60 protein-coding genes and 1 riboswitch (1 of these 61 running past the window's edge) are annotated in these 55,436 nt (G+C 68.0%); of the genes, 34 read left to right on the top strand and 26 right to left on the bottom strand.

The features are described from left to right. A protein-coding gene (locus tag E0L93_RS01315; protein ID WP_132687444.1) for an efflux RND transporter permease subunit crosses the window boundary here: on the top strand, positions 1-1,847 show its 3' portion. The gene continues 1,441 nt to the left of window position 1, outside the view; the window shows 1,847 of its 3,288 coding nt (coding positions 1,442-3,288); the start codon falls outside the window, past its left edge; it ends in the stop codon at positions 1,845-1,847. Position 1,848: 1 nt separating this feature from the next. Here the strand turns inward: E0L93_RS01315 and E0L93_RS01310 are convergent, their stop codons facing one another. Beyond that, positions 1,849-3,522: a M14 family metallopeptidase gene (locus tag E0L93_RS01310; RefSeq protein WP_165874087.1), complete on the bottom strand. Its 1,674-nt coding sequence runs from the start codon at positions 3,520-3,522 to the stop codon at positions 1,849-1,851. Between the two features lie 57 nt (positions 3,523-3,579). Next, positions 3,580-3,672: riboswitch (TPP riboswitch) on the top strand. Positions 3,673-3,757: 85 nt separating this feature from the next. Here E0L93_RS01310 and thiE point away from each other — a divergent pair. The 4 genes from thiE to E0L93_RS01290 are packed head-to-tail and all read left to right on the top strand — an operon-like array spanning position 3,758 to position 6,928. Then, positions 3,758-4,435, top strand: coding sequence for a thiamine phosphate synthase (gene thiE, locus E0L93_RS01305; RefSeq protein WP_132687440.1), 678 nt, complete (start codon positions 3,758-3,760; stop codon positions 4,433-4,435). Continuing rightward, complete coding sequence (gene thiS / locus E0L93_RS01300) at positions 4,425-5,402, top strand: sulfur carrier protein ThiS (protein WP_132687438.1); 978 nt, start codon at positions 4,425-4,427, stop codon at positions 5,400-5,402. Before thiE ends, thiS begins: the two co-directional genes overlap by 11 nt. A gap of 3 nt (positions 5,403-5,405) precedes the next feature. Then, entirely contained in the window at positions 5,406-6,533 is a 1,128-nt protein-coding gene (gene thiO, locus E0L93_RS01295; protein ID WP_132687437.1) for a glycine oxidase ThiO, read from the top strand. After that, positions 6,530-6,928: a M67 family metallopeptidase gene (locus E0L93_RS01290; protein ID WP_165874086.1), complete on the top strand. Its 399-nt coding sequence runs from the start codon at positions 6,530-6,532 to the stop codon at positions 6,926-6,928. The genes thiO and E0L93_RS01290 overlap by 4 nt, the downstream gene beginning before the upstream one ends. Positions 6,929-6,988: 60 nt before the next feature. Here the strand turns inward: E0L93_RS01290 and E0L93_RS01285 are convergent, their stop codons facing one another. Genes E0L93_RS01285 through E0L93_RS01260 form a run of 6 tightly spaced genes read right to left on the bottom strand, consistent with a single transcriptional unit; the run spans position 6,989 to position 9,448 of the window. Further along, positions 6,989-7,189 carry a DUF2273 domain-containing protein gene (locus E0L93_RS01285; protein WP_132687434.1) on the bottom strand — a complete coding sequence of 67 codons (201 nt, stop codon included), beginning with the start codon at positions 7,187-7,189 and terminating at the stop codon, positions 6,989-6,991. Then, the gene (locus E0L93_RS01280) at positions 7,186-7,764 is read right to left on the bottom strand and encodes a hypothetical protein (RefSeq protein WP_132687432.1); all 579 of its coding nucleotides are present in this window, start codon (positions 7,762-7,764) and stop codon (positions 7,186-7,188) included. The genes E0L93_RS01285 and E0L93_RS01280 overlap by 4 nt, the downstream gene beginning before the upstream one ends. After that, positions 7,761-8,342, bottom strand: a complete 582-nt coding sequence (locus E0L93_RS01275) for an Asp23/Gls24 family envelope stress response protein (protein ID WP_132687430.1) — start codon at positions 8,340-8,342, stop codon at positions 7,761-7,763. Before E0L93_RS01275 ends, E0L93_RS01280 begins: the two co-directional genes overlap by 4 nt. Then, positions 8,329-8,634: a hypothetical protein gene (locus tag E0L93_RS01270; RefSeq protein WP_132687429.1), complete on the bottom strand. Its 306-nt coding sequence runs from the start codon at positions 8,632-8,634 to the stop codon at positions 8,329-8,331. The genes E0L93_RS01275 and E0L93_RS01270 overlap by 14 nt, the downstream gene beginning before the upstream one ends. An 18-nt stretch (positions 8,635-8,652) precedes the next feature. Next, positions 8,653-9,135: an Asp23/Gls24 family envelope stress response protein gene (locus E0L93_RS01265; RefSeq protein ID WP_132687427.1), complete on the bottom strand. Its 483-nt coding sequence runs from the start codon at positions 9,133-9,135 to the stop codon at positions 8,653-8,655. A 55-nt stretch (positions 9,136-9,190) separates the two neighbouring features. Then, complete coding sequence (locus tag E0L93_RS01260; protein WP_132687425.1) at positions 9,191-9,448, bottom strand: GlsB/YeaQ/YmgE family stress response membrane protein; 258 nt, start codon at positions 9,446-9,448, stop codon at positions 9,191-9,193. A 142-nt stretch (positions 9,449-9,590) separates the two neighbouring features. Between E0L93_RS01260 and E0L93_RS01255 the strand changes: the two genes are divergently transcribed. From E0L93_RS01255 to E0L93_RS01245, 3 genes are read left to right on the top strand one after another with little or no spacing between them, the layout of a single operon-like run. Beyond that, on the top strand, positions 9,591-10,169 hold the full coding sequence (locus E0L93_RS01255; RefSeq protein WP_132687423.1) for an RNA polymerase sigma factor: 579 nt from the start codon (positions 9,591-9,593) through the stop codon (positions 10,167-10,169). Positions 10,170-10,174: 5 nt separating this feature from the next. After that, a complete protein-coding gene (locus E0L93_RS01250; protein ID WP_243638064.1) occupies positions 10,175-10,480 on the top strand; it encodes an anti-sigma factor family protein in 306 nt (101 codons plus the stop codon). Positions 10,481-10,493: 13 nt separating this feature from the next. Continuing rightward, positions 10,494-11,309, top strand: a complete 816-nt coding sequence (locus E0L93_RS01245) for a mechanosensitive ion channel family protein (protein WP_132687420.1) — start codon at positions 10,494-10,496, stop codon at positions 11,307-11,309. A 36-nt stretch (positions 11,310-11,345) separates the two neighbouring features. Here the strand turns inward: E0L93_RS01245 and folP are convergent, their stop codons facing one another. From folP to E0L93_RS01230, 3 genes are all read right to left on the bottom strand, one after another. Beyond that, positions 11,346-12,272 (bottom strand): dihydropteroate synthase, encoded by a 927-nt coding sequence (gene folP / locus E0L93_RS01240; protein WP_132687418.1) that lies wholly within the window; start codon positions 12,270-12,272, stop codon positions 11,346-11,348. A gap of 2 nt (positions 12,273-12,274) precedes the next feature. Then, a complete protein-coding gene (locus E0L93_RS01235) occupies positions 12,275-13,639 on the bottom strand; it encodes an NCS2 family permease (protein ID WP_207890258.1) in 1,365 nt (454 codons plus the stop codon). A gap of 69 nt (positions 13,640-13,708) precedes the next feature. After that, entirely contained in the window at positions 13,709-14,398 is a 690-nt protein-coding gene (locus E0L93_RS01230; protein ID WP_165874083.1) for a hypothetical protein, read from the bottom strand. 234 nt (positions 14,399-14,632) lie between these two features. Between E0L93_RS01230 and E0L93_RS01225 the strand changes: the two genes are divergently transcribed. From E0L93_RS01225 to E0L93_RS15630, 7 genes are all read left to right on the top strand, one after another. Next, positions 14,633-15,274, top strand: a complete 642-nt coding sequence (locus tag E0L93_RS01225) for a hypothetical protein (protein ID WP_132687413.1) — start codon at positions 14,633-14,635, stop codon at positions 15,272-15,274. A gap of 12 nt (positions 15,275-15,286) precedes the next feature. After that, positions 15,287-16,600: a cytochrome ubiquinol oxidase subunit I gene (locus E0L93_RS01220; RefSeq protein WP_243638056.1), complete on the top strand. Its 1,314-nt coding sequence runs from the start codon at positions 15,287-15,289 to the stop codon at positions 16,598-16,600. 11 nt (positions 16,601-16,611) lie between these two features. Next, the gene (locus tag E0L93_RS01215) at positions 16,612-17,247 is read left to right on the top strand and encodes a Rieske (2Fe-2S) protein (RefSeq protein ID WP_207890257.1); all 636 of its coding nucleotides are present in this window, start codon (positions 16,612-16,614) and stop codon (positions 17,245-17,247) included. Positions 17,248-17,260: 13 nt separating this feature from the next. After that, a complete protein-coding gene (locus E0L93_RS01210) occupies positions 17,261-18,046 on the top strand; it encodes a cytochrome b (protein WP_132687411.1) in 786 nt (261 codons plus the stop codon). 75 nt (positions 18,047-18,121) lie between these two features. Next, positions 18,122-18,625, top strand: coding sequence for a cytochrome b family protein (locus tag E0L93_RS01205; RefSeq protein WP_132687409.1), 504 nt, complete (start codon positions 18,122-18,124; stop codon positions 18,623-18,625). Positions 18,626-18,652: 27 nt separating this feature from the next. Continuing rightward, positions 18,653-19,984: a cytochrome ubiquinol oxidase subunit I gene (locus tag E0L93_RS01200; protein WP_243638055.1), complete on the top strand. Its 1,332-nt coding sequence runs from the start codon at positions 18,653-18,655 to the stop codon at positions 19,982-19,984. 3 nt (positions 19,985-19,987) lie between these two features. Continuing rightward, on the top strand, positions 19,988-20,131 hold the full coding sequence (locus E0L93_RS15630; protein ID WP_165874082.1) for a hypothetical protein: 144 nt from the start codon (positions 19,988-19,990) through the stop codon (positions 20,129-20,131). Between the two features lie 54 nt (positions 20,132-20,185). Here E0L93_RS15630 and E0L93_RS01195 read toward each other — a convergent pair whose 3' ends face one another. Together E0L93_RS01195 and E0L93_RS01190 are read right to left on the bottom strand one after the other, a co-directional pair. Then, entirely contained in the window at positions 20,186-20,950 is a 765-nt protein-coding gene (locus tag E0L93_RS01195) for a sensor histidine kinase (RefSeq protein WP_132687405.1), read from the bottom strand. Positions 20,951-20,957: 7 nt separating this feature from the next. Further along, positions 20,958-21,668 carry a response regulator transcription factor gene (locus tag E0L93_RS01190; RefSeq protein ID WP_132687404.1) on the bottom strand — a complete coding sequence of 237 codons (711 nt, stop codon included), beginning with the start codon at positions 21,666-21,668 and terminating at the stop codon, positions 20,958-20,960. A 126-nt stretch (positions 21,669-21,794) separates the two neighbouring features. Between E0L93_RS01190 and E0L93_RS01185 the strand changes: the two genes are divergently transcribed. The 4 genes from E0L93_RS01185 to E0L93_RS01170 all read left to right on the top strand — a co-directional run bounded on the left by E0L93_RS01185 (position 21,795) and on the right by E0L93_RS01170 (position 24,974). Continuing rightward, positions 21,795-22,790: a dipeptide epimerase gene (locus E0L93_RS01185; protein ID WP_279387433.1), complete on the top strand. Its 996-nt coding sequence runs from the start codon at positions 21,795-21,797 to the stop codon at positions 22,788-22,790. Further along, entirely contained in the window at positions 22,787-23,830 is a 1,044-nt protein-coding gene (locus E0L93_RS01180; protein WP_132687400.1) for an N-acetyltransferase DgcN family protein, read from the top strand. Before E0L93_RS01185 ends, E0L93_RS01180 begins: the two co-directional genes overlap by 4 nt. A 94-nt stretch (positions 23,831-23,924) precedes the next feature. Continuing rightward, the gene (locus tag E0L93_RS01175; RefSeq protein WP_132687398.1) at positions 23,925-24,437 is read left to right on the top strand and encodes a ferritin; all 513 of its coding nucleotides are present in this window, start codon (positions 23,925-23,927) and stop codon (positions 24,435-24,437) included. 135 nt (positions 24,438-24,572) lie between these two features. Further along, positions 24,573-24,974 (top strand): hypothetical protein, encoded by a 402-nt coding sequence (locus E0L93_RS01170; protein WP_132687397.1) that lies wholly within the window; start codon positions 24,573-24,575, stop codon positions 24,972-24,974. A gap of 6 nt (positions 24,975-24,980) precedes the next feature. Here the strand turns inward: E0L93_RS01170 and E0L93_RS01165 are convergent, their stop codons facing one another. The 3 genes from E0L93_RS01165 to E0L93_RS01155 are packed head-to-tail and all read right to left on the bottom strand — an operon-like array spanning position 24,981 to position 28,670. Then, on the bottom strand, positions 24,981-26,000 hold the full coding sequence (locus E0L93_RS01165; protein WP_132687395.1) for an ABC transporter ATP-binding protein: 1,020 nt from the start codon (positions 25,998-26,000) through the stop codon (positions 24,981-24,983). Continuing rightward, positions 26,000-27,601 (bottom strand): ABC transporter permease, encoded by a 1,602-nt coding sequence (locus E0L93_RS01160; protein ID WP_243638054.1) that lies wholly within the window; start codon positions 27,599-27,601, stop codon positions 26,000-26,002. Before E0L93_RS01160 ends, E0L93_RS01165 begins: the two co-directional genes overlap by 1 nt. A gap of 13 nt (positions 27,602-27,614) precedes the next feature. Beyond that, positions 27,615-28,670 (bottom strand): iron ABC transporter substrate-binding protein, encoded by a 1,056-nt coding sequence (locus E0L93_RS01155; protein ID WP_132687393.1) that lies wholly within the window; start codon positions 28,668-28,670, stop codon positions 27,615-27,617. 219 nt (positions 28,671-28,889) lie between these two features. On the opposite strand from E0L93_RS01155, the gene E0L93_RS01150 reads away from it, so the two are divergent. The 3 genes from E0L93_RS01150 to E0L93_RS01140 all read left to right on the top strand — a co-directional run bounded on the left by E0L93_RS01150 (position 28,890) and on the right by E0L93_RS01140 (position 31,800). Next, positions 28,890-29,411 (top strand): HNH endonuclease, encoded by a 522-nt coding sequence (locus E0L93_RS01150; RefSeq protein ID WP_207890256.1) that lies wholly within the window; start codon positions 28,890-28,892, stop codon positions 29,409-29,411. 68 nt (positions 29,412-29,479) lie between these two features. Next, positions 29,480-31,384: an LTA synthase family protein gene (locus E0L93_RS01145; protein WP_243638062.1), complete on the top strand. Its 1,905-nt coding sequence runs from the start codon at positions 29,480-29,482 to the stop codon at positions 31,382-31,384. Then, positions 31,381-31,800, top strand: coding sequence for a small multi-drug export protein (locus tag E0L93_RS01140; RefSeq protein ID WP_165874081.1), 420 nt, complete (start codon positions 31,381-31,383; stop codon positions 31,798-31,800). The genes E0L93_RS01145 and E0L93_RS01140 overlap by 4 nt, the downstream gene beginning before the upstream one ends. On the opposite strand, the gene E0L93_RS01135 is transcribed toward E0L93_RS01140, so the two are convergent. From E0L93_RS01135 to E0L93_RS01125, 3 genes are read right to left on the bottom strand one after another with little or no spacing between them, the layout of a single operon-like run. Continuing rightward, a complete protein-coding gene (locus E0L93_RS01135; RefSeq protein ID WP_132687388.1) occupies positions 31,797-32,738 on the bottom strand; it encodes an NAD-dependent epimerase/dehydratase family protein in 942 nt (313 codons plus the stop codon). The genes E0L93_RS01140 and E0L93_RS01135 overlap by 4 nt on opposite strands. A gap of 1 nt (position 32,739) precedes the next feature. Further along, positions 32,740-33,849 carry a hypothetical protein gene (locus tag E0L93_RS01130; RefSeq protein WP_132687386.1) on the bottom strand — a complete coding sequence of 370 codons (1,110 nt, stop codon included), beginning with the start codon at positions 33,847-33,849 and terminating at the stop codon, positions 32,740-32,742. Positions 33,850-33,865: 16 nt separating this feature from the next. Next, the gene (locus tag E0L93_RS01125; protein WP_207890255.1) at positions 33,866-35,128 is read right to left on the bottom strand and encodes an aminotransferase class I/II-fold pyridoxal phosphate-dependent enzyme; all 1,263 of its coding nucleotides are present in this window, start codon (positions 35,126-35,128) and stop codon (positions 33,866-33,868) included. Between the two features lie 197 nt (positions 35,129-35,325). Between E0L93_RS01125 and E0L93_RS01120 the strand changes: the two genes are divergently transcribed. The 6 genes from E0L93_RS01120 (at position 35,326) to E0L93_RS01095 (ending at position 41,782) form a co-directional block, all read left to right on the top strand. Further along, positions 35,326-36,225 (top strand): AAA family ATPase, encoded by a 900-nt coding sequence (locus E0L93_RS01120; protein WP_243638053.1) that lies wholly within the window; start codon positions 35,326-35,328, stop codon positions 36,223-36,225. 4 nt (positions 36,226-36,229) lie between these two features. Further along, positions 36,230-37,450: a DUF58 domain-containing protein gene (locus E0L93_RS01115; protein WP_132687381.1), complete on the top strand. Its 1,221-nt coding sequence runs from the start codon at positions 36,230-36,232 to the stop codon at positions 37,448-37,450. Further along, entirely contained in the window at positions 37,447-39,624 is a 2,178-nt protein-coding gene (locus tag E0L93_RS01110) for a transglutaminase TgpA family protein (RefSeq protein ID WP_132687379.1), read from the top strand. The genes E0L93_RS01115 and E0L93_RS01110 overlap by 4 nt, the downstream gene beginning before the upstream one ends. 73 nt (positions 39,625-39,697) lie before the next feature. Further along, positions 39,698-40,042 (top strand): iron-sulfur cluster insertion protein ErpA, encoded by a 345-nt coding sequence (erpA, locus tag E0L93_RS01105; protein WP_132687377.1) that lies wholly within the window; start codon positions 39,698-39,700, stop codon positions 40,040-40,042. A gap of 82 nt (positions 40,043-40,124) precedes the next feature. Further along, positions 40,125-41,237 (top strand): VLRF1 family aeRF1-type release factor, encoded by a 1,113-nt coding sequence (locus E0L93_RS01100; RefSeq protein WP_132687376.1) that lies wholly within the window; start codon positions 40,125-40,127, stop codon positions 41,235-41,237. An 80-nt stretch (positions 41,238-41,317) separates the two neighbouring features. Beyond that, on the top strand, positions 41,318-41,782 hold the full coding sequence (locus tag E0L93_RS01095; RefSeq protein WP_132687374.1) for an Hsp20/alpha crystallin family protein: 465 nt from the start codon (positions 41,318-41,320) through the stop codon (positions 41,780-41,782). A 29-nt stretch (positions 41,783-41,811) separates the two neighbouring features. Here the strand turns inward: E0L93_RS01095 and E0L93_RS01090 are convergent, their stop codons facing one another. The 3 genes from E0L93_RS01090 to E0L93_RS01080 are packed head-to-tail and all read right to left on the bottom strand — an operon-like array spanning position 41,812 to position 43,146. Beyond that, entirely contained in the window at positions 41,812-42,252 is a 441-nt protein-coding gene (locus tag E0L93_RS01090) for a GNAT family N-acetyltransferase (protein WP_165874080.1), read from the bottom strand. After that, entirely contained in the window at positions 42,249-42,794 is a 546-nt protein-coding gene (locus E0L93_RS01085; protein ID WP_165874079.1) for an NUDIX hydrolase, read from the bottom strand. Before E0L93_RS01085 ends, E0L93_RS01090 begins: the two co-directional genes overlap by 4 nt. Further along, on the bottom strand, positions 42,784-43,146 hold the full coding sequence (locus E0L93_RS01080) for a PleD family two-component system response regulator (RefSeq protein WP_132687368.1): 363 nt from the start codon (positions 43,144-43,146) through the stop codon (positions 42,784-42,786). Before E0L93_RS01080 ends, E0L93_RS01085 begins: the two co-directional genes overlap by 11 nt. A gap of 66 nt (positions 43,147-43,212) precedes the next feature. Here E0L93_RS01080 and E0L93_RS01075 point away from each other — a divergent pair, with 66 nt between their 5' ends. Next, a complete protein-coding gene (locus tag E0L93_RS01075) occupies positions 43,213-45,015 on the top strand; it encodes an ABC transporter ATP-binding protein (RefSeq protein ID WP_132687367.1) in 1,803 nt (600 codons plus the stop codon). Positions 45,016-45,023: 8 nt separating this feature from the next. On the opposite strand, the gene E0L93_RS01070 is transcribed toward E0L93_RS01075, so the two are convergent. After that, positions 45,024-46,379, bottom strand: coding sequence for a hemolysin family protein (locus E0L93_RS01070; RefSeq protein ID WP_132687365.1), 1,356 nt, complete (start codon positions 46,377-46,379; stop codon positions 45,024-45,026). 150 nt (positions 46,380-46,529) lie between these two features. Next, the gene (locus tag E0L93_RS01065; protein WP_132687363.1) at positions 46,530-47,561 is read right to left on the bottom strand and encodes a D-2-hydroxyacid dehydrogenase; all 1,032 of its coding nucleotides are present in this window, start codon (positions 47,559-47,561) and stop codon (positions 46,530-46,532) included. A 54-nt stretch (positions 47,562-47,615) separates the two neighbouring features. On the opposite strand from E0L93_RS01065, the gene E0L93_RS01060 reads away from it, so the two are divergent. Continuing rightward, positions 47,616-48,230, top strand: a complete 615-nt coding sequence (locus E0L93_RS01060) for an NUDIX hydrolase (protein WP_132687362.1) — start codon at positions 47,616-47,618, stop codon at positions 48,228-48,230. On the opposite strand, the gene E0L93_RS01055 is transcribed toward E0L93_RS01060, so the two are convergent. Both E0L93_RS01055 and E0L93_RS01050 read right to left on the bottom strand, forming a co-directional pair. Continuing rightward, positions 48,210-48,653: a hypothetical protein gene (locus E0L93_RS01055; protein ID WP_132687360.1), complete on the bottom strand. Its 444-nt coding sequence runs from the start codon at positions 48,651-48,653 to the stop codon at positions 48,210-48,212. The genes E0L93_RS01060 and E0L93_RS01055 overlap by 21 nt on opposite strands. Before the next feature lie 12 nt (positions 48,654-48,665). Further along, positions 48,666-49,385, bottom strand: coding sequence for a sigma-70 family RNA polymerase sigma factor (locus E0L93_RS01050; protein WP_132687358.1), 720 nt, complete (start codon positions 49,383-49,385; stop codon positions 48,666-48,668). Between the two features lie 164 nt (positions 49,386-49,549). Here E0L93_RS01050 and E0L93_RS01045 point away from each other — a divergent pair, with 164 nt between their 5' ends. Then, complete coding sequence (locus E0L93_RS01045) at positions 49,550-51,271, top strand: NAD+ synthase (RefSeq protein WP_207890254.1); 1,722 nt, start codon at positions 49,550-49,552, stop codon at positions 51,269-51,271. On the opposite strand, the gene E0L93_RS01040 is transcribed toward E0L93_RS01045, so the two are convergent. Continuing rightward, a complete protein-coding gene (locus E0L93_RS01040; RefSeq protein WP_132687354.1) occupies positions 51,268-51,486 on the bottom strand; it encodes a hypothetical protein in 219 nt (72 codons plus the stop codon). The two genes, E0L93_RS01045 and E0L93_RS01040, sit on opposite strands and share 4 nt — an antisense overlap. A 240-nt stretch (positions 51,487-51,726) precedes the next feature. On the opposite strand from E0L93_RS01040, the gene E0L93_RS01035 reads away from it, so the two are divergent. The 3 genes from E0L93_RS01035 (at position 51,727) to E0L93_RS01025 (ending at position 55,189) form a co-directional block, all read left to right on the top strand. After that, complete coding sequence (locus tag E0L93_RS01035) at positions 51,727-52,632, top strand: ABC transporter ATP-binding protein (protein WP_132687353.1); 906 nt, start codon at positions 51,727-51,729, stop codon at positions 52,630-52,632. Next, the gene (locus E0L93_RS01030) at positions 52,632-53,468 is read left to right on the top strand and encodes an ABC transporter permease subunit (RefSeq protein WP_132687351.1); all 837 of its coding nucleotides are present in this window, start codon (positions 52,632-52,634) and stop codon (positions 53,466-53,468) included. The genes E0L93_RS01035 and E0L93_RS01030 overlap by 1 nt, the downstream gene beginning before the upstream one ends. A 452-nt stretch (positions 53,469-53,920) precedes the next feature. After that, positions 53,921-55,189: a 3-deoxy-7-phosphoheptulonate synthase gene (locus E0L93_RS01025; protein WP_207890253.1), complete on the top strand. Its 1,269-nt coding sequence runs from the start codon at positions 53,921-53,923 to the stop codon at positions 55,187-55,189. Positions 55,190-55,436: the final 247 nt, after the last annotated feature.

Here is a 55,436-nt window from a genome sequence, read left to right as displayed (position 1 = left end):
TGCCGCTCTCCATAACGGTGGCTCTGGCGCTCGTGGCCTCGCTGGTGGTAGCGGTAACCCTCATCCCCGTGCTGGTGAGCGCCTTCATCCGGCGGCGGGACGTGCGGGAGGCGCCGCTAGCCGTGCGGGCGTATGCGGGATTCGCCCGCAGCCGGGGCTACAAGGTGGCCGCCGCGCTGACGGTCACTCTGCTCGCCGCCGGCGCCTACCTGCTGGCGGACACCTTCGGGCTCTTCGGCGTCCCCCCGGTCGCGGCCGCCGCGGGTGCGGTGGCCGCGGCGGCGATCTTCTTCGCCGTCGGCGGGCTGAGCCGGAGCGGGGAGGAGGGGCGGCTCGTGCGGCTCTACACGCCGGCACTGCGCTGGAGCCTGCGGTACCGGGCGGCGGTGCTGACGCTGGCGGCGGCTGCCTTCGCCGGCGGGCTCTTCGTGATCCCGCTGCTCCCGGTCAACTTCCTGCCCCCGAGCACCGAGCGCATCCTGGTCGCGGACATAGAGCTGGAGCCGGGGACGAGTCTGGAGCGCTCCGGCGGGGAGGTGCGGCCGTTCGAGGCGGTGATGATGGACGACCCCGGGGTCGAGAGCTACCAGATCTCGGTCGGCGGCGAGGACACCTTCACGCCTGACGCGCCGCTGCGCGGCGACGACGAGGCCCGGGCCTTCGTTATCGTTGGCGAGGAGGCCGGGGTGGAGGAGACCCGGCGGCGCCTGGAGCGGGAGGGGGAGGAGATCTTCGGGGAGGAGAACTTCCGGATCGCCGCCATAGAGCAGGGCCCGCCAGCCGGGGATCTGGAGGTGACCGTAACCGGCGACTCGCAGGAGGATCTGGAGGAGGCCGCGCAGCTGGTCGTGGACGAGCTGCGCGAGAACGAGGATGTCGCCAACGTGCGGACTACCGCCGGGGATGTCGCTCCGGAGGTGAACGTTGTGGTGGACAACCGGCGCGCCGCCGGGGCCGGGCTCTCGCCGGAGGCGGTCTCCGGCGTGCTCGCCGCCCTGTTCGGCAGCGATTTCGAGCTGGAGTTCGGGGGCGTGCCGGTCTCGCTCGGAGCTCCGGAGGAGTCGCTGAACTCGCTGGAGAAGATCCGGGGGCTCCCCCTCGCTCCCGGTGTGCGGGTGGGGGACGTGGCCGAGGTAGAGGAGGCCGAAGCTCCGGCGGCCATCACGCGCATCGACGGCGAACGGGCGGTCTCGGTGACCGGCCGCATCACCGTTCAGGATACCGACACCGTCTCGCGCGAGGTGGGCGAGGCCGTCTCTGAGCTCGACCTTCCGGTCGGGACCACGGCCAGCATCGGCGGCGTCTCCGAGGATATCGCCGAGAGCTTCCGCAACCTCGGGATCTCCATCGCGGTGGCCATCGCGCTGGTGTACCTGATCCTGGTCGTCTTCTTCAGCTCGCTGCTCTACCCGCTGGTGATCATGCTCGCCGTGCCGCTCACCACCGTCGGAGCGTTCGGCGCGCTGCTGATCACGAACACGGCGCTGAGCGTCCCGGCGCTGCTCGGGTTCCTGCTGCTCATCGGGATCGTGGTCTCCAACTCCATCTTGCTCATAGACTTCGCCACCCGGGCCCGGGAGCGACACGAGGACGCGGACGAGGCCGTCGTAGAGGCCGGCCGGGCCCGGCTGCGCCCGATCCTGATGACGGCGCTGGCGACCATCTTCGCCCTGCTCCCGCTGGGGCTGGGGCTGGCCGAAGGCGGCAGCCTGCTCATCTCCACCAGCCTCGCGCTCACGGTCATCGGGGGGCTCGCGACCTCCACGCTGCTGACGCTCTTCGTGGTCCCCGTGGGCTACTCGGTGCTGGAGAGCGCCCGGAGACGGTTGCGGGGCAAGAAGGCGTAGGCTACTCTGCTTCCAGCCGCAGGGTTCCGGCGCGTTCGCTCCGGACCTCTGCCCCTATCTTTCCCGGACCGCGCACGACCCATACCGCGCGGCGCCTGTAGTCCGAGGGGCGCCCGGCGAAGAACCCCGGCGATCTCCACGCGCCGCCGTCCAGCGCCGAACGCCCGGCGAGGTGCCCGAGCTTCGTGACCGGCTCGCCGGACTCCAGGCCCGCGCCGGCAGGCAGCGTGATTTCGGCCTCTAGCTCGCGTACCAGATTCCTCTCCAGCGCGAGCTGCGTGACGTTGGTGGGCAGGTATCCTGCGTTCTCGACCCGCAGCTCCACGCGCCGCAGCCCCGCGCCCAGCTCCCGGACATGCAGCTCCGCCTCCAGGTGCGGTCCGGCCGCGGCGTGGGAGACGGAGAAGAGGGCGACCTTGCGGCACTCCTCCTCCAGCAGGTGCGGGGGCGGGTTCTGGAAGGTGTACTTCGGACGCCAGCCCCCGATCTCCACCCTGCCGAGCTGCGGGTGCTCGAACTCCCGCCAGCGCACGAACCCCTTCCCGCCGAGCTCCGCGTCGTTCCAGCGCAGCAGCCTGAGCCCGTCCTCTTCCTTCGGGTTGCGGAAGAACTCTATGTAGTCCCGGATCTCCACCCCAGCCCTCTCCGCCATGGACCACAGCTCTATGGTCCAGGCGAGAACGCCGTAGCCCTCGTAGGCCCAGTCGTCGAACGTGCCGGTGATGGCGCGGTCGCGGCTGTAGCGGAAGTCGTGGTAGACGGAGAGGGGCGGGTAGCCTGTGATCTCGCGCCCCCGCTCCCCTATCGCCCGGTACGCGCCCAGGTCTTGCTCGGGCATCTTCTCGTCCGGCTTGTCCGAGTGAGGCCGCAGCAGCACGCCGGAGAAGGTGTGGTAGGTGTGCACCCCGAAGACGTTCTTGCGCTTCAGGATGAACTCCACCTGCGCCCGCGCCTCGGGTTCGGAGAGCGGGTACGGACCCGCACCCTCCTGACGCTCCTCGCCCTCCCAGGCGTAGGGATACTGGCGGTTCATGTCCAGCCCGTGGAGGGGGCGAGCGATCTTGATCTCGAACCCGTCATAGTCCCTGAGGTACCCTTCGCGGTAGAGGCGGTAATAAGTCCCGCCGAACTCGTCCGGCCCGCGCGGGATCATCAGGCGGTCATCGTGCTCCGAGACCTTCCACTCCCCGTTTTCGTCCTCCACCCGCATCTGCAGGATCTCGCCGTCCCCGTCTACGTCGTCCGCGTGCAACCCCGGCTCTTCTTCCTCGTAGGGCCAGGGCCGCACGGTGGCGCGCAGGGTGTGGGGCGTGGTCAGATACCGCTCCGCACCGTCGGGCGAGAGCCGCGGCAGGACGTAGAATGCCTTCTGATCCAGAAGACGCGTTACGCGCTCCTCCTCGCCGTAGCCGGAGAGCAGGTAGTCTACCAGGTAGAGCGCGGCCATCGAGCCGGTCACCTCCCCGGCGTGCGTGTTGCCGTCCACCCAGAACGCCGGCTTCTCCTCCGCCGGGCCGGTCGCGGAATTCGTGACCTCCGCGAGCCAGAGCTCCCGCCCCTCGTAGCTCTTCCCGATCGAGTAGACGCGGCATAGCTCGGGGTACTCCCTCGCCAGCCCGTGCAGCGCCGCACCCAGCTCCTCGTATCTCAGATACCGGTCGTAGCTCAGCCTCAAATTACCTCCTTCGCTCTTTCTTGCGGGCGCAAGATACCAGTATGCTATACTGAATTCCGAACACGCTAGGGGTGCCTCACCGAGGCTGAGAGCATACCCTCGGAACCTGAACCGGGTAGTACCGGCGGAGGGAAGCGTGGATACGGGCAGCGAGACTGGCGTTGCCGCCGCGCCTCCTGAGAGTGGCGTGGCGGCCTCATTCTTTGCGGGGCCGCCCGGAAGAGGAGGGCTCCGGATGGCGCACCGCTTTCACATACACCTCATAACCGACCGCCGGCAGGTCCGGGGGGATCTCTCGGACGCGGTCGCCGCCGCCGTGCGCGGCGGCGTGGACTGGGTACAGGTGCGGGAGAAGGGTAGTCCGGCGCTGGAGCTCTACGCGGCGGTGCGCCGCATCCTGCCGGTAGCCCGGGCGGCCGGGGCGGGGGTTCTCGTCAACGACCGGGTGGACGTCGCGCTCGCCACCGGGGCCGACGGGGTTCACCTGGCGGCGAAGAGCCTGCCGCCCGGCGTGACGCGGAGACTCGTCGGGGAGATGCTGCTGGGGGTTTCGGTGCACGGTCTGGCGGCGGCGCGCGAAGCGGTCGGGGCGGGAGCGGACTACGTGACCTTCGGGCACGTCTACCCGACCGCCTCCAAGCCGGGATTGCCGCCGCGGGGCGTGCGCGAGCTGGCGCGGATCGTGGAGGGTGTGGACGTTCCGGTGCTGGCCGTCGGCGGGATAGACGCGTCCAACGTCGGGGAGGTGCTTGCGGCCGGGGCGAGCGGGGTGGCCGTGATCTCTTCGATCCTGGCCGCGCCGGACCCGGAGGCCGCGGCGCGCGAGCTGCGGGCGGCGGTGGACGGCTCCCGGCACCGGCCGGGGCACCCCTTTCCGGAACCGGGCGGACGAAAGGAGCGCTATGCAGGTTAAGATAAACCGCGAGCCCGTGGAGCTCGGGGAGGAGGGTATCACGGTAAGAGAGCTGCTGGCCGAGCGGGGGCTGCCCCATGAGTCGGTGGCCGTGGCGATAGGCGGAGAGGTCGTCCGGCGGGAGGAGTGGGACTCGCGCCGGATCCGGGAGGGGGACGAGGTGGAGATCGTGCACGCCGTGGCCGGAGGTGGCGGGGAGGACGAGCTGGAGATAGGGGGCGAGCGGTTCTCCTCCCGGCTCTTTCTCGGCACGGGCAAGTACGACAGCCCGGAGACGATGGTCGCCGCGCTGGAGCGCTCCGGAACGGAGATGGTCACTGTGGCGATCCGGCACATGGACCTCTCCGGAGACCGCTCCATCCTGGAGCAGCTCGACCTCTCGCGCTACCGGCTGCTCCCGAACACCGCCGGGGCGAAGACCGTAGAGGACGCGGTCAGGATGGCGCATCTTGCGCGGGAGGCCACCGGCACGGAGTGGATCAAGCTGGAGGTCATCGGAGATCAGGAAACCCTCTGGCCCGATACCGCGGCGACGGTCGAGGCGACCAGGATCCTGGTCGAGGACGGATTCGTGGTGCTGCCGTACACCAGCCCGGACCTGGTGGCCGCCATCCGGCTGGAAGAGGCCGGGGCCGCGACCGTCATGCCGCTGGCCTCCCCGATCGGCTCCGGGCAGGGGATGCCGGACTGGGCGAGCATACACCGCATAGCGCGGCGCATCTCCGTGCCCGTGGTCGTGGACGCCGGGATCGGGGTCCCCTCCGACGCGGCGCTGGCGATGGAGCTCGGCTGTGACGCGGTGCTCGTCAACACCGCGGTAGCCCGCGCCGGAAATCCGGTGAGAATGGCGGAGGCTATGAGGCTGGCGGTGGAGGCCGGGCGGCTCGCTTACCTGGCGGGCCGGATGCCCGTGAGCGCCGCCGCCGTGCCTTCCAGCCCGGTGCGGGGTGTGCCGGTCGGAGGGTGAGAGATGCGCCCGGTAGACCTGGCGGTGGTGGGCGGGGGGGTGATCGGGTGCTCGGCCGCCTACCACGCCGCCCGGCGCGGCGCGCGGGTGGTGCTTCTGGAGGCGGAGCGGCTCGGAGCCGGAGCCTCTGGAGCCGCTGCCGGGATGCTCAACGCCCAGGCCGAGGCTCGTGGCGAGGACGCCTTCCTGCGTCTGCTGCTGAAGGGGCGGGAGCGGCACCGCTCGTTCGCGGAGGAACTCCGGGACGCCGGGGGGCCGGACCCGGAGTACGTCTGGGAAGGCACGCTGCGCGTCGCTACGGAGGAGCGCTTCGCCGCCGAGCTGCGCCGGACATATTCCTGGCAGCGGGAGGCCGGGCTCCCGGCCCGGTGGCTGAGCGGGGAGGAGGCCCGCGAGCTGGAGCCGAACCTCTCCCGCGGGGCGCTCGCCGCCCTGTATCTGCCCGAAGACGGTCAGGTCAACTCGCCCCGGCTCGTGCACGCGCTGGCGCAGGCCGGGGCCCGTCTGGGCGTCCGGTTCCTGGAGGCGGCCCGCGTTACCGGCTTCGCGGTTGCGGGGGAGCGGGTGACCGGCGTGCGCACCGCGCGGGGGGAGGAAGTGGCCGCCGGATGCGTGGTGCTCGCGGGCGGGGCGGCGAGCGCCCTGCTCGCGGGCGAGCTCGGTCTGCGCCTGCCGGTCTCTCCGGTGAAGGGCGAGATCATCTCCGTCGCCGCGCTCCCCGCTCCCGTAACCGCCAACGTCTGGGACGACCGCTGTTATCTGGTCCCCAAGCGGGACGGCCGGGTGGTGATCGGCGCGACACAGGAGCCGGGCGTCTACGACCGGCGGCCCACTCTGGGCGGGGTGGCCACGCTCTCCGGCGCGGCGGTCGGGCTCGTCCCCGCCCTCTCCGGGGCTACGTTTCTGAACGCCTGGGGCGGGCTCAGGCCCGGCACGCCCGACGGCCGCCCCGTGCTCGGCCCGGCCGGAGGATGGGAGGGGCTTCTTATCGCTACGGGTCACCACCGCAACGGGGTGCTGCTGGCCCCGATCACGGGCGAGATCGTGGCCTCACTGGCTCTGGGAGATCGGCCGCCGGTGGATGTTGCTCCCTTCTCTTACGAGCGGGCTCTGCAGACCGCCGCCCGATGATAGAGCTCCCCGAACGGCTGCTGGAGGAGATGGTCACACACGCCCGGCGAGAGGCCCCGAGGGAGGTGTGCGGATGGCTCGCCGGCGCGGAGGGGCGGGTGCGGGAGATACACCCCGTCCCCAATGTGGCGGACGCTCCCGAGCTGCGCTTCCTGATGGAGCCCGGGGCGCAGCTGGCCGCCATGCGCGAGATAGAACGGAGGGGGCTGGAGATCGTGGGCACCTACCACTCCCACCCGCGTACCCCGGCAGACCCTTCGGCGCGGGACCGGAGCCTGGCGCTCTACCCGGATCTCGCCCACCTCATCCTCTCGCTCGCCGGGGAGGAGCCGGAGCTGCGGGCCCACCGCATCTCCGATGGCCGGCTGAAACCGCTGGGGCTCAAGGTCCAGTAAGAAACGGGGCCTACTCTTTAGGCCCCGTTTCTTACTAGAAGCAGTCTTCGGCCGCGCTTCTCAGTACTCCCGGCGGCGGGAGCCCCGGGCACGGTCCTGAAGGTCGGAGAGATCCAGCTCCCCGTCCAGAAACCTCCCGATGAAGTACCCGATGATGGCTCCGGCCACCACGAGCACCGCGCTTGCGAAGCCCAGCCAGACGATCAGGAAGACTATGATCCCTCCGATCAGGGCTCCGTAATTCTTCATGGTCCAGTTCATGGTAAAGCTCCTTCCTGTCGCTCGGTGCCGCGCACGGTGACCTCCACGTCTCCGAAGGGCACCTGCTGGTCCTCGAGAACCTTCCGGATGTTCTCCCGCGTCCGGGCGGCCGTCTCGCTCAGGTCTCCGGTCCGCGGCGCGGTGATCTCGCAGGCGACGTCATACCCCCCGTTGCGGGAGGTGAGGATGGCCCTGGGAGAGAGGGCTCCGGCCTCCAGCGCTGCGCCCTCGGCGAGGTGCCGAACGGCGCGGGCGCTCACCGCCGTCTCCCGGCCCGGAACGTCCTCAAGGACCGCCCGCCGGGCCACGCGCCGGCCGAAGGTCAGCTCGCGCAGCAGGAGCAGCAGCGCGAAGAATGCCACCAGGCCGCTCGCGATCCCGGCGATCACGCGCGTGCGGGTGTCGAAGGCGTCCACCGAGAGACCTCCCAGAGAGTCCAGGGCCGCCCGGTAACCGGTGTAGGCGTTGACCTGCTCGGGGGAGACGACACCGAAGGCTATCAGGAGCAGCCCTACCGGGACCGCGATCAGAAGCAGGGAGAAGATGATGAGTATGAGGCGGTTGAAGACGTTCATTTCACCCTCACCTTCGCATCGCGGGGGTCCGTCTCGATCAGCCGGATCTTGAGTCGCCGGAGCCGGATGCCGGCGCTCTCCTGCAGATCCTGCTGGAGCTGCCCGCGTACCCTTTCGCGGATCGCCCGTAGATCCTCGCCGCGGCGCACCTTGAGCCTCAGATTTACTTTCGCCCCCCGGCCGCGCCGGGCTTTCACGCCGGCCGATGCGTCAAGCACGTCCGGGTCCCGCATGGCGACCGCTTCGGCTTCCCGCCGGACGGCGCCGCGGGTGGCGTAGGTGCCGCCATCCAGCCGCACCCTGCGGGGTGCGGGCGGCTTGAGCTCGGCGATGAGCAGTATGAGGCCCACCAGCGCCACCGCTATCAGGACGGCTATCAGGGCAGGCGGGGGGTTGCCCTCCTCCAGGCTCGTTACCGCTCCCTCGATGCCGGAGTAGATCCCCGGGAGGTTCAGCTGTCCCGGCAGGTCGGCCAGCCGGTACCCGGCGAGGTCGAAGCTGTAGAGGACCCCGAAGACCCCCAGCAGGAAGAGCCCGGCGAAGAGCAGTATCATGAGTATCCGGTTAAAGATCCGCATCTTCTTCCGCCAGGTATATGTCTTCCACCACGACTTCCACCTCTCTGCCGTCGGCCGCGGGAGTCACCCGCTCCTTCAGCCGCCGGACGAGCTCCGGCAGCGGGGTCCCCTCCGGGTAGCCGGCGACCACGTGCACCCGCACGCTTCCGGGGCCGACCACGACGCCGAGCACCTTCTCGCCCGGCCCGTAGGTGGCCGCCTCGGCGTAGCGGCCCCGACCTAGGGCGTGGACCCCCCTAGTGGAGAGGGCCGCCTCGGCGACGGCCCTGGCAAGTTTCAGGTCATCAACCATCTTTTCAAGTCGCGACCCTTAACGGACGCGGGGCTCTTCCTGCGCGCTCTCCAGCTCGCGCCGCTCCCGCTCCTCTTCCTCGCGTTCCTGCTGCGGGAGGATCACGTCGTTGACCGTGATGTTGACCTCCTTCACGTTGAGCCCGACGAGGTTCTCGACGCGCTGGATGACGTTCTTGCGCACGCTCTCGGTGAGCTGCGGGATGGACTTACCGTAGTCCACGGCCATCGTGAGGTCTATGGCGGTCTCTACCTCGCCGACCTCCACGGAGACACCGCGGGTCTGGCCGCCGCCACCGCCGGTCACGGAGTCCACGATGCCGCCGAGGGCGCGCGAGGCCCCGCCGCCCATGCGGACGCCCTCAACCTCCTGCGCCGCCATGCCGGCGATCTTGGCCACGACGCTGTCCTCGACCCGCGTGGCGCCGCGCTCGCTCTGCAGCGGGCTCCTCTGCCGCGCCTGCTGCTGCCGCTGCTGCTCCTGCTGCCTCTGCTCGCTCATTGCCCGATCTCTCCTTTCTCTGCGGTGTCTTCCCTACAAGCCACAGTATGCCCTACTAGACCGTCCGGCGTGTCAGCGCCCGGTAGATGGCCAGCAGGATGATCGCACCCAGAGTAGCTACCAGGATGGTGCTTATGTTCAGCCCCGTGACTCCGACCCCGATCAGGTTACTCGTGATGAACCCGCCGATGAACGCGCCGACGATGCCGATCAGGATCGTGACGATGATCCCGCCCGGGTCGGGCCCCGGCATGATGAATTTTGCCAGCAGGCCTGCGATGAGCCCCACGATTATCCACGATAGTATGCCCATCTTTAGGACTTCACCTCCCCGTCTCTCGATACTTTTCTACGACCATTAGACCGGAGCCGCCGCCTTTCGGTTACACCCCGGCCGGAAAATTCCTCCGGACTTCTACCCCGCACCTTGTAAGCATAAACCCTTTTAGGGAAATATACTGCTTGGGAAATGCGAGGGAAGAGTAACGGAGCTGGGCCGGAAGCTGTCTAAAAGAGTAGAGCCGGACGACGGGGCGCTGGTAGCCCGGAGTCAGGCCGGAGACCGCCGGGCCTTCTCCGAGCTGGTGCGGCGCCACCAGACGGCCGTCTACAGGGTATGCTACCGGGTGCTCGGCGACCGCGAGGACGCGCGGGACGCCGCGCAGGAGGCTTTCATTCGGGCCTACGGCAAGATAGACACCTTCCAGGGGCGCAGCGCCTTCCGGACCTGGATGCTGCGCCTGGCGGTGAACGTGAGCCTGAACGAGCGGAGCCGCCGCAGACCCTTGCCGCCCGAGCTCCTGGAGGCAGATTCCGGGTCCGGTCCCGAAGAGGCGGCGGTCGCCGCCGATGAGGTTGCCCGGCTGCACCGGGCGCTGCGGAGCCTCAAGCCGAACCACCGGGCGGCGGTGGTGCTGCGCGATCTGGAAGGGCTTACCTACGAGGAGGTAGCCGAAGCTCTGGAGGTGCCCCCGGGAACGGCCAAGGGATGGGTGAGCCGGGGGCGCAGAAGGCTCAGGGAGCTGCTGCTTTGAACGGTGTGGACGACATACGCGATCTCATCCCGGCCTACGTCGCCGGGGAGCTCTCCGGGGAGGAGCGGCGGCGGGTCGAGGCCGCTCTCGAGGGGTCGCCGCGTCTGCGGGAGGAGCTGCGCCGCTACGAGCGGCTCTTCGTGCTCCTCGCGGCCGCGGCCGCAGAAGAGGTGGAGGCGCCGCGGGATCTGGAGTCCCGGGTGGCGATGCAGGTGGCGCTCAGGACCTACGTCCGGGCGGCCGCGGATATAGCCGGGGATCTGCTCGGGGCGTACGGCCGGGCTATAGTCTATTATCTGAGGCTGGTGTGAACGGGAGGGTGAATTGGCCGAGCTTGTAGGTACGGTCCTCTCTTATATACCGCGGGTCATCTTCGCCCTGGTGATAGCCGGGCTGGGCTTCGTGCTGGCGGGGATAGCCCGGCGGCTGACTGCCACGGTGCTGGGCCGGCTGAACTTCGACGCCGCCTGCGAGCGCATCGGGCTGACGCGGCTCATGCGCGAGGGCGGCATAGAGCGTACCCCGGCGCAGTTCGCGGGCGTCATCGTGTTCTACGCGGTGGTGGTGCTGGCGATCCTGGCCGCTCTCGGTCCCCTGGGGCTGGACTTTCTGGCCGACACGCTGAACCAGGTCATCCTCTACGCTCCCCGCGTGCTGGTGGCGGTCCTGATCCTGATGCTCGGCACCGCGGCCGCCGGCATCCTGGCCGAGCTCACCGGGCGCGGGCTCTCCCGCGCCGGAGTGGAGCGCACCGGCGGCTTCAAGTCGTTCGTGCGCTACGCCGTGATCCTCGTAGCCGCCATCCTGGCCGCTGCCGTGCTCGGCATCGAGGTTACGGTCCTCATCGTGCTGCTGGTGATCGCGCTCGGCGGAGCGGCGCTCACGGCGGCCCTGGCGCTGGGTCTGGGCCTGCGCGGGCTCTCGCAGAACATCGCCGCCGGGCGCTACATCTCCGAAGGCGTGGAGGAAGGGGATGAGATCCGGCTCGGAGAGGTCTCCGGCACGGTGGAGCAGATCGGGTACGCCATGACCAAGGTGCGGGCCACCGACGGCCGGCTCTACCTCATCCCCAACTCGCACTTCCTGGACAACGTCGTCGAGAAGCGCGAGCCGTCTTCCGGGCGGGGTGAGGAGGTCTGATCGCACCGGGTGGCCGGATCGGAGCGCCTCCCGCCGCTACTCTTTCGGGGGGCCGCGCAGTATGCTCTTCCGGCGCGGAACCCACCACTTCCGCAGTGCCTCAGGCCGCCAGCGGCCCAGCCCGACCAGCGCCTCGGTCATGTGCGCGACCTGCCGCATGAACTCCACGTCGTGCACGCGTACGATGTTTGCGCCGCGCGCGATGGCGTAGGTGACCGCGGCGGCCGTCCCGGCCAGGCGCTCCTCCGGCGGCAGCCCGCCCAGCACCTCGCCTACAAAGTCCTTGCGGCTCGCCGCGACCAGGATCGGGAGCCCGAACCGCTTTAGCTCCGGCAGGTTGCGCAGCAGCTCCAGCGAGTAGGGGGTGTCTTTGTCGAAGTCCAGGCCGGGGTCAAGGAGTATCTTCTCCCGCTCGATGCCCCCTTCTGCGGCGGCCTCCACGCGCTCCTCCAGGAACTCCGCGACCTCGGCCGTCACGTCCGAGTAGTGTCGGAACGGGCGCCAGGTACGCGGGGGACCGGCGATGTGCATCAGCACCACGTACGCTCCGGCGGCGGCTATCTCCTCGATGAGGCGGGGATCGCGCAGCCCGGAGGTGTCGTTGATGATGTCCGCTCCGGCCCGCAACGCCTCGCGCGCCACCTCCGGCGAGAAGGTGTCCACGGAGATGGGGGCCTCGGTCATCTCCCGCACCCGCCGCAGGAGGGGTATGACGCGCCGGAGCTCCTCCTCCGGCGGTACGGGCTTCCCGGCCGCAGCCTTCACGCCGCCGATGTCCAGGATGTCTGCTCCGGCCCGCAGGATCTCGCGCGCCCGCCGCACGCCGCGCTCAAGACCGTAGTGGCGGCCCCTGTCGAAGAAGGAGTCCGGGGTGGCGTTCAGGATCGCCATCACGGCGACCCGTTCTGAGAAGTCTATCCGCGTCCGGCCGGTATCGAGTGTCAGGTGGCGGTCGTGCAGCATTCCTAGGAGAGCAGTCCCTGTATGTAGTCCGAGACGAAGTCCATGGCGAACAGGACGGCGACCACGTACATGAAGGGGTGCACCTCTTTAAACTTGCCGCGCGCTACCTTGATGACCACGTACGAGATGAAGCCGAACCCGATCCCGTACGCTATGTTGAACGTCAACGGCAGGGTGAGGATGGTCAGGAAGGCCGGTATCGAGGATTCGAAGTCGTCCCACGGGATAAAGCGCACCGCGGTCATCATCAGAAACCCGACCACTATCAGCGCCGGGGCCGTGACCGGGGAGACCAGGATCTCCTCCCCGTTCGGACCGGGGATCGGGATCGAGCCTCCGACCACCGCGATGACCGGGGCGAACGGCAGTGCGAGCAAGAAGAGCAGCCCCACGACCACGCTGGCCAGCCCCGTCCGGCCACCCTCGGCTACGCCCGAGCCGCTCTCGATATAGCTGGTTACGGAGCTCGCGCCCGTTGCTCCGCCGGCGATGGTGCCTAAAGAGTCCACCAGCAGCACGCGCTTCATGCCCGGCAGCCGGCCCTCCTCGTCCAGCAGCCCGCCCTCCTGGCCCACGGCGATGACCGTGCCCACGGTGTCGAAGAAGTCCGTCATGAAGAGGGCGAAGATGATAGGGATAAGCGTTACCTGCAGCGCGTCCGGGATGGCCGTGATCCCGCCGCCTATGGTCGAGGTGTCGAAGCGGAAGTCCACGACCTCTTCCGGCAGCGGGATGATGCCGAAGACCATCCCCGCCACCGCGGTTCCGACGATCCCGATCAGGATCCCGCCCCGAACACCCCAGGCGATCATGGCCATCGTGAAGGCCAGACCGCCCGCCGCCAGCAGCACCGCCGGCTGCGTGAAGTCCCCGAGTGTGACGTAGGTGACCGGGTCCGCCACCACGATGCCGCCGTTTCTGAGCCCGATGAACGCTATAAACAGTCCGATGCCGACCGCTATGGCGAACTTCAGCGGGAGGGGGATCGCGTTCAGGACCGCCTCTCTGAGGTTCGTGAGCACCAGGATGAAGATCACGATCCCCTCGATGACTATGACCGCCATCGCCGTCTGCCACGGCAGCCCCATCCCCAGGATGAGCGTGAAGGCCACCACCGCGTTCAACCCCAGGCCCGGGGCCAGAGCTATCGGGTAGTTGGCTAAGATTCCCATCGCTATGGTAGTCGCCGCGGCGGCCAGGCAGGTGGCGAAGAACACCCCTTCGATCGAGAGCCCGGTCCCCTCGGTCCCCAGGATGGCCGGGTTGACGAAGATGATGTAGGCCATCGTCATGAACGTGGTCAGCCCGGCTATGATCTCCGTGCGGAGGGTCGTGCCCCGCTCGGAGAACCTGAAGAAATTCTCCACCCTGCTCCTCTCTAGGTCGCGCTCGGGAACCGGCCAGCGGCCAATATAGCAGGGGGGCGGCGGGTCGCTCTACTTGTCCATGCCCTGAAGCGGCGCGTTGCGCTTCCAGAGCAGCCAGACTACCGAGACGAGCCAGAGCACCAGGATCGCCGAGTAGGCCGGGAAGATCTGCCGGTAGTACTCGGGCGTGTCTCCCGTCTCTATTACCGGGATGGTGGTCGCGTGCGGAAGCCCGGCCCGCTCCAGGGATTCCTGGGTGGTGCTGTAGAAGATCACGGTCCCCACCGTGGCCAGCTTGCCGCGCCAGACCCGCTCGCCGCGGTCGTTCACGTCGGGAGGCGTCTGGGCGGTCTGGATCAGGAGGTTGTCTCCGGTCTCCCGCAGCGGGAAGTAGAAGTAGAAGGTGCTGTAGCGGGAGGAGACCGCGATGCCCGACTCCTCGGTGCCTATGTTGGTCGTATCCTCGCCGTAGACCGGCGTGCCCCGGATCTCCACGTAGTCACCGAGTTCGACCCCGGGCGGCAGGTAGCCCCGGTTGAGATCCGCCGCCGAGAGTACCTTCGGCTGTTCCTGCAGGCCGTAGGAGAAGTTCGCCGCCGTGGTGGAGGCTCCGAAGGTGAAGACCAGCGCCATGAAGAGCCTGACCAGAAGCCACGAGTTGCGCTTGCACCAGGGTATCAGGCCCCGCTCCCGGTACTCTCCGCCGCTTTGCTCTCCGGCCTGTGCGACGCTGTCCTGCCTGACCTCCACGAACCCCATTTTATAAGAAACTCCCCGGCCGGTCGGGACCGGGTTCACATCTTCTCGGCGCCGGGCGGTCTTTGTGTGAAAGAACTTGCAGCCGGGGTGGTGCGGCGGAGCGGGGGGATGTTATTCTGTGCGCGTGCGTTTGTCCTGTGTCATCGGGGTCGAAAGCGGTGAGATGGCTGGATTCAACTCGGAGTTGAGCCGCGGCGGGATCTACGCCCGGGGCGTTCTGATGGGGAGGCTGTCTTGACTGAGGCTCGGGAGCGGCGAGAGACCGAAGCGGACCGGGGAGAGTACACGGTAGTCGGGATCCTGGACGACGGGGATCCCGTGGGGCGGGCCGCCGCGGAGCTGAAAGCTCTGGGCGGCGAGCGGGACGATCTCACCGTCATCCTCAAGCGCCAGGACCCTGAGGAGCCCGAGTCGCTGCCGGAGGATGTGCGCTACATCATCGTCCCCGACAACTCCTCGGGGATGGAAGTGCCGATAGGCTTCGCCATAGTCTTCGTCGTGGTCGGCCTCTTCTTCGCCATCACCACCCCGGCCATCGGGATCCCGACCTTCATAGTCTTCATCTCGCTGGCGGCGATCCTGATCGCCGGGTCGTTCACCCGGGTGGGGGTCGCTCCCATCCTCATAGACATGGAGGCTCCGCGCGAGGAGTCCGGCTTCTGGAACGACGAGTTCGAGGAGGGCAAGACCCTCGTCTTCCAGGTCGTCCGGGACAGGGAGCATATCCGCAGGGCCCGGGACATCATCCAGAAGCACGGCGGCTCCTACTACATCGTGGAGCGCAAGCTGGAGCCCAAGGCGGTCAGCGGGGCCGTGCTGCACCGGGTCCGGGCGAGTGGTGGAGGTGAGCGCGTCTCGGGCGCTCAGGGAGCTTAGGAGGGGCATGGAGTGCTAGATCTTCCAGCGATAGAGATCCCGGTCTTCGGGGCCCGGTTCCTGACGGGAGCTGTGATGCTCACCCACATCTTCTTCGCCACGCTCTTTGTGGGCTACGCCATGGCCGCGCCGATTCTGGAGTGGTGGGGAGCCCGCACCGGCAAGCCGCGCATGGAGCGGCTGGCCCGGTCGCTGATCCGCTTCAACGTCCTGACCTTCAGCGTGGGGGCCACGTTCGCGGTCATGTTCATGGTGCTGCTGGTCGGGCTCTACCCGCGGGTCACGGCGGCGCTCTTCACCGGGTTCTTCTACTTCATCATCATAGCGATGGCCTCTATGGTGCTCACGCTGTGGATGATCTACGTCTACTACTACAAGTGGGACCGCTACAGCGTGGTGCACAAAGGGCGGCACATAGCGTACGGGGCCGCTGCCGGCTTCTTCATCTGGGTGTGGATGGTGATCATGAGCGGCATCGACACCTTCATGGTCACCGGGGGCTCAGAGGAGGAGATAATCAGCAACGAGGCGCTCACCGTGGGGTTCGTGGAGTCGGTCCGCAACCTGTTCAACCCGATGTTCATCGAGATGGTGCTGCACCGGACGTTCGGCAACCTCTCGTGGCCCGCGTTCGCGGTGGCGGCCTGGGCCGGCTTCAAGTACGCCCGCGCCAAGAGCGCCGAAGACAAGTCCTACTACGACTGGGTGGCCTCGATGGGCACCATGTGGGGGACCATCTTCCTGCTGACGATGCCGGTGGTCGGGTATCTGCTGGTCTTGAGCATGCAGGCCGCAGCTCCGGCCGACCCGGCCATAGCCGGTGAGACCGGGGCTTACGACCGGCTCACTACCGGGGCGACCTCCAGCCTGCTGTACATAAACACGATCATGGTCGTCGGCATGTTCATCCTGGCGAACGTGGCGATGTACCTGGGGGCCGTGAGGCATCCGGAGCGGGCCGGGCGCAACGCGATAAGAATCTTCGGGCTCATCGCGGCGCTGAGCGGGCTGTACGCCATCTCGCCGTTCGCCCAGTTCCCGTTCCTGCACATGCGCTACATCATGATGGGCGTGATGGTGCTGGCGACGCTGGGCGCGCTCGTCTCCTACATCCGGGGGCGGGTGAGGTTTAGGTACGGCAGCCCCAACGGGTGGTACCGCGGGGTGTTGATAGCGCTCGGGGTTCTGACCGCGGTGCTGACCCTCAACATGGGTTTCATGAAGTCCAACTCGCGCGTTCCGTACACGATATATAATCAGCCTGCATATCAGGTGGAGGAGGAGCGGCCGCCGACTGACTTCGGCGAGCAGCTGGTGGGCGAGTAGAGAGGGTTAGATTGGCGGAGCTACAGAAAGATCCCATAACCCGAAGCGACTTTCTGGGTCTGGGCGTTATAGGTGCCGTGATGGGCACCATCCTCACCATCCCTCCGGTTGCGTTCGTCCTGACCCCGCTGATTAAGACCGAGGTCGAGGGAGAGTCGGACGTGCTCCGTACGTGGGAGCGAGTGGATCACGTCGCCAACATCCCGGAGGGCGAGCCGGTCTCCTACGTCATAGAGTTTCCCATCCGGCAGACCTACGGGGACGACCGCATCCAGGAGGAGAGTGGCGTCTCCCAGCAGGAGTTCACGGTCCGCAACGGCGTGTGGGTCTCCTGGCGCGACGGCCAACCGCCGGAGGTGTTGGGGGGCATCGGCGAGGGGGACGAGGTCTCCCGGGATCAGATCGAGGAGCTCACGCAGCATCTTAACGTCATGAACAGCACCTGCGCGCATCTGGGGTGTCCGGTGCGCTGGGTGGCCGAGGTGGAGGAGCTGCTGTGCCCCTGTCACGGCGGTCTGTACGACATCAACGGGGAGCATATCGGCGGCCCGCCGCCGCGGGATCTCTACCGCTACACGTTCGAGATCCGCGAGGACGGGTTCATCTACATAACGCACGAGTTCGACGGGGATCCGTATATAGTTTAGGGGAGCCGGGAGCATGATAGGGAGAGTCAAGGCGCAGACCGTAGAGACCGGCAAGCTGCTGGCCGACTGGATCGAGGATCGCACCGGCGCGGTCAGCATGATGGAGAAGTTCCTCTACGAGCCGGTGCCCAAGCGGGGAGCCTGGCTCTATACTTTAGGGAGCGCCACGCTCTTCCTCATCGTGCTGCAGTTTCTGACCGGCATCCTGCTGCTCTTCTACTACGTGCCGACCGTGGATCACGCCTGGAACTCCGTCTACTACATCATGAACGAGGCGTACTTCGGGCAGCTCATCCGGGGCATCCACTACTGGTCGGCCAACTTCCTGATGGCCGTGATCGGGCTGCACATGGCCCGCACCTTCTTCAGCGGGGCATATAAGGCTCCGCGGGAGCTCAACTGGGTCGTGGGGGTCGTCCTCTTCCTGCTGGTCATCGTGCTGGCGTTCACCGGGTACCTGCTCCGGTGGGACCAGGACGGCTTCTGGGCCAGCGTCGTGGGCATCAAGATCGGCTCCTACTCGCCGTTCATCGGGGGGTATGTGGTCAACTTCCTCATCGGCGGGGACGTGATCGGGCCCGCCACGCTCTCGCGATTCTTCGCCATCCACGTGTGGCTCCTGCCGGCGATCCTGGCACCGCTGATCGGGGTCCATCTCTACCTTCTGCGGCGGCACGGGGAGTTCGGCTCCGAGTTCGAGTACACCGAGCGGCTTGCCAAGCTCAAGGAGCGCCAGCGGCTGGAGGAGTACGAGCGCCGCTACGGGCTCGGGGAGGAGGAAGAGGAACGGCGGGAGTAAAAGCTCTTACTACGGGACCGGCATGCGAGGGTTAGCATTCGGGGTAGAATACGGGCAGTCGGGAGGAGGTGAGAAGTGACGGAAGTACACAGGGACGCGGACCAGGGCCGGGCCGCTCCGGCGAAGCCGGTCGAAGAGGAGGTCATAACCGAGGAGAACGTCTTCGACCGGCCGGATGAGACCATGGCCTTCTTCCCGGGACAGGTGCTCCGGGACGGTTACGTGGCTGCCGCCCTCCTGATTGCCTGCACGGTGCTCTCGTACGTGTTCCCGGCTCCGCTGGCCGAGCCGGCGGATCTGGCGGAGACGCAGTATGTGCCGCGGCCGGAGTGGTTCTTCTTCTTCTACGAGCAGATACTCATGTTCTTCCCCGGCTACGCGCTCATCAGCTTCGGAGCCGTGATAATCCCCACGGTCTTCGTGGTGCTCCTGTTCGCGGTGCCGTGGCTGGACCGCAGCCCGCACTACAGCCCGATGAAACGGCCGTTCGCGACGGTGACGGGGCTTCTGGTCATTATGGTCGTGGTCCTGAACATGCTGCTGGCCATCAGCCGGGTTATTAACTTCCCGCAGGGCTAGAGGAGGATAGAGGTGCCTATAGGAGATTTGGACGTACCCGTACTCGGCAAGAACGCCACCATTGCCGTACTAGTCCAGACCCACATCCTCTTCGCCGCGTTCATCATCGGGGCCGTGATCATCGCTGCGACCAGCGAGTACATGGGCATGGTCACCAAGCAGCCCAAGTACGAGCGGTTCGCCCGTTCGCTGGCCCGGTTTGTGGTTCTGCTCTTCGCCTCGGGCGCGGCGCTGGCGATAACGTTCGTTCTGGCTTTGATCACGCTCTTCCCCGTCTTCTTCAGCTACCTGCAGAACATCTTCTTCTGGGTGTTTCTGGTCGAGGCGTTCATGTTCCTCGGTCAGATCATCATCGTCTACGCCTGGTACAACGTGTGGGACAAGCTGGCCTACCGCAAGAGCCTGCACGTGGTCTTCGGATTCATCGCCGGTTTCTTCGGCCTGATGGCGATGACCATGATCAACGCGGTGGCCTCCTACATGCTCACCCCCGCCGAGGCTCCGGCTACCGATCTGGGGCGGGCGTTCCTGAACCAGACCTTCGTCCCGCTCAACATGCACCGTTTCGTGGGCAACTTCGGCTACGCCGGGTTTTTGATCGCCGGGTGGGCTGCGTGGCGCTACCTGCGCTCTGTGCGCGAGGATGACCGGGAGTACTACGACTGGATGGGGCACTGGGGCATGATCTGGGGCTTCGGGTTCACCATCCTGCAGCCGGTCATCGGCTACGGCTATCTCAAGGCGATCCGGGAGAGCTCTCCGGAGGCTTTCAACGTCATCATGCTCGGCGACAAGGCGTGGACGTTCAACCTGCTCATGGTCTGGATGGCGATCATGGGCGTCGCTTCGGTGGCCTACTTCCTGCACCGGCTGCGCTTCGCCGTGCGGCCGATGGAGACGATTCGCAAGATGTCGGTGGGTGCTCTGGCTTTCATGGCGCTCTTCAGCGCTCTGAACCTGATCCCCTCCAACGCCAGTCTGGTGCCGCAGCTGGGGCTGGTCTTCGCCGACGGGCAGGACACCCTCATCCCGCTCGGGTCGATGTACCCGTGGAAGTACATCGGGCTTATCGGGATGATGATCGTGGGGCTCTTCGTTCTGGCGATCTACCTGAAGGCCACGGCCGAGGGGTTCCACTGGGGAGGCTCCAGCCGCTGGAGCCAGTGGGCGCTCATGACGTGCGCCGTGGTGGTGGTACTTACCATGATCACGATGGGCTACACCAGGGAGACGGCGCGCCGGCTGGACGACGATCCGGGCTACCTGCTCTACAACTGCATCACCATGGATCAGGAGATCGTCCAGGAGGGATGCCCCGCCGGGGTTGCGCCCGAGGAAGTGCAAGGAGGAGGGGGCTAGGCGATGGCAGATGCCGCACTGATACTGCTGCAGCAGAACGGCCTGGACACGGTCGGCCTGTTCAGGTTCTTCGCTGCCTTCTTCCTCATCGCGATAATCTTCGGCAGCGCGCTGCTGTTCACGTACTGGATCAGCAAGGAAGAATAACCTGAGAGGGGAAAGGGAAGAGGCCGGCTCCTCCCTTCGGAGCCGGCCTCTTCTCTACTCGATCCTGGGCAGGTACACAGAGAAAGTGGTCCCCGCGCCGGGGCGGCTCTGCACCGAGATGCGGCCGCCGTGGTTCTCGACCGTGTGCTTGACTATCGAGAGCCCCAGGCCCGTGCCGCCGGTCTCCTTGGAGCGGGCCTTATCCACCCGGTAGAAGCGCTCGAAGATGCGGGGCAGCTTGCTCTCCGGGATGCCTATGCCCGTGTCCGAGACGTGGATTACGACCTCGCCGTCCGCCACCTCGCAGACGGCCTCGACCCGCCCGCCGGGCGGGGTGTACTTGATAGCGTTGTCCACCAGGTTGGAGAACATGGAGTTCAGCTGGGTCTCGTCCCCGCGGATCACACAGTCGCGCCGGTTGCTGCAGGACTCGCTCTCCCGGGTGGCGAGCTCGATCTCCTTCCTCTCGGCTGCGGGGCGCATCATCAGCATCACGCTCTCGACCACGGCCCACACGTCCACCGGCCGGGGGTTGGGGACCTCCTCCTGGCTCTCCAGCTTGGCCAGGTCCAGCAGGTCCGTGATCAGCTGCGCCAGCCGGTCGGTCTCGCTCTTGAGCTGGCCGGCGAAAAATCGGGCCTGCTCGGGGTCCTCGTCCATCACGTCCACCAGGCTCTCGGCCAGCAGCTTCAGGCTGGTCGCCGGGGTCTTCAGTTCGTGCGACACGTTGGCCACGAAGTCCCGGCGCATCTTGTTGACGCGCTGGAGCTCAAGGAGGCTCTCGGACTCCGCCGCCCGGTGCCGGCCGCTCTCGATCAAGGCCGCCTCACTCCCGGGTGGCGTCGGCCATGGCCCGCGGCTTGGGCTCAAAGCGGTAGCCCAGACCGCGCACGGTGTGGATGAAATCGTAGGCCGAGCGCTCCTCAAGCGCGGCCCGGATGCGCCGGATGTGCACGTCTATGGTGCGGGAGGTGCCCACGTCCGGATGCCCCCAGACCCGCCGGGCCAGGTCCTCCCGGCTCTTGAGCTCGCCCGGCTCAGAGGCCAGCGCCGCCAGCAGCTCGAACTCCTTGACGCGCAGCTCCAGCGGCTCCCCGCCGACCCGGGCGACGAAGTTCTTGGTGTCTATCCAGAGATCCCCGGCCTGCAGGATCTTGCCGCGATCCCCCACGTCGCTGCGCTTGAGGTTGGCCCTGATCCGGGCCACGAGCTCCTTCATGCCGAAGGGCTTGGTCACGTAGTCATCGGCCCCGGCCTCGAACCCCTTCACCTTGTCCTCTTCGCTGTCCTTGGCCGTGATCATGACGATGACCACATCCCGGTCCCACCTGCGGATCTGCTGGCAGACCTTGATGCCGCTCTCGCCGGGCAGCATGATGTCCAGCAGGATGAGGTCCGGGCGCAGCTGGCGGGCCAGCTTGAGGGCCTCGGCCCCGGTGGTGGTCTGGTGTACGGTGAATCCCTGGCGGGTCAGGTTGTACGCCAGGGTGTTTAGTATGACCTGATCGTCTTCGACTACCAGAATCTCGGCAGCCATCTTTACTCTGCAGCCTTTCGCAGCACGTGCCTAGTATACCGCGCGAGGCCGGTCGGTTCATCCCGCCTGCGCCCCGCCGGAACCTGCTTTAAAATCTTCCAGAGAGGCGAGTGAGGGAGGCTCCATCTGAACGTACGCGTCCGGAGAACGACCGTACATACACAACGCACCTTCACCATCGCCCGCAGCTCCGCCTCCGCCTTCGGGCGCGTGATCTTGGAGCTGGGGGCGGGGGGAACGGTGGGCCGCGGCGAGGCGGCCTCTACCGGGTACTACGGCCAGAGCCCGGAGTCCGACGCGGCCGCCCTGCAGGCGGTGAAGGTGTCGGACCCCTGGGACATGGAGGGCACCCTGCGTGCTAACGGAGCCCTCCCGGCATCGGCGCTCGCCGCGCTGGACGCCGCCCTGCACGACCTGGCGGGAAAGCGCCTCGGCGTCCCGGTCTGGCGTCTGCTGGGCTACGCCCGCCCGGTCCCGCGTACGGCCTACACGCTCGGCATAGCCGACCTGGACACGACCCTCGCGGACCTGGAGCGGCTCTCCGGCCACCCCATCCTGAAGATCAAGGTAGGAGGGTGGAGGGATCTGGAGACCGTGCGGGAGGTCCGGAAACGCTCCCACGCCGAGCTCTGGGTCGACGCCAACGAGGCCTTCTCTCCGGACGAGGCCCCGGAGGCCGCGCGGGAGCTGAAGGATGCCGGGATCGGCATGCTGGAGCAGCCGGTGCCCGCGGCCGCCGGGCCGGAAGCCCTGAAGCGGGTCACCGACGCCGTCTACCCGCTGCCCGTGATCGCGGACGAGAGCTCGCTCACCGCCAGAGACGTGCCCCGCCTCTCCGGGTGCGTGAGCGGGGTGAACGTGAAGCTCGCCAAGTGCGGCGGTATCCGGCGGGCGCTGGAGATGATCCACACCGCCCGCGCCCACGGGATGCTGGTGATGCTCGGCTGCATGGTCGAGACCTCGCTCGGGATCTCCGCCGCCGCCCAGATCTCCGGGCTCGCGGACTTCGTGGATCTGGACGGTTTCCTGCTGCTCGCCGACGATCCGTTCGAGGGACTCAGCTTCGAGGGGGGCAGGGTGGTGGTCCCGGAGCGGCCCGGGCTGGGAGTGGAGCCGCGATGATGGAACGGCGCGAGCGCCGGTACGCGATCCTGGCCGAAGGCTGGTTCGCGAACCGCCACGCCAAGACGGCCCACGGCCTCCTCCGCTACGGCAGGGACGAGGTGGTCGCCGTTCTGGACTCCACGCAAGCCGGTAAGACGACCCTGGACGTGAGGGCCGACCTGCGCCGCAAGGCCCCCATAGTCTCCACCCTGCGGGAGGCGCTGGAGTACGATCCCACCTCCCTCCTCGTCGGGCTCGCCCCGCCCGGGGGCAGACTGCCCGGGGAGTGGATGCGGATGCTGCGGGAGGCGGCGGAGGCGGGACTGGAGATAGTGAACGGCCTGCACCAGCGGCTGGCCCCCGAGCTGCCCGGCGCCGAGGTCTGGGACGTGCGCGAGCCCCCGAAGGATATCCCCCTCTTCTCCGGCGCGGGCTTCGACGTGGAGCCGAAGATAGTCCACACGGTCGGCACCAGCAGCGCGATCGGCAAGATGACCGCCACGCTGGAGATGGAGCGGACCGCGAGGGACGCCGGACTGCGCTCCGAGTTCGTGGCCACCGGCCAGACCGGGATCATCATCTCGGGATGGGGCATCTGCGTGGACGCCGTGGTCTCAGACTTCACCGCCGGCGCCGCCGAGCAACTCGTGCTGGAGGCCGCCCGGCGTGAGCCGGACCTCATCTTGGTCGAGGGCCAGGGCTCGCTCGGACATCCCGCCTACTCCGGCGTCACCCTCTCGCTGATGCACGGCTCCTGCCCGGACTGCCTGGTGCTCTGCACCGACGCCGCGCGCGAAGAGGTCTTCCCCCGCATCCCCACGCCGGAGCTGCCCCGCCTGATCCACCTCTACGAAGAGGTGGCAGCTCTGGTCAAACCCGCCCCGGTCGTCGCCGTGAGCGCCAACACCAGCGCCCTCGCCGAAGCCGCCGCCCGGGACTACCTGCAGCAGATCTCCAGGGAGACCGGCCTCCCCGCCTGCGACCCGGTGCGGTTCGGCGCAGAACCCATCCTCGAAGCGGCGCTCGCCTCCCCGAAGACCTCGCCCGAAACCTCATAGCCTCCCCCAGATCAGGCGCTCTGGACAGAAGGAACGGGATGGTGTAAGATCAAGAACGATTCTTGATCTGGAAGCTGAGAGGAAGGGAGCATGGATGGGCGAGACGGCGCAGACTCCGATGAAGGGAGCGGTAAGCGAGGCGATCAACGAGCAGATCAAGCACGAATTCGAGTCGGCCTACATCTACCTTTCGATGGCGGCTTCGTTCGAGGAGGCGAGCCTGCCGGGCATGGCGCGCTGGATGCGGCATCAGAGCGAGGAGGAGCTGGAGCACGGCAAGAAGTTCATGAACTTCCTGCTGGACCGTGGGGAGCACGTGCGGCTGCTGGGCATAGACCAGCCGCCGGACTCCTTCCGGACTCCGCTGGACGCCTTCGAGCAGGCGCTGGAGCACGAGAAGTTCATCACCGGCCGCATCCACGAGCTGTACGAGCTCGCCGTCCGGGAGAACGACTACCCGGCGCAGGTGCTGCTGCAGTGGTTCATCGAGGAGCAGGTCGAGGAGGAGCAGATGACCTCCGAGATCGTCGACCGCCTCAGGCTGGCCGGCGACGACGGCTCGGCGATCCTGCTGCTGGACCGCGAACTCGGCGAGCGGGGCGAGTAGATCCCGCTACGGAGGCGAATCAGGGGCCGGAGCGTAAAGCTCCGGCCCGGCTTGATTCCCGTCCCTCCGGAGGCTATCATGCCTTCAAGTGTTTGCGAATGATTGTCAATGCCGGATGATCCTTCGGGGTAGGGTGTGATCGGCCCCGGGCTCAGGGCCGTGGTGCTGGCGTCCTACAGCTCGCGCAACCGGGTTCTGCGGGACGCCGGGGGGCGCATTCACGTCTCCTGGGGACCGGTAACGGTAAAGATGAGTCAGGGGGAGTTCGTGGAGTTGGCCGGGGTTCTCTCCGAGGCCGTCGGCTGTCCCGTCCGGAGGGGGGAGCTGGCCCGGGGCTCCGGCGGTCAGGTGGTGAAGTGTGCGATGGGGCAGGTCATGGTGGTCCACGACGACTTCACCCTGTGGTTCGGCCCGGAGGAGTTTGAGGCCTTCTGCCGGCTGGTGTGCCGGGCGCTCGGGCAGCTGGAGGACATTCAGCCGCTCCCTGCTCTGGGCCTGCCCTGTTCGGACTGCCCGCTCGGATTCTCCGAGAACTAGGGGCCTTCATCCGTACGCCACGGCCGGGCCGGAGGCGCTGATCTCCACCCGGTCTCCGGGCTTAAACCGCGGGCCGAAGCCCAGCCGGCAGGCGAGGACGGTGCCGGAGTCGAGGCGCAGGCGCACGAGCTGGTCGTGACCGTAGAACTCCCGGCCCGTGACGGTGGCGGAACCGTTCTCCGAGGGGTGCAGCCGGAGCAGTTCGGGCCGGAGCATGATCTCCACGGGCCCCCGGGCATCTTGCAGCAGGGGCACCTCGCCCAGTTCGCACCGGGCGTGGCCGCCGCGCGCTTCGGCCGGCAGGAAGTTCGCTTCGCCCACCAGAGTGGCCACCTCCCGGTTCACGGGCCGGGTGTACAGCTCTTCCGGGGGTGCGGACTGCACCAGCTCGCCATCCAGCATCACCGCCACCTCGTCGGCCAGGCTCAGGGCTTCTTCCCGGTCGTGGGTGACGAAGATCGCCGTGGTCCCGGCGGCGGTGATGATCTCGCGCACCTCCGCGCGCACCCGCGCCCGCAGCGCGGCGTCCAGGTTGGAGAAGGGCTCGTCCAGCAGGATGATGGCCGGTTCCGGGGCCAGGGCCCGCGCCAGCGCCACCCGCTGCTGCTGGCCGCCGGAGAGCTCGTGCGGCATCCGGTCTTCCAGTCCGGTCAGCCCCGCGAGGGCGAGTACCTCCCTGATACGGTCTGCGCGCTTGCCGTCCCGGGGGAGTCCGTAGGCGATGTTCTGCTGCACGCTCAGGTGCGGAAAGAGGGCGTAGTCCTGGAAGACCATCCCCACCCGGCGGTGCTCTGGAGGCACGTGCCGGCCCCCGCCGGCGACCGTCCGGCCGGCTATCTCGATCTCGCCGGAGTCCGGGCGCTCGAATCCCGCCAGCAGGCGCAGGGTGGTCGTCTTGCCGCAGCCGGAGGGACCGAGCAGGGCGAGGATGCGGCCCTTCTGCAGCGTGAGGTGCAGGTTACGCACGGCCTCAACCGGGCCGAAGCGCTTGCTCACCCCGCTGAGACGAACGATGGTCTCGCTCATCACAGCTTCATCCTGTCTCTGATCGTGAGTAGGTACATGGGTATCGCGGAGACCGCGATCAAGAGCAGCGCCGGGGCCGCCGCCCGGGCGAAGAAAGCCTCCGAGGTCGCCGTCCAGATGCGGGTCGCCAGGGTGTCGAAGCCCGTGGGGCTCAGCAGCAGGGTCGCCGGGAGCTCCTTCATGGTCGTCAAGAATACCAGAGCCATGCCGGCGAGGATTCCGGAGCGGGCCAGCGGTGCGGTCACGGTGGCCATGGTCTTCAGGGGGCTTCTGCCGAGGCTCCGGGCGGCCTCCTCCACGCGGGGGCTCGCCTGCAGCAGGGCGGCCCGGGTGGAGCCGATGGCCTGTGGCAGGAAGTGCACGGCGTAGGCGAAGATGAGCATGGCCAGCCCCTGGTAGAGCCAGGGGGCGTAGTTGGACCCGAAGAAGACGAGCGAGAGGGCCAGCACTATCCCCGGCAGTGCGAACCCAACGTAGGTGAGGCGCTCAATGGCACCCGAGATGGCTCCGGGGAACCGGACCGCCAGGATGGCGACCGGGAGGGCGGCCAGCGCCGTCGCCAGCGCCGCGAGGGAGGAGACGTACACCGAGTTGAGCGCCGCATCCCACACGAGCCTGAGGGGCTCGCCGTGCGCCAGCCCCCTCGCGAGCCAGAAGCCCAGCACCCCGACGGGCATGATTAGCGCCAGGGCCACGATGGTGCCACAGTACGCCAGGGCCGGCCACTTCCATCCTCCCAGGCGCACGGTGGGCGCCGGCCTTACGGCCCCGGCGGTGCTCCGGTGGTACCGCGCCCGGCCCCGGGTGCGGGCCTCGACGTACAGGATGGCGAGCGTGAGCATGATTAGCATCAGCCCCATGATGGCGGCCGGGGTTCTGTCGAAGGCCGCCCGGTACTGGATGTAGATGGCGCGGGTGAAGGAGTCGTATTGCAACAGGGAGACCGCCCCGAAGTCGCTGAGCACGTACAACGCCACCAGAAGCGCTCCGGCGGCCGCGGCCGGCCGGAGCTGGGGCAGCGTCACCCGGAAGAAGGTCTCCCACCCGCTGCTGCCCAGGCTGCGCGCCGCCTCCTCCAGTGCGGGGTCCATGCCCCGCAGGGCAGCCCGGACGGTCAGGAAGACGTACGGGTAGGTGAAGAGCGTGAGCGCGAGGAACGCTCCGGGGAAGCCGTAGATCGAGGGCAGCTCCTGAATGCCGAACAGGCGCTCCAGATGTCCCTGCAGGATGCCGCGCGGGCCGAGCATGCTCACGAACACGAACCCGCCGACGTAGGAGGGGATCACGAGCGGCAGCGCGGCGAGCACCGTCCACGCGTCCCTGCCCGGCAGGTCGGTGCGGGCGGTGAGCCAGGCCAGCGGGACCGCCACGAGCACCGTGGCCGCCGTGACGGCGGCGGCCAGCACCACGCTCCGGAGCAGCACCGCCAGCGTCCTCCCCTCCAGCGCCACCTCCAGGACGTTTCCCACTCCGTCTTCGAAGGAACGCACGAAGAGATAGGCCGGCGGCAGCAGCATGGCCCCCGCCACCAGAGCGGCGGGGACCCATACTGCCGCCGGCGGCCGGAGGCCAGAACCGGCTCTCTCGCCCGCTGGGGCCAAAGCAGCCCTCCTCCTAGAGCGCTCCCGTCTCCTGCAGGAGCTGGAGGGTGCCCTCGAGATCCTCCAGACTGCCGAGGTCTATGTCGGGGCTCTCTATCTCCTCCAGCGGCACGAGCTCGTCCTGAGCTTCAACCCCGGCGGCCAGCGGGTACTCGTAGGTCTCGTCGGCGAAGTACCGCTGAGCCTCCTCGGAGAGCAGGAACTCCAGCAGCCGCTGCGCTTCTTCCGGGCTGTCCGAGGTGTTGAGTATTCCCGCGCCGGCGACGTTGATCAGAGCCCCGGGATCCCCATTCTTGAGGTAGTAGTTGCGGGCCGGGTAGTCCTGGCCCTGCTCCTCCAGCGCCCGGAAGAGATAGTAGTGGTTGACGAACCCGACGTCCACCTCGCCGGCCGCGACGCCCTCCAGTATGGCCGTGTTGTTCTCGTAGACGCGCGGGTTGTTGGCGACTATACCCTCCAGCCACTCCCGGGCCACGTCATCGCCCTCCACCACCCGCAGCGCGGTCACAAACGCCTGGAAGGAGCCGTTGGTAGGAGCCCAGCCTATCCTGCCTTCCCACTCGGGATCGGTGAACTCCAGGATCGAGTCCGGCAGATCCTCCTCACTCAGACGCTCGGTGTTGTACGCCACGACACGCGCCCGGCCGGAGATGCCGACCCACTCACCCTCCGGGTCGCGGAAACGCTCCTCCACCCGGTCCAGAATGCTCCCGGGCAGCTCCCGGAAGAGCCCCTCCTCGGATACCGCACCCAGAGCGCCCGCATCCTGAGCGAAGAACACGTCCGCCGGACTGTTCTCCCCCTCCTCCAGAATGGTCGCGGCCAGCTCGGCCGTGTCCCCATAGCGGACCTGGGTCTCTATGCCGCTCTCCTCCTCGAACCGCTCCAGAATGGGACCTACAAGCTCCTCATTGCGCCCGGAGTAGATGACAAGCTCACCGCTCTCCTCTCCCGCAGCGGCCCGCTCCTCTCCGGCCTCGCCGGCGGCCGGCTCCTCCTGACCACACCCGGCCAAAACCAACGCCGCCAGCAGAACCCCGATCAGAGACACCCTGACTCTCGCTCGCAAGGCAGTCGCTCACCTCCACGCAAACGGTATTTGCACAACTACTTCCCCCGCACTCCATGAACCGCGTCCCCGATTCCAGACGCCCGGAACCGATCGGCAGTATAGAGGTTTTGAGATTCATTAGCAATAACCGGGGGCGGAAATTTTTACGAATTTTTTACGTCTCTTCGAGTAGCGGCGGCCGGGGTGTATGCTAACATTTTATGCATGGGACGGTGTTTGACCCTTAACGCCAGTTACGAACCTCTGGCTCTCGTCCCGGTAAAGAGGGCCATCGTCCTCGTTGTCTCTGAGAAGGCCGAGATCGTGGAGGCCAATCTGGAGCGCAAGATCCGTTCGGAGAAGGCGGAGCTGCCGTATCCGCTGGTGATTCGGCTGGTGCGCTTCGTGGAGATACCGCGCAAGTTGCGCAGGCACGTGACGAATGCCATTCTCTTCGCGCGGGACGGCTACCGGTGTCAGTACTGCGGCAAGCACCGGGATGAGCTGCGGCGCGGGGAGAGTCTGACCCGGGATCACGTCAAGCCGATCTCCCGGGGTGGGGGGAACACTTGGGACAACGTGGTTACGGCCTGCACCCGGTGCAACGCGCGCAAGGGGAATCGGCTTCCGATGGAGTGCGGCATGTATCCGAGGAGCACGCCCAAGGAGCCGCGGTACGTGGTGATGGTCTGGTACTCGCGCGGTCTGAACGCTGTTCAGCGGCGCTACGTCGAGCAGTTCTACGGCGAGGCCGTCTAGGGGAGCGCCCCGGCGGGGATGAGCCGGGTGGACACGCCGCCGGAGGGTCTGTGAGGAGGCTGTTGAGGGTGCCGTTTGCGCTGGCTGCCATTCTGGCGGTCTCGCTGAGGGTCTTCGCGGGGCTCCGGGGCGGGGTTTCGCCGGCGCTTGCGGAGCGGGACCGCATCTACCTCGCCGGGCTGTTGTTCCCGCTTGGGGTTTACGGCCTCGTGCTCAGGCTCTCCAACGTTCTCTTCCGGCGTGGTGCTCCGGGGCTGGGGGGAGTCCTGATGCTGCTGCGTTCGGAGTTGTTCTTCAGTCTGGCGCATGCTGCTTTCTGGGCCGGAGCGTTCGCGGCGGTTCGGGGGAGGTTTCTGCGGTGGGTGGTGGGGGGGCTCTTTCACGTCGTGACGGGGTTGGTGGTCGTGTTGAAGACCGTCGCCCACCGGTACTTTCGGGAGACCGGGACTGCTCTCGACTGCCACGTCATTGCGCTGTGGCTCCCCCGGCTGGGGCAGCTCAGGTCCATGCTCACCCGCGGTGTACCGCCGCTGGCGTGGGCGCTCCTCGCCGCCGCCTGTCTGTATACGGTTGCGGGCCCCCGGCTGCTGGCGCGGCGCTTCGGGCGGGTGCGGGATAGGGGCGGGGGGGATCTGCGGCGGGCCCGCGCCTTCTGGGACGTGGCGTTCGGCTGCGGTGTTCTGGCGCTGTGGCCCGGCCACCTTCCGGCGGGCTGGGGCCGGTCGTCTGCCAGGGACCCGGTCCTCCACGTGGCGCTGACCGCTCTAGAGCGGCTCGCTCCCCGGCGGGAGCCGGAGGCCGTGCGCCGGCGGCCCGCCGGCGTCAGGCTCCGGGGCGGGAGCCGGAGGCGCAATCTCGTTCTGGTTCATCTGGAGTCTACCCGGGCGTCGTCCGTCACGCCCTACAGCCCGGGGCTGCGCTCGACCCCCTTTCTGGCGGAGCTGGCGGAGAGCAGCCTGCTGGTTGAGAGGGCTTACAGTGCGGTTCCGCACACCTCCAAGGCGGCCGTGTCGGCCAACTGCGGTATCTTCCCGCCTCCGCTACAGGAGCCCGTTGAGGCCGCGCCGGGCGGGCTCGAAGTCAGGGGGATCGCGGCCCTGTTGGGGGAGGAAGGCTACAGGACGGCCTTCTTCCAGTCTTCCACCAGGGAGTTTGAGGACTTCGAGAATCTGGCCGGCAATCTGGGGTATGAGGACTACTACTCGATAGAGGATATGGAGACGGGGGGATTCGAGCGGGCGAACTACTTCGGGTACGAGGACGAGGTCATGCTGGCTCCGGCCGAGGGTTGGATCGGGGAGGGGGCGGGCGAGCCCTTCGTGATCACCTACCTGACGGGGGTGGCGCATCACGACTACCGTCCCCCTGCCCGCTACGGGATCGTGAGGTTCTCGGAGGATGAGCTGCTAAACCGCTACCTGAACTGCGTCCGCTACCAGGACTTCTTCGTGCGCCGGCTGGTGGAGCAGTACCGGCGGCTCGGGCTGTACGAGGAGACCATCTTCGTCATCTACGGCGATCACGGCGAGGGCTTCGGGGAGCACGGCCGCTACGGGCACGAGGACGTTCCCTACGAGGAGGGGATCAGGGTGCCTTTGATCTTCCACGCTCCCGGGCTGCTGGGGGGCGGGAGGATCGAGGGTCCGGCGAGCCTCGCCGATATCCTGCCGACGGTGGCCGAGCTGCTGGGCTACGAGCCGGAGGGCGGGGAGGGGCGCTCTCTCCTGCGGCCGGTGCCCCCGGATCGCCCCTTGATGTTCAGCTGCTTCAACCGGGACAGGTGTCTGGCGAGCCTCCGGGGCGACGAGAAGTACATCTACCACTACGGCGACCGGCCCGACGAGCTCTTCGACCTCTCGCTGGACCCTGCCGAGCGGCGCAATCTGGCGCGGAAGCTCCCCCGGAGGGTTCGTCAGCGGCGCGGTGAGCTGCTGAGCTGGTACTACGGGAGAGACGGGGAGAGGTGGGCTTGATAGTAAAGCTCGTCTCCACCTTCCTGGCGGGGGCCGTGGATCTGTGGGTCGGGATACCCACCGGCTTTGTGCTGGGGCTTCCGGCCGTTCTGGTGTGGGCCGCCGCGGTCGCGGGGAATCTCAGCGTGGTGGCGGTGGCCTTCCTGGCCGGTGACCGGTTGCGGCCGTGGGTCTTCAGCAACCGCTGGCTCGCCAAGCGCCGCAAGCGCGTTGAGCGCTTCTGGGAGAAGTACGGGGTGGTGGGTGTGGCGTTGCAGGCTCCGCTGCTGAGCGGGACGCCGACGGCCACCGTCGTGGCCCTGGCCCTCGGGGCTCCTACGCGCTCCCTGCTCTTCTGGATGGTGCCGAGTGTGATGGTGTGGGGAGCGATCCTCACCGGCGCGGCCAGGTTCGGGGTCTCGCTCCTCTGGGGCTAGAGCCAGCCCTCCCGCCGGTACCAGCCTGCCGTGTGCCCGAGGCCCTCGGGCAGCGGCACCCCGGCGCGCCAGCCCAGGGCGCGTTCGGCGGCGGAGGGGTCGCAGGTCCAGGCGTGCACCGCGATATCCCGGGCGCGCCGCTCGTCGAAGGCCGGTGGCGCGCCGCGCAGCCGCGCCGTCAGCCCGGCCGCGCGCCCCGCCAGCACGAACCCGGCGGTGGGGAGCCGGACGGGCCGCACGCGCCGGCCGAGCGCGGCCTCCAGGGCTTCGGCCACCTCGCGCCAGGAGTACCGGGCCTCCTCCGCCAGCGGGAAGGGGCCGGGGCCGTCCTTCCGGAGCGCCAGCAGCACGGCCCGCGCCACGTCGGCCGCGTAGACGGGCTGGAGGGGATTCGCGCTGGCGGGGACCGGCAGCCAGCCGCTGCGCGCCAGCCGGAAGAGGGGCAGGAAGTCCCGGTCGCGCGGGCCGTAGACGGCCGCCGGGCGCAGGATCACGGGGCGCAGCTCCCCGAACTCCCGCAGGCACTGCTCGGCCTGCAGCTTGCTGCGGCCGTAGTGGCTCACCGGTCCGTCCTCTCCGTCGGGGCCGCGGGCTGCGAGGCTGCTGATCAGGACGAAGCGCCGCGCTCCGGCGCGGGCGGCCGCCGCGGCGAGCCGTCGGGTGATCCCGGCGTTGACCGCGTAGAAGTCCTCCGGCCGCCGGGCCCGGGTTATGCCTGCGGCGTGCACCACGGCGTCCGCTCCCTTGGCCAGGCGGGCGAGATCCTCTGGACGGCCGAAGTCCGCTCGAACGAGCCGGACCTTCAGGCCGGAGAGCCAGCGCGGATCGCTGGTGTTGCGGACGGCGCAGCGCACCTCGCAGCCCGCCGAGGCCAGCGCCTCGGCTATGTGGCTGCCGACGAAGCCCGTAGCGCCCGTGAGGAGCACGCGCTCCGGCACCTCAGAGCTCCTTCTCGTAGATCCTGTAGGTCTTGTAGAGGCGTGCGCCGGCGGCCTTGAGGCCCCGGTTCATCGCCCGGTTGTCCTCCAGGACCCACGAGCACTCGCACTGCCGGTATCCCTTGGCTATGGCGCGCCCGTAGAGCTCGTGCACGATCAGCGCTTCGAGCCCCCGGTTGCGGTACTCCGGCAGGAGGCCCAGGATCGCCAGCCGGAGGCGGTCCATGATCCTGCGGCGCCGCAGGAAGTGGAGGATGCCGAAGGGCAGCAGCCGGCCCCGCATCCGCTTGAGGACCTGATTGACGTCCGGGATGCAGAGACCCACGCCGGCCGGTCGCCCCTCCATCTCGACGAAGAGGACGAGGTCGGGATCCACGACGAGCCGCAGATCCTTCGCCAGCCGGTCGAACTCCGCGTCCGTGTACTTCACGAAGCCCCAGTTTCTCTCCCAGGCCCGGTCGTACAGGTACTTGAGGGTCGCCAGCTCCTCCTTGAAGCGCCCCGCATCGGCGGGGCGGACCACCGGGGCGTAGCGCTTGCGGACCCGCGCGGCCAGCCGGCCGATCTTCTCGCCCAGCGGCTGGTCGCGCTCGAAGAGCCAGGCGTGCAGGTCCTTCGCCTTGCGGTAGCCGGCGGCCTCGGCGTAGCGCGGGTATGCGGGCGGGTTGTAGGGCATCATGACGTAGGGATCGGTGTCGAAGGCGTCCAGCTGGAAGCCCGCGCCCTCGTTCAGCGAGGGGTTGGCCGGGCCGCGCACGGCGGTCCGGCCCAGCTCGCGCGCCGCCGCCTCGACGCGGGCGAACAGAGCTTCGGCAGCCTCCCGGTCGGCCGCTTCGAAGAAGCCGAAGAAGATCAGGTTGTCGCCATGGGTCCGGTTGTGGCTGTCGTCGTCGATGGCGGCGACGCGGCCGACGACCTCGCCGGCTCGGCGGGCGAGGAAGAGCTCTATGCGGGCGTGCTCGTAGAAGGGGTTCTTCTTCGGGTCGAACCTGCGCCGCTCCTCGATCAGGAGCGGGGGGACCCAGTGCGGGTCGTTCCGGTAGAGGGCGAAGGGGTAGCGGATGAACCGCCGCAGATCCGACCGGGAGCGTACGGGGAGGACTTCGGTCACGCGCGGATCCCCATGCTCAGCCGATAACGCCCAGACGCCTTCCGACCTCGCCGAAGGCCTCGATCAGGCGGTCTATCTGCTCGAAGGTGTGGTTGGCGTTCACGCTGGTGCGGATGATGCCCTGACCCGGAGGGACACTGGGGGGCAGGGCGGGGGTCGTGAAGATGCCCGCATCCCACAAACCCCGCCAGAAGAGCGCGGTGTGCTCGTCTTGACCGATCAGGACCGGCACGATGTGGCTCTCCGAGCCCAGGATGTCGAAGCCCAGAGACTTCAGGCCGCCGCGCAGCCGCTCGGCGTTGCGGTGCAGCTTCTGGCGGTGCTCAGGCTCCGTCTGCATGATCTCAAGCGCCTTGATCACGGTGGCCACCTGCGGAGCCGGCAGCGCTGCGGTGAAGATGAAGGGGCGCGCGTGATGCTTGATGTAGTTGATCACGGGCCGCGGCCCGGCCGCAAAGCCTCCCACCGAGGCAAAGGACTTGGAGAAGGTGCCCACGATCAGGTCCACCTCCCCCTCAAGCCCGAAGTGCTCGGCGGTGCCCCGGCCGCTCTCTCCCAGAACTCCGGTGGCGTGCGCGTCGTCCACGAGCACGCGGGCGCCGTAGGCGCGGGCGAGCTGCACGATGCCCGGAAGATCCGCTATGTGGCCGCTCATGGAGAAGACGCCGTCGGTTACGATCAGGCGCCCTCCCGCCCTCCTGCCCGCGTCCCGCTCCAGCAGGCGCTCCAGGTCCGCAAGGTCGTTGTGGCGGTACTTGCGCAGGGTGCCGAAGGAGAGGCGTGCCCCGTCGTAGAGGGAGGCGTGGTTGTCGCGGTCGAAGTAGAGGACGTCCTGCCTGCCGGCCAGTGCGCTCAGGACAGAGAGCATGCCCAAAAACCCGGTGGTGAAGGTCAGCACCGCCTCGGCCCCCAGAAACTCTGCCAGACGCTCCTCCAGCTCCTCGTGCAGGGCGAGGGTGCCGGTCAGAAAGCGCGAGCCGGTGCAGCTGGTGCCGTAGTTCTTGAATGCGGCCGTGGCGGCCTCCTTGAGCCGGGGGTCTTGGGTGAGGCCCAGGTAGTCGTTGGAGCCGGTTATGATCATCTCCCGGTTCCCGACCGTGACGGTGCCGCCGTGCTGGGATGAGATGGGTTTGAAGTAGGGGTAGAACCCTAAAGCCTTGGCCTCGTCCGCCCGGGTGAAGCGGTAGGCTTTCTCGAAGATGTCGGCGCGGTCGGAAGCCTTCAGGTCGCTGCGGGGGTTCCTCTCTGGCTCTTCGGGCTGAGGCTGTTCACCGGTCACGATTCTCTCCCTCCTTTATATCTTCATATTACATTTCCCGGATGCTCCAGGTAAGGAAACATAGCCGGAGGGTACGAGAGAGCCTGCTATAATCTCTTGACGTCGCCCGACCGGAGCGATCGTGGAAGGCGTGTGCGAGAGAGACGTCAGGGGTCTCATTGGATTACAGCGACTACGCATCCGCAGTTAACCGGATCGTGGAGAACGTAGAGCGGGCCATCTCCGGCAAGCGGCGGAGTGTATATCTGGGGGTGGTGGCGTTTCTGGCCGGAGGGCACGTTCTGATCGAGGACGTGCCCGGCGTGGGCAAGACGCTGCTGGCCAGATCCATCGCGCGCTCGGTGGAGGCGGAGTTCAAGCGGATCCAGTTCACCCCCGACCTCCTGCCGACCGACGTCACGGGGCTGAACGTCTACAACCAGGGGACGGGGCGCTTCGAGTTCTGGGAGGGGCCGGTGTTCGCCAACGTGCTGCTGGCGGACGAGATCAACCGCGCCAGCCCCAAGACCCAGAGCGCCCTGCTGGAGGCGATGGAGGAGCACACGGTCACGGTCGACGGCCGCACCCACCGCCTGCCGGAGCCGTTCTGCGTGGTGGCCACGCAGAACCCGATCGAGCACGAGGGCACCTTCCCGCTGCCGCACGCCGAGCTGGACCGCTTCCTCATGAAGATCGAGATGGGCTACCCGGACGACCGGGCCGAGATGGAGATGCTCCGGCTGGCTCGGGACCCGGCGCTGGAGCTGGAGCCCGTGATAGGTCTGGAGCGGTTTCTGGAGATGCGCCGGGCGGTGGAGGAGGTGTATGCGAGCGAGGCCGTGCTGCGCTACCTGGTATCCGTGACCTCGGCCACCCGGGAGCACGAGCTGGTCTACGTGGGGGCCTCGCCGCGGGCCAGCCGGATGCTTCTCGCGGCCGCCCGGGCGCACGCGGCGGCGCAGGGCCGGTCGTACTGCACCCCAGACGACGTGAAGGCGCTCGCCCCGCACGTGCTCTCGCACAGGATCATCCCCTCGGCCGAAGCCCGGCTCTCCGGCGACGAGCGGGACGTGATCGGGGAGATCCTGCGCTCGGTGCCCGTGACGGAAGCGGTGTAGGACCGTGCGCGCGTTCCGGCTCACGGGGAGGGGCTGGCAGATTCTCGTCGTCGGGGGGCTGACCTACGGGGGAGCCCGCCTCTTCGGGACCACCCAGCTCTACCAGCTCTCTTTCGCGCTGCTGGCTCTGTTGGCGGCGGCGTTCGTGCTGGCTCTCCTGGGCGGGCGCGAGATCCGGCTTCTGCGCCGGGGTTCCGGAACCCGGCTTATGGCCGGCCGGGAGTCGCGGATAGAGATCGTGGTGGAGAACGGGAGCCGGTCCCCGAGCCCGCCGCTGGAGATAACCGACCGGCTGCCCCGCCGCGAGACCTTCCGGGTGAGCCGCATAGAGGGCCGGGACCGGGCCTCCATCTCGTTACCGGTTCGCTTTGAGCGGCGCGGGGTCTACGAGCTGGGGCCCGCTGCGCTGCATCTCACGGACCCTTTCCGGCTCGTCCGGATGACCCGGCGGCTGGCCGGAGGCTCGGAGGTCGTGGTCTACCCCGAGGTCTTCGAACTGGCGGACTTCCCGCTCGGCAGCCGGAGAGCGGAGGGTTCCGGCGCCCGCAGCCGGGCCGTGCAGCGGGGCGACGAGTTCCACGGTCTCAGGGAGTACCGGCGGGGCGACGACCCCCGCCACATACACTGGAAGAGCGTGGCCCGTACCGGGGAGCTGATGGTCAAGGAGTTCGCGGCCAGCGTCCCCCGGAGCTACACGGTGGCGCTGGACATGGCACGCCGGACGCGGGGCGGCTCCGGGCGGGAGGTCGAGGACGCCGTCTCCGCCGCTGCGTCCGTCCTCGGGTATCTGAACGAGAACCGGCTGGAGTTCCGCCTGCTGGCCAGCGACGCGGCCGCCAGCTCTACAGGCTTCGGGGAAGGCTACCGGGAGGCGATGGAGTTGCTGGCCCGCATCCGGGCCGACGGCCGGGAGCGGCTTACAGACCTCCTCAACTCCCGCGGCGAGCGGCTCGGGGACGGTGTGGTGCTCGTCACCCGCGAGACCGGCGGACCGCTGGTGGAGGCTGCGCACAGCCTCCTGAGGCGGGGGCTTACGGTCTCGGTCGTGGCCGTTGCGGCGCACACCTACCGCGCCATGCGCGCTCCCGACGCCCGGATGCGTGAGGCCGGGTTCATCGCCACGCTCGGCAGGCTGGTGCAGCTGGGGATTCCGGTGCGCGTGATACGCCGCGCCGAGGGCGTGGAGTCCGGGCTGAACGGGACCGCGATGAAGGGGGCCGGATGACGGCCAGGCTCGGGGTCAGGATACCGCTGTATATCGCGGGTCTGGCGACCGCCGGGGCCTTCAGCACCTTCTTCACCGGCGGCGTGCTGCACCTCTTTCTCGGGGCGGCCGCGCTCGCGGCGCTGGTCGGCTCGCTGGCGCGCTTCAGGTTTCTGCTGCTCATCCCCTCCCTGACGCTGTACGTACTGCTCGCGGTCTACCGGGAGGTCCCGCTCTCGCGGGAGAGCTGGAGCCGGCTCGCCCTGCGGATGGGCGAGGACGTGTACGCGGCCGCCGGGATCATGTACGCTCAGCCGCTGCCGTACGAACCCGCGCCGGGGCTGCTCGTAATCCTGCTTCCTGTGGTCTTCGTGGTGGTCGTCTTCGCCACCTCGGCCGCTCTGTACGAGGAGAGCCCGGTAATCTCGGTCGCCGTGCTGGGCCTGACCATCGGGGTCATCAGCACGCTGAACTTCGAGACCGGTGTTGGGACGTACTTCGCCCTCTTCCTCGGGGCATCGGCGGCGCTGTTGCTCTACTCCGGGATGCCCGGGGCGCAGGGCAGGGGGGCCCTGGCGGCGGCCCTGATCGTAGTCGGGGTGCTGCTCGTGCCTCAGGTAGCTCAGGCCGCCATCCGTCCGCCGCTCGTGGACTGGACCAAGTGGGGAGCCGGGGGCGGCAACGCGAACCTCAGCGCCCAGGCCGACGTCGGCAGCTACCTGACCGGTGGCGAGGACGTGCCGCTCTTCAGGGTCCGCTCCGAGGAGCCGCTGCACTGGCGCGGCGCCACGCTGGACTACTTCAACGGCGTGCGTTGGCTCAGCACCGCCCGCCACTCAGAGGAGGGGGGGCCGGAGATAGAGTACGGGGTCCCGCGGCGGCGGGTCGAGCAGCACGTGGAGATGCTCGGATCTGAGACGGACCTGATCTTCGGCGGGTACCAGATCGTCTACACCTCTATCAGGGGTGCGGACCGGAGCTTCGACGGCTCCTGGACGGCACCCCGGCTGCTCTCGGAGGGCGACGAGTACCGGGTGGTCTCCGAGGTACCGCAGCCGACCGCCCGGCAGCTGCAGCGGAGCGGCTCCGACTATCCGGACGAGGTGCGGGAGCGCTACCTCCAGCTGCCCGGCAGCCTGCCTGGCGTCGTGGGCGAGACCGCCGATGAGATAGAGCGCATCTACGGTCCGGACACGCCGTATGACGCGGCCCGGGCCATCGAGCGTTATCTGCGCTACGACGGCGGCTTCACCTACAACATCAACGCGGACTTCGGCCGCGCCGACCGGGCCATGGAGGACTTCCTCGGCGAGGGGCGCGAGGGTTTCTGCACGCAGTTTGCCACGGCCATGGCGCTCATCGCGCGGGAGATGGGCATCCCCTCCCGCCTCGTCTACGGCGCAACCGCCGGCGAGGAGGTCGGTGAGAACGAGTACCTCGTCCGGGGCCGGAACATGCACACCTGGGTCGAGATCTACTTCCCCGGTGTGGGCTGGTACCCGTTCGATCCTACGCCGGGATTCGGGGTGCCCCCGGCGATGGAGGCCAATGCTCCGCGCCCGGAGCCCAGCCTCTCTGACATCTACGGTGCGCAGCGGGTGCTGCCGGAGAACCCCGCGCTGCGCCCCGGGCACAGCGGCCCGAACGCTTCTTCCTCGGAGCCGGGTGCTCCCGAGCGGGGAGAGGACGATCCGGCCGGCGGTGCGGGGGACGAGCAGGGCGGCATCCCCGCCGCCCTGCTCTACGCGGCGTTTGCCGGAGTGCTCACGGCCGGTGTTCCGCTGGCGAAGCGCGCGCTCGCCGCGGAGGGAACACCGCGGGCGCTCTACCGCGACGTGCTGGGCCGGCTGCGCGACCTCCCGGGATCGGGCGTCCGGGAAGCAGGGGTCGACGCACCCTCCCTCACCCCCGGGGAGCGGATCCTGCGGGCTGCCGGGACCGCCGGGGTGCGGCAGGAGCCGTTCGAGCGGTTCGCCCGCGCCTACTCCGAGCACCTCTACGCCGCTGAGCCCGCCTCTGATGTGCGGCGGGCCTACCGGGAGGTGCTGCGGGAGTTCCGGCGGCTTCCCGGATGGCGGCGCGCGCTGGCCGCCGTGAACCCGGCCTCGCTGGTGCGGATCCTCAGGATCCGGCTCGGGGCGTCCGCCGCGCGCGGGCGGAACGGGCTGCGCCGGGCGGCCCGGAGTTTTCGTTGAATAACCCCCCGGCCGGTGTAATAATGAGAGATGCAAGACAAGAGACTACACGCGCAGCATTCTGGAGGTGCTGATGGAGGCCAGGCAGGACACCCTCATAACCATCACGGACAACGCAGCCGAGAAGGTCAGAGCACTCATGCGGGAAGAGGGCGAGGAGGACCTCGCGCTGCGTGTCGCCGTGCGGCCGGGCGGCTGCTCCGGGTTCCAGTACTCCATCTACTTCGACGACGAGATCAACGAGGACGACGAGGTCGTCGAGACCAAGGGGCTCAGGGTCGTGATAGACGCCATGAGCGTCCCTTACATCATGGGCAGCGAGTTCGACTACGTGGACGGCCTCATGGGCGCCGGATTCACCGTCAACAACCCCAACGTCCAGAGCTCCTGCGGCTGTGGCGGCTCCTTCACCTGCTAGGCGAGATCCAGACCGTTCTTAAAGAGAGAGCCGGACGCATGCGTCCGGCTCTCTTCCACTTTCTTGCGAGCGGAGGTAGAGGTTGCTGGCCCCTGAGGATCTGAGGGCGATCGGGGAGCGCGTCTCCGGCTATCCCGTGCCGGCCCTCTCGGTGTACCTGAACGTGAATCCCGCCAGCGCCGAGAACCGGCGCAAGGCTTACGTGATCCGCCTGAAAGATGCGCTCCGGGAGAACGAGGTGCCGGGGGATCTGATGGAGCGCGTCCTCTCCTATGTGGAGTCGGAGCGGCCGCGCATGCGCACGCTGGTGCTCTTCGCCGCGCCCGAGGGGCGATTCGAGACCTACTGGCTGCAGGCGGAGCTGCCGGAGGAGGTCCGGTGGGGCGAGCCGTACGTGGCGCCCCTGGAGCTGGCTCTCGACGAGTACGAGCCGACCGGCATAGCTCTCTTCGACGCGAAGCGGTTCCGCTTCTTCGTCACCGCGCTCGGGCAGGTCGGAGAGGAGCTCAAGGACGCCAACGTCTTCGACACCGCCGGCTGGCGCGAGATAACCATCTCGCCTTCCACGGCGCGCCCGCGCGGCGGGACGGCGCGGGATCTCTTCGAGCAGCGGCTGGAGGAGTGGACGCGGCGCTTCTACCGGGAGGTGGCCGGGGAGCTCCGGCAGACCGTCGAGAGGTTCGGCATCCGGCGCCTGATCCTGGCCGGACCCGAGAAGCGCACTGCCGAGCTGCGCTCGGTGCTCCCGCGGGAGATAGAGGCGCTGGTGGCGGCCAGCGCGCACCTGCCCGCGGACGCTTCGGAAGGCGAGGTGCTGCGGCGGGTCTCCGAGCTGCAGGAACGGCTGGAGCGCCGGCACGAGCGGGAGCTGCTCGGAAGGGCTGCGGAGGAGGGGATCGCGGGGCTGGACGCCACCCTGAGCGCGCTGCAGGAGGGGAGGATCTACCTGCTGCTCGCGCCGTGGCCTCTGGAGGGCGAGGCGTACTGGTGCGACTCCTGCAGGCTGGCGTTCGCCGGGAGGCCCGCCAACGGGAGCTGCCGGTATTGCGGCGGTCCCGTCCGCGAGCGGCCGCTTGCGGACGCGCTTCTGGAGCTGGCCGGGGCCCGGGACGCCCGGATCGAGTTCATGCGCGCCGGGAATGCGCGGACGCTCAGGGAGGAATTCGGGGGGCTGGCGGGGCTCACCCGGTTCTAGGGCTTGCGCCGCACGGATCGCTCGCTATTTAAAGGAAGTGGAAGGTGACGGGAATCCCCGAGGAAAGGAGGTGATGTGCCATGACGCTCGCGCCGTTCCGCGGGTTCTGGGATGTGCAGAACGAGATCGACCGCATGTTCGACAGGATGGTGAGGAACCTGTTCGGGCGGCGGACGGACGCCGAGACGGCCCGGACGTGGACGCCGCTGCTGGACGCTTACGCCCGGGAGGGTGATCTGGTGATACACGCCTACCTGCCGGGGGTCGGGCTGGAGGACTTGGACATCACCCTCGAGGGCAACATGCTGACCATCAGCGGCGAGCGCAAGGGCCTCGCCGGAGACGGCGGGTACTACCTGAGGGAGGCGCCGTTCGGACCGTTCCGCCGGAGCGTGGCCGTCCCGGAGGGCGTGGAGCCCGAGTCGGTTAAGGCCGCGCTGAGAAACGGCGTTCTGGAGATCGTGCTGCCCGGCGCGGTAGCCGAGGGGCAGCCGAAGAAGATCGCCGTCGAGGCGGCGGAAGGGGCTCCGGCGATCGAGGGCTAGCCCCCGCCCGCGGGTTCTTCTCCTGAGAGCTAGAGCTCGACGTACATGAGCACGTCCCGGCGGCTCACCTTGCAGCCGTGCATGCGGTAGAAAGACTCCGCCGGGATGCCGCGGTGCGTGATCAGGTACAGGATGCTGACGCCCCGGTCCTTCAGGGCGCGCTTCAACTCCCGCATAAGCTCGCTGCCCAGTCCCCGGCCCTGAAGTTCGGGCCTCACGTACATCTCCCGCAGATAGTAAGCCTCGCCCCGGTCGAGCGGGTGGCGGTGGCCGGCGGCGAGACCGGCGAGCGACCCTCCGGCGTAGATCACCAGCCCGAAGGAGCCCGGCGTGTTCAGGACGTGCTCCAGCTCCGCGCGGGCCGTCTCCGGCGTCCAGCGCTCGTTCCAGGGGGCGCGGTTGAAGACCTCGGCCAGCAGGCGCGCTCCGGGCTCCAGATGCTCCGGACCGAGCCTCTCGATGCGGCTCAAAGCCCCAGCTTCCGCAGCGCCAGCAGTGTCGCGGCCACGCCGCTGGCGCTCACGATCTCCCCGGCCAGCACGCGCTCCGGCATCTCCCCGGCCGGGACCGTCACCACCTCTAGCCGCTCGTGCTCGTCGGGGACGGGTTCGGAGATGCGCTCCACGCCGCGGGCCAGGTACATGTGCGCCCAGTTGTCCTTGAGGCCCGGGGAGGAGGAGAGCTTTATGAGAAACTGCCACTCGCCGCCGCCGTAGCCGGTCTCCTCCAGCAGCTCCCGCCGGGCGGCCTTCTCCGCATCCTCGCCCGGGTCCAGAAGCCCGGCCGGGAGGCCGAGCTCGATGAGGTCTATGGCGGGGCGGTACTGGCGTACCAGCACCACCTCTCCGGCCGGGGTTACGGGGAAGACGAAGACCGCATCCGGCCGCTCGACTACGTAGTAGGGGTCTTTGATCTTCCCGTCCGGGAGGCGGAAGCTCTCGGAGCGCAGGTTCACATACGGGGTCTTGAGGACGTACTCTCTGGAGAGCCGTCTCCAGGGCTCAACCGCCACTTGCGAGGATCTCCGGCAGGTGTTTGGCGAACGCTCCACGCGGTAGAACCCGGTCGCAGCCCGCCTCCCAGGCCGCGGCGGCGAGATCCTGGCGCACGTGTGGCAGGTAGCCCAGCGTGAAGACCGAGTCCAGCTCGGGGTCGGACTTCAGCCGCTTTAGCAGCTCTAGCGGCCCGTAGTGCTCGGAAGCCAGGTCCAGGACGACGAGATCCGGCCGTTCGGAGCGCGTGAGATCCAGCAGCTTCGCCGGGCTGCGGGGGAACTTCACCTCCGCGCCCACGCTCCCGGCGGCCTCCAGGATCTTGCTCCGGAACATCAGGTCCTGCACAGCTGCTACTACTTTCTTCGGCAAGGCGATACGCTCCTCTGTGTCTCTTCACCTACATTCTAACCGCCGGCGGCGCGGTATCCTAAGAGCGTGGGCTCCAGAGCGGACAGACTGAGGGGCGACCTGCGGCGCACGCAGCAGGCTCTCTCGCACTTCACCCCGTTCCTCAGGGCCCGCCGGCGGGGGCTCTCAGCGGCGCTCCTCCTCCTGATCCTGGAGACCTTCGCCAACCTGGCCCAGCCCTGGCCGCTGAAGATCGTCCTCGACTACGTGATCGGGGGCGAGGAACTGCCCGTAGTGGAGCCGGATGCGGGCCTGCTGCTGGTAGTCGTGGCGGGGCTCGCGGTCGCCATAGCGGTGGCGACCCGCGGTCTGGCCGCGATGCGGCGGTTTCTGCTCAACAAGCTCGGGCAGGAGACGGTCTTCGACCTGCGCAACGCGCTCTACCGGAAGGTGCACGAGCTCGGCCTCGACTACCACGGCCGGCGCCGCACCGGCGACACCATCACCCGCCTCACCGACGACGTGCGCGAGGTGCGCACGCTGCTCGTGGACTCGATCGTGGAGATCGGCTCGGCCGCGCTCATCCTGACCGGGATGCTGGTCGTGATGTTCATCCTGAACTGGCACCTCACCCTCGTCGCGCTGATCACCGTACCGTTCCTGGCGCTCGCCGTCCACCGCTACCGGCGGGCGCTCATCGAGCGGATGCGGGTAGTGCGCCGACGGGAAGGTGCGATCGCCTCGGTGGTGCAGGAGGCGGTCACCGGCATCCGGGCCGTAAAGCTCTTCGGCCGGGAGGAGGACGAGCTCGGGCGTTTCCGGGAGGAGAGCTCCGGTTCGCTGAAGGCCGGGGTGGAGAGCTCCCTCATCGAGGCCAAGTTCAGCTGGATGGTCGGGGTCGTGGCCGGGATCGGGACGGCGGCCGTGCTGTACGTCGGCACCCGGCAGGTGCTCGCCGGGAACATGACCGCCGGGGACCTGATCGTTTTCATAACCTATCTGGGCAGCGTCTACACGCCGCTGTGGACCATGAGCCGGCAGGTGAACCAGATCGGTAAGGCCCTCGTCTCCGGCGAGCGCATAGTGGAGGTGCTGGAGACCGGGGCCGCCGTGAAGGACGCTCCGGATGCAGTCCCGATGCCTCGCACGGAGGGCCGCGTGACCTTCGAGGACGTCTGGTTCGCCTACGACGACGAGGAGGAGGCCGGTCCCGTGCTGCGCGGTGTGAGCTTCGACGTTCCGCCCGGCTCCCGGGTCGCGCTCGTGGGCGTGAGCGGGTCGGGGAAGACCACGATCACGAGCCTCATCGCCCGGCTCTACGACCCGCAGCGCGGCCGCGTCCTCATAGACGGCGGGGACGTGCGGCGCTACACGCTGGAGTCGGTGCGCGGCGCCGTGACGTTCGTGCCCCAGGAGCCGATGCTCTTCCGGGGCACCGTCGCCGAGAACATAGCCTACGGCCGGCCCGAGGCGACACAAGAGGAGATCCGGCGCGCCGCGGAGCTGGCCGGGGCCGCCGGGTTCATAGAGGAGCTGCCGGAGGGCTACGAGACCCTGCTGGCCGAGCGGGGCGAGAGCCTCTCGGGCGGGCAGCGCCAGCGCATCTCACTCGCCCGCGCCATGCTGCGCGACACCCCCATACTCGTTCTGGACGAGCCCGCCGCCGGGCTGGACGCCGAGATCGCGTCGGTCGTCGAGGAGAGCTGGCGCGACCTGACGCGCGGCAGGACGACGTTTTTGATCTCGCACGAGCTGCGGCTGGTGCGCGGCGTGGACCTCATACTGGTGATCGAAGGCGGGAGGATAGTAGAGCGGGGGACGCACGAGGAACTGATCCGCCGGGGAGGGCGCTACGCCGGGCTGCACGCCCTGCAGCAGGCGGCGCGGTAGCTCTTTCTCTACTCCTCCTCCTCTTCCCGCTCCCGGCGGGTGGCACGCTCCGGGGTCTCGCGGACGAGCACCAGCGCGACGCGCGCCCCGTCCACCTCCTCCACGCGCAGGACGTAGCCGTCCTCTCTCACCTCGTCTCCGACCTCCGGCGGACGCCCGAGCGAGCCCAGCACCAGACCGCCGATGGTGTCGAAGTCCTTGCTCTCGAACTCCGTGTCCAAGGCGTCGTTGACGACCTGAATCGGGATGCGGCCGTCTATGATATAGGAGCCGTCCTTCAGCTCCCGGATGGCGGGCTCCTCCTGATCGAACTCGTCCCGGATCTCGCCCACGATCTCCTCCAGGATATCCTCGATCGTGATCAGCCCCTCGAACGATCCCCACTCGTCTATGACGATCGCCATCTGGATCTCCTGCCGCTGGAAGTCCGCCAGGATCTCGTCTATCGGGCGGTTCTCCGGCACGACGAGCACCTTGCGCAGGATGTTCTGAGCCGTCAGATCTCCCTGGATGCCTCCCTCGGAGTGCACGGCGCGCAACACGTCCTTGACGTGCACCGCCCCGATAATGGTGTCCGGGTTGTCTACCTCGTAGACCGGGTAGCGGGTGAAGCTCCCCTCGGCGGCGAGCGCCACGAGCTCCCTGAGCGACATGTCTGCCGGGATGGAGATCACGTCCGGCTTGGGGACCATGATCTCGCGCGCCACCGTATCGCCGAGGTCGAAGACGGCCTCTATCATGTCCTCCTCTTCCTCCTCCAGAGCCCCGAAGCGGGTGGAGTGGGCTATGATGCGCCGGATCTCCTCCTCGGTGTGTATCTCCTGCATCTCGGAGGCGGGCGGCACGCCGAACATCCGCACGATGGCGTTGGCCGTGCCGTTGAAGACTATCACTCCGGGGCGGAAGAGGTAGTAGAAGAGCTTCATGAACGGTGCGACAAAGAGCGAGGTGCCCTCCGCCCGGGAGATGGCTACGCTCTTGGGCGCGAGCTCGCCGAGCACCACATGCAGGAAGGTTATGGTGCCGAAGGCGACCCCGAAGGATATGATGCGGATGCTCCCCTCCGGGATGCCAAGGGGTTTCAGCAGCGGCTCGATGAGGTGGGCAAAGGCGGGCTCACCGATCCACCCCAACCCCAGCGAGGCGATCGTGATCCCGAGCTGGCAGACCGAGAGGTAGGCGTCCAGCTTGCGGGTCGCCTCCCGGACGAGCCGGGAGGAGGCCCGCCCCTCCTGCACCAGACGCTCGACCTGCGCGTTGCGGATCCTTACGAAGGCGAACTCGGCTGCCACGAAGAGGGCGTTCAGAGCTACGAGGAAGAGCGCGAAGAGTACGAGAAAGCCGTCGAAAAGGTACTCGTTCAGAGACTCCCCCCGGCGTGAGTGTTAGCCGCACCGCGCCGCCCAGGAGGCGGCGCGTTGGTACTTGATGACTCGCTCACGTTCATACGCTGGGGAGAAGATATATCACCCCGCCGCATTTGACAAGGGTCGCGAACGCGGGGGAGGGTGCGCTCAGTAGAGCCGCTCCATGTCCAGCACGTTCCGAAGCGACTCTCCGGCCAGGTACCGGCGCAGATTCTCTATGAAGAGGTCGGCCTGCAGGCGGTTGCTCACGTGCGGGATGTCGCAGGTGGAGTGCGGGCTTACGATGACGTTCTCCAGCTCCCACAGCGGGCTCTCCTCGGGCAGCGGCTCCACCTCGAACACGTCCAGCGCCGCCCCGGAGAGGCGCCCGCTCCTCAATGCCTCCGCCAGCGCCGCCTCGTCTACCACCTGGCCGCGCCCCACGTTCACGAGGTACGCGCCGGGCTTCATGGCCCGGAAGGCTCCGGCGTCTATGAGGCGGCGGGTCTCGGGCGTGTGCGGCAGCGTGACGGCTACGTAGTCCGCCGCGCCCAGAGCGCCGCGCAGATCCTCCGTAGCGTAGAGCTCATCCGCGAGCCCGAGTGCCGGATCGTCCTTCCGCACGCTGCGCTTGACGCCCAGTATCCGCACCCCGAACGGCCGGGCGAGGTGCGCGATCTCCTGCCCGATGCTTCCGAAGCCCACGACACACAACGTCTTGCCCTCCAGCGTGTCGGCGGGCAGCTCGCGCCAGCGCTTAGCCCCCTTATCCCGCTCCAGCCGGGCGAACTGCTTGACGTGCGCCAGCATCGCCGCCAGCGTGAACTCGGCCAGCGGCCGGGAGAAGACCCCGCTCGCCGTGGTGACGGTCACACCGGTGCCCCGGAGCCCGGCCTTCTCCGCGACCTCCCCGGCCCCGGCGAAGCTGGCCTGCACCCAGCGGAGCTTCGGCGCCACCTCGGTCAGATCCCGCAGGTGCGCCCGGTCGAAGTCGTAGAGAACCTCGGCCTCTGCGAGCATCCCCAGCCATCGCTCCTCCTGCTCGGGGGTGCGCCGCCAGCTCAGATCGCCCACGTTGTCTCCCGGCCAGCGGGGCGGCGGGACGAGCTCGGGGTCGTGGAGCACCCGGACGCCCTCCAGCTCCCGGATGCGCTCGACGTGCTCCTCCTCCAGAATGCCCGCTATGACGACCGTTACCATGCGCCTCCTCCCGGTTCGCTGCTCCCTACATCCTACACGTGATACCCTGTCCCGGTGGACGAGCGGCTGGACGTACTGGACGAGCTCGGGCGGCCGACCGGAAAGGTCGCCTGGAAGAGCGTGGCGCACCGCCGGGGGCTCTGGCACCGGGCGTTTCACTGCTGGATCTCAGACGGCGAGTACCTGCTCGTGCAGCGGCGGGCTCCGCGCAAGGAGCTCTGGCCGGGCCGGCTGGACGTGACCGCCGCCGGGCACCTGCGGGCCGGAGAGGAGGTCATGGACGGGCTGCGGGAGCTGGAGGAGGAGCTCGGGCTCCGGGTCGAGCCGGAGCGCCTGGTCTTCCTGGGAACCCGGCGCATGGTTCTGCGCGAGCCGGGACGCTTCGAACGCGAGCTCCAGGAGGTGTACCTGCTGCCGGACCCCACCCCGCCCGGGAGCCTCCGCCTCCAGCCGGAGGAGGTGGCCGCCGTAGTCCGGCTGCACCTGGAGGCCGTAGAGCGGGTCTTCGCCGGGGAGACCGTCGCGGGCGAGGAGTGGCGGGACGGGGCTTGCCGCGAGGTCCCGGTGCGCCTCGAAGACTTCATCCCGGACGGGGACGCCTACACGCTGCGCGTCGCCCGCGCGGCCCGGGCCCTCGCATCCGGAGAGCTACCGGGAGAGATCTTCTAGTGCCTCGTCCGTCTGCCGGGCGGCGAGTCTGGCCCGCCACCCGGCGCTGCGGGTGTCCCGGCGGGTGTTGTCCCGGAGAGGATCTTCCAGTTCCCCGGAGGCCGCGTCGGCCAGCACGCCGAGCGCGCGGGCCGCGCCCGCTGCCAGGTGAGCGGCCGCCGCCGCGTCCGGGACGCGCTCCGGAGGGAGCTCCGGCAGGGCGCAAGCGGCGAGGTTGGAGAGGTCGGCGGCCCGCAGCTGCGCCTCGATGAGCCGGGCAGGGATAGCCGCCGGAACGCCACACATCAGAGCGCCGAGCTCTCCGCCCAGCTCGCGGGCCAGCTCGCGTACGAGTTCGGCGTGCGGGGAGCTTGCAGCTTCGCACGCCCGTTCCAGAAGCTCCGCTGCCCGCGCCGCGGCGAGTATCTCGATCCGTTCGCCCATACGGGCGAGATTTTAGCTCACGGCAGGGTTCTCCAGAGCGGTCCGGAGGTTCTTGATCGCCCGGTCGTGCAGCTGGCGGGCGCGGGTGGAGGTCACCTTCAGCGCGCGCCCGATCTCGGTAAACGAGTGGGCCACCCCATCCAGGCCGTAGCGCATGGCGAGTACCCGGGCGTCGCGGCCGGGGAGCTCTTTCAGCGCCTCCCGCAGCGCGATGCCGGTGACCGCGTTGTCTATCTCCTCGGCCCTCTGATCCGGGATGAGCTCGCCGAGCGTCCCGTCGTCCCCGATGGGAGACTCCAGCGAGACCGTGTAGGGGAGGTCGTCGTCAATAAGGCCCTGACGCTTCTGCCGCTCGATGTGCTCCGGGATGCGGATGTTCCCGCTCTCGTTCGGGAGCGCGCGCTGGATATGCTGCCGGATCCACCACCCCGCGTAGGTGGCGAACCGGGTCCCGCGGTCCGGGTCGAACGAGCGGGCGGCGCGCATCAGGCCCAGATTCCCGGCCTGAATGACGTCGGCCAGCGGCGCACCCTTCATGGCGTAAGGCCGGGCTAGAGAGACCACCAGCCGCAGGTTGTGCTCGACCAGTTTCCTCCAAGCCTCCTCGTCGCCCTCCCGGATGCGCCGGCCCAGCTCCCGCTCCTCCTCCGGCGTCAGGAGCGGCCGGCTGGAGATGCGGACCATGTAGTCGGAGAGAGCGCTCCTCTCGCCTTCCCAGTATCTAGCCTCCATCTCCCGTCTAGCCTCCGTCTCCCGGTCGCTTCTCAGCGCCTCGCCTACAACTTTTCAAGAGAAGTGTTGACCACAAAAGTAACAACCGCATAACAGCCGGGATACAAATCGGAGAAATTCTCCGTCCGGGGCGGGAGGGGCGGTCAGGAGTTATCATAGGGAGCATGAGAGTGGCGCTGGCCCAGATCAACACCACCGTCGGGGACATACCGGGCAACGTGGAGCGGGCCGCCGAGGCGCTGGAGCGGGCACTGGAGGCCGGGGCGGAGGTGGTGGCCTTCCCGGAGCTCGCGATCACCGGCTACCCGCCGGAGGACCTGCTTCTGCGACCGGACTTCGTGCAGGAGAACCTGCGGGCGCTGGAGGAGTTCGCCGGGCGGGTTCCGGAGGGGGTTGCGGCGTTCGTGGGGTTCGTGGATCTGCGGGAGGATCTCTACAACGCCTGCGCTCTGGTCTCCGGCGGCGAGGTCCTCTACCGCTACCACAAGCGGTATCTGCCCAACTACGGGGTCTTCGACGAGAACCGGTACTTCCGCGAGGGCGGGGAGGCTCCGGTGGCGCAGCTCGGGCACTCGATCATCGGGATGAGCGTCTGCGAGGACATCTGGTATCCGGGCGGTCCGGCGCGCGAGCAGGCGCTCAAGGGGGCGAGCGTGATCCTGAACATCTCCGCCTCGCCCTACCACCGGCTCAAGGGGATGATGCGGGAGCGGATGCTGGGCGTGCGGGCCTCGGACTACGGCTGCTACGTGCTCTTCTGCAACCTGGTCGGCGGTCAGGACGAGCTGGTCTTCGACGGTCACAGCCTCATCTTCGACCCGGAGGGCAGGCTCGTCGCCCGGGCGAAACAGTTCGAGGAGGATCTGCTGGTGGCAGACATCCTGCCGGAGGAGGCCCTGATCCGCCGCCTGCACGACCCGCGGGGCCGTAAGGAGCGCTACGAACGCGTGGAAGAGCCGGTAGATGTCCCCGCCGTGGAGCACACCGCCCGCGAGCCCGTCGAGCCCCGGGTGGAGGAGCTCCTGTCCGAGGAGGGCGAGGTACTGGCAGCTCTGGTGCGGGGTCTTAAGGACTACTTCCGCAAGAACGGCTTCTCGCGCGCGGTACTCGGTCTCTCGGGCGGGATAGACTCCTCGCTGGCGGCCGCCATAGCGGTTGAGGCTCTGGGCCCTGCGAACGTTAGCGGCGTCATCATGCCGAGCCGGTACTCCTCAGAGGGGAGCGTGACCGACGCCCGCGCGCTGGCCAAGAACCTCGGCATAAGGGTGCAGGAGATCCCCATAAATCCGGCTTTCGATGCCTACCTCGAGATGCTGGCGGAGAGCTTCAAGGGATTGCCGGAGGATGTGGCCGAGGAGAACATTCAGGCCAGGATAAGGGGCAACATCCTGATGGCGCTCTCCAACAAGTTCGGCTGGATCGTGCTCTCCACCGGCAACAAGAGCGAGTTGAGCGTCGGATACTCTACCCTGTACGGCGACATGGCCGGCGGGTTTGCCGTCATCAGCGACGTCCCGAAGACGCTCGTCTACCGTATCGCGCGCCACATCAACGAGGTGAAGGGCCGGGAGGTGATCCCGGACTCCGTCTTGACCAAGGAGCCCTCGGCGGAGCTCAGGCCAGGCCAGCGGGATGTGGACTCCCTGCCGCCCTACGAGGTGCTGGACCCGATCCTGGAGGCCTATATCGAGGAGGACAAGGGGATAGAGGAGATCGTGGCGCTCGGCTACAGCGAAGAGGACGTACGGCGCGTGGTGAAGATGGTGGACCGCGCCGAGTACAAGAGGCGCCAGGCCCCGATCGGGATCAAAGTCACGGGAAGGGCCTTCGGCCGTGACCGCCGGATGCCGATCACCAACCGGTTCGGCCGGCTGCTCTCGGACTAGAGCGCTATCTCACCGTCTTCCGGCACATACCCCAAAACGAGGGCCAGGACGTAGAGCAGGATCAAAAGCGTTACCGCCGCGAGAATGTTGCGCGTTACCGGCTCTCCGCGCAGATGGGCGAAGAAGGTGCTTATCGCGCCGGCTACGAGCCCCAGGTACGGGTTCAGGACCGCGACGATCAGGGTGACCGGGATCATGTACCAGCTCTTCCCCAAGCTCTGTCCTTCTCTCGATTCCGTACACAGCTACCCTAACACTACCCGGCCCGCCAGTACAGCCGTGACCGGAGCCATGGTGCAGGCTCCTACTTTCGTCGGATGCAGGCCAGCACCGGAGGCTGTTAGAGTGGTATAGACGACCGGGCGGTGGAGACGTTTGACCTTGCCGCAGGGGCAGGGTGTAGGCTGCGAGCCGTGATTGATCTGGTCCGCCGGTAGTCAGGAGGGAGGCTGTTCTTGAACGACACTCTGGTGGTCGAGACGCGGAAGCTGACCAAGCACTACGGCCGGGTCCCCGTGGTCGAGGGATTGGACCTCACCGTGCGCCGGGGCGAGGTGTACGGTTTCCTCGGGCCCAACGGTGCGGGCAAGACGACCACCTTGCGGATGCTGCTGGGTTTGATCCGGCCGACCTCCGGCTCGGCGACGGTGATGGGGGAGCGGCCGGGAGATCCCTCAAGCCTCGCCCGGGTGGGGGCGCTGGTGGAGTCTCCGGCCTTCTACCCCTACCTCTCCGGCCGGGACAACCTCCGGGTCATGGCCCGCTACTCCGGAGTCCCGGGTTCGCGGGTGGAGGCGGTTCTGGAGCAGGTAGAGCTTGCGGAGAGGGCCCGGGACAGGTACAGGAAGTATTCCCTGGGGATGAAGCAGCGGCTCGGGGTGGCCGCCGCGCTGCTCAAGGAGCCCGAGCTTCTGATCCTCGACGAGCCGACCAACGGCCTGGACCCCAGGGGCATGGCCGAGATGCGCTCCCTCATCCGCCGCCTCGGCACGGGAGAGCGCACCGTGCTCCTCAGCAGCCACCTTCTCTCGGAGGTCGAGCAGATATGCGACCGGGTGGGCGTGATCCGGCGCGGCCGGCTGGTGGCCGAGGGAACGGTGGCCGAGCTGCGGGGCGGAGGCGGCCTTCTGGTGAGGGCCGAGCCTCTGGAGCAGGCCGCCGCGGTGGCGGCTCGTCTGGAGGAGGTTGAAGGGGTCCAGGTGGAGGACGGCGCGCTCAGGATAACCGCCGCTCCCGAAGCCGCGGCGGAGATAAACCGGAAGCTGGTATCCGCCGGGCTGCGGGTGAGCGAGCTCCGGCCCTCGGGGCGCACGCTGGAGGAGGTCTTCCTGCAACTTACCGGCGAGGGTGACGCAGAGTGATGGGCAGCTTCGCAGCCGAGCTCCTGAAGCTGCGCAAGCGCCCGGCGACCTGGGTGATGGTCGCCGTCTCCGTCGTGGCCCTGGCGCTCTTCGGGTACGTCTTCACCTACATCTTCGTGGTCGGAGCGCCGGAAGACGTGGCACCGGCGCCGGAGGCCGCCGAGATCTTCCGCGAGTACCTGCTCCCGGAGAACTTCCTGATCAACGTGCTCTCCAACGGCTTCGTGGGGTTCGGCTCGGCGCTGGCACTCGTCCTCGGCGCGCTCGCCATCGGCAGCGAGTACGGCTGGGAGACCTTCAGAAGCGCTCTGATCCAGAAACCGGGCAGGACCGCGCTCTTCACCGGCAAGCTGCTCGCCGTAGCCGCCGTCCTGCTGGTCTTTACCCTGGCGATGCTGGCCGCCGGCGCTCTCTCCAGCTACGTCGTCGCCCTTCTGGAAGGCGCTTCTGCGAGCTGGCCGCCGGCCGGAGAGATCCTGCGCGCCGCCGGAGCCGGCTGGCTGGTGCTCGCCACCTTCTGCTCGCTGGGCATTCTCCTCGCCACGCTCTTCCGGGGGACGGCGCTGGCCATCGGGCTCGGCCTGGTCTACCTGCTGGTGCTCGAAAACCTCTTCCTCGGGCTCGCCCCGCAGAACGAGTTCGTCGAGTCCATCGGGCAGGCTCTGCCCACCCGGAACGCCCTGGACCTCGCAGCCTCGTTCGGCGAACTACCGCCGGGCTTCGCCGGTCCAGAAGAAGCCGCAGAGCCCGCCCGGGCAGCACTCGTGCTAGGAGCCTACCTGGCCGGCTTCGCCCTGCTCTCGCTCCTCCTCTTCCGCCGGCGGGATCTGCCGTAACCGGCACCGGAGCCCCGCCTCCCGGCCCAGGAACCGCTCCGTATTTGCCCCTGAAAGCTCAACTACAACCTTAGTGGGAGGCGAAAAAAAGACGTCCATGCTGCCAAAAACACGCTTAAAAACCAACTGAAACCCATTAAACCTTTAAAACAGGGTTAGATTACAGCAGCGCCGGAGGCCAGGTTCTTATGAAAACGCTTGCAAAGCTGGCCGGTCTGTAGTTCCTTGACGTTCTGGCGGCGCCCCTATACATTGGTGAGCTATGAGAGCGGGCGGCTACATCTCCGTACGATACCCGTACCGGTCTGCCCTTCGGCGGGGCGGGCCGGTTACTTGGGCGCGTCTGATGTAGCGCGGTGAGCCGGCTGTTAGTCGAAGGGCAGGGGCTTAGGGCCTCTGCTTTTTGTTTTGTCTTGAGTAAAGGGATCGGCAAACAGAGAGAAGGAGAGAGTATGTTCGTGGTAATGCGGTCCGGCAGCTCCCGGGGGGCTGTGGAGGCGGTACGGAGCCGGGTCCGGGAAGCGGGCCTCGACACGAACGTTTTCGAGGGAAAAGAGTATACGGTAGTGGACATAGAAGGCGAGGTTTCTTCCGAGATCCAGGTTCTTCTGGAGCGGTTGCCTGGTGTGGAGGAGGTGGTAGACGGCGGATCCGAGCCTCCTATGACTCGAGATCTCCGGATCGAGAGCATCCGGCCGCTCATACCGCCGGCGATCCTGATCGAGCAATTACCGCTGCCCGAGGAGAGTGCGCTGGGCGTGATCCGGGCCCGCGAGGAGGTGGTCCGCATCCTGAACGGCCGGGACGACCGCCTAATGGTGGTAGTGGGTCCCTGCTCCATCCACGATCCGGAGGCTGCTCTCGACTACGCGCGGCGGCTCAAGCATCTGGCCGACGAGCTCGCCGGGGATCTCTGCATAATCATGCGCGTGTACTTCGAGAAGCCCCGGACGACCGTGGGCTGGAAGGGGTTGATCAACGACCCCTATCTCGACGGCAGCTTCGCTATCAACGAGGGGCTGCGCATGGCTCGCCAGCTGCTTCTGGACCTCACCGGGCTCGGCCTTCCCGTGGGTTGCGAGTTTCTGGACCCCATCTCTCCTCAGTTTTTTGCCGATGCCGTAACCTGGGGCGCGATCGGGGCGCGCACCACTGAGAGTCAGGTGCACCGGCAGCTCACCTCCGGCCTCTCCATGCCGGTGGGGTTCAAGAACGGCACCGGCGGCGGTATCCAGATCGCCATAGACGCGGTGCGCGCGGTCTCCTCGCCGCACAGCTTTCTGGGCGTCACCGAGCAGGGGCTCGCCGGTATCGTGCAGACCCGCGGCAACCCGGACTGTCACGTGATCCTGCGCGGCGGCAAGAGCGGTCCCAACTACGATGCGGACAGCGTCCAGAGAACGCTTCAGGCGCTGCGGATAGCGGATTTGCCGCCGCGCCTGATGATAGACACCAGCCACGGCAACAGCGGCAAAGACTACCGCCGCCAGCCAGTCGCGGCGCGCGAGGTGGCGGATCAGGTCAGCTCCGGTGAGACCGGGATTATCGGGGTTATGATGGAGAGCTTCCTCGTGGATGGACGCCAGGATCTGGTAGACAAATCCTCCCTCGTCTACGGACAGAGCATCACCGATCCTTGCATGGGCTGGGAGATGACGGTGCCCCTGCTGCGCGAGCTCGCGGAAGCAGTCCGGACTCGCCGCTCCGCTCGGAAAAAATAACGTGATGCAGCCGAAAAGCCTCCTATCTGGCGGAGTGGGGTCTGCAATCCGTAGCGGGCGCTCCACCTCTCCGCCTCGCCGGAGAGCTTTCAGTCTCCTATCTGGCGGAGTGGGGTCTGCAATCGACACCTTCTACCACCTCATTCCCGAGGAGGACATGGACTTTCAGTCTCCTATCTGGCGGAGTGGGGTCTGCAATTGCGCGCCCATCGACGCCAACGCCGGCGACGCACCTTTCAGTCTCCTA

This window comes from Rubrobacter taiwanensis, from assembly GCF_004337705.1.
Taxonomy (GTDB): domain Bacteria; phylum Actinomycetota; class Rubrobacteria; order Rubrobacterales; family Rubrobacteraceae; genus Rubrobacter_C; species Rubrobacter_C taiwanensis.
This window is presented reverse-complemented; position numbering and strand designations above follow the sequence as displayed.

Bases quoted from the DNA above. Each gene is read 5' to 3' on its own strand.
- E0L93_RS01165 (WP_132687395.1), bottom strand. From the start codon at position 26,000: ATGAGCGAGACCATCGTTCGTCTCAGCGGGGTGAGCAAGCGCTTCGGC.
- E0L93_RS01280 (WP_132687432.1), bottom strand. From the start codon at position 7,764: ATGAACGTCTTCAACCGCCTCATACTCATCATCTTCTCCCTGCTTCTG.
- E0L93_RS01285 (WP_132687434.1), bottom strand. From the start codon at position 7,189: ATGAACTGGACCATGAAGAATTACGGAGCCCTGATCGGAGGGATCATA.
- E0L93_RS01065 (WP_132687363.1), bottom strand. From the start codon at position 47,561: ATGGTAACGGTCGTCATAGCGGGCATTCTGGAGGAGGAGCACGTCGAG.
- E0L93_RS01180 (WP_132687400.1), top strand. From the start codon at position 22,787: ATGATGGAACGGCGCGAGCGCCGGTACGCGATCCTGGCCGAAGGCTGG.
- E0L93_RS01025 (WP_207890253.1), top strand. From the start codon at position 53,921: ATGTTCGTGGTAATGCGGTCCGGCAGCTCCCGGGGGGCTGTGGAGGCG.
- E0L93_RS01230 (WP_165874083.1), bottom strand. From the start codon at position 14,398: ATGGGGTTCGTGGAGGTCAGGCAGGACAGCGTCGCACAGGCCGGAGAG.
- E0L93_RS01290 (WP_165874086.1), top strand. From the start codon at position 6,530: ATGATAGAGCTCCCCGAACGGCTGCTGGAGGAGATGGTCACACACGCC.
- E0L93_RS01190 (WP_132687404.1), bottom strand. From the start codon at position 21,668: ATGGCTGCCGAGATTCTGGTAGTCGAAGACGATCAGGTCATACTAAAC.
- E0L93_RS01210 (WP_132687411.1), top strand. From the start codon at position 17,261: ATGATAGGGAGAGTCAAGGCGCAGACCGTAGAGACCGGCAAGCTGCTG.
- thiO (WP_132687437.1), top strand. From the start codon at position 5,406: ATGCGCCCGGTAGACCTGGCGGTGGTGGGCGGGGGGGTGATCGGGTGC.
- E0L93_RS01275 (WP_132687430.1), bottom strand. From the start codon at position 8,342: ATGCGGATCTTTAACCGGATACTCATGATACTGCTCTTCGCCGGGCTC.
- thiE (WP_132687440.1), top strand. From the start codon at position 3,758: ATGGCGCACCGCTTTCACATACACCTCATAACCGACCGCCGGCAGGTC.
- E0L93_RS01050 (WP_132687358.1), bottom strand. From the start codon at position 49,385: ATGGAGGCTAGATACTGGGAAGGCGAGAGGAGCGCTCTCTCCGACTAC.
- thiS (WP_132687438.1), top strand. From the start codon at position 4,425: ATGCAGGTTAAGATAAACCGCGAGCCCGTGGAGCTCGGGGAGGAGGGT.
- E0L93_RS01055 (WP_132687360.1), bottom strand. From the start codon at position 48,653: ATGGGCGAACGGATCGAGATACTCGCCGCGGCGCGGGCAGCGGAGCTT.
- E0L93_RS01045 (WP_207890254.1), top strand. From the start codon at position 49,550: ATGAGAGTGGCGCTGGCCCAGATCAACACCACCGTCGGGGACATACCG.
- E0L93_RS01095 (WP_132687374.1), top strand. From the start codon at position 41,318: ATGACGCTCGCGCCGTTCCGCGGGTTCTGGGATGTGCAGAACGAGATC.
- erpA (WP_132687377.1), top strand. From the start codon at position 39,698: ATGGAGGCCAGGCAGGACACCCTCATAACCATCACGGACAACGCAGCC.
- E0L93_RS01260 (WP_132687425.1), bottom strand. From the start codon at position 9,448: ATGGGCATACTATCGTGGATAATCGTGGGGCTCATCGCAGGCCTGCTG.
- E0L93_RS01175 (WP_132687398.1), top strand. From the start codon at position 23,925: ATGGGCGAGACGGCGCAGACTCCGATGAAGGGAGCGGTAAGCGAGGCG.
- E0L93_RS01265 (WP_132687427.1), bottom strand. From the start codon at position 9,135: ATGAGCGAGCAGAGGCAGCAGGAGCAGCAGCGGCAGCAGCAGGCGCGG.
- E0L93_RS15630 (WP_165874082.1), top strand. From the start codon at position 19,988: ATGGCAGATGCCGCACTGATACTGCTGCAGCAGAACGGCCTGGACACG.
- E0L93_RS01270 (WP_132687429.1), bottom strand. From the start codon at position 8,634: ATGGTTGATGACCTGAAACTTGCCAGGGCCGTCGCCGAGGCGGCCCTC.
- folP (WP_132687418.1), bottom strand. From the start codon at position 12,272: ATGCTGCACGACCGCCACCTGACACTCGATACCGGCCGGACGCGGATA.
- E0L93_RS01030 (WP_132687351.1), top strand. From the start codon at position 52,632: ATGGGCAGCTTCGCAGCCGAGCTCCTGAAGCTGCGCAAGCGCCCGGCG.
- E0L93_RS01110 (WP_132687379.1), top strand. From the start codon at position 37,447: ATGACGGCCAGGCTCGGGGTCAGGATACCGCTGTATATCGCGGGTCTG.